This window comes from Bacteroides sp. 11BF, from assembly GCF_019633765.1.
In the GTDB taxonomy this organism is placed as follows: Bacteria; Bacteroidota; Bacteroidia; order Bacteroidales; family Bacteroidaceae; genus Bacteroides; species Bacteroides hominis.
The window spans coordinates 230,686-288,356 of sequence record NZ_JAFKPJ010000003.1 but is presented as its reverse complement, the minus strand read 5'-3'; the positions used below and the strand labels follow the sequence as shown (position 1 = coordinate 288,356).

Annotated in this window: 44 protein-coding genes, 1 tRNA gene and 2 pseudogenes (2 of these 47 only partly in view); 28 read left to right on the top strand and 19 right to left on the bottom strand. The window is 42.4% G+C overall.

Features of this window, described 5'->3' with window-relative positions; translation table 11 throughout:
- On the top strand, positions 1-117 hold the end of the coding sequence (locus JZY04_RS04585) for a flavin reductase family protein (RefSeq protein ID WP_005820162.1). Its footprint begins 444 nt before the window's first position; only the last 117 of its 561 coding nucleotides appear in the window; its start codon lies beyond the left edge, outside the window; it ends in the stop codon at positions 115-117.
- 15 nt (positions 118-132) lie between these two features.
- Complete coding sequence (locus JZY04_RS04580) at positions 133-654, top strand: DapH/DapD/GlmU-related protein (RefSeq protein WP_122143318.1); 522 nt, start codon at positions 133-135, stop codon at positions 652-654.
- A 134-nt stretch (positions 655-788) separates the two neighbouring features.
- Here JZY04_RS04580 and JZY04_RS04575 read toward each other — a convergent pair whose 3' ends face one another.
- A complete protein-coding gene (locus tag JZY04_RS04575) occupies positions 789-1,643 on the bottom strand; it encodes a GyrI-like domain-containing protein (protein WP_250717689.1) in 855 nt (284 codons plus the stop codon).
- Positions 1,644-1,849: 206 nt separating this feature from the next.
- Between JZY04_RS04575 and JZY04_RS04565 the strand changes: the two genes are divergently transcribed.
- The 6 genes from JZY04_RS04565 (at position 1,850) to JZY04_RS04540 (ending at position 9,582) form a co-directional block, all read left to right on the top strand.
- Entirely contained in the window at positions 1,850-2,398 is a 549-nt protein-coding gene (locus tag JZY04_RS04565) for a flavodoxin family protein (RefSeq protein WP_005777589.1), read from the top strand.
- A gap of 49 nt (positions 2,399-2,447) precedes the next feature.
- Positions 2,448-3,524 (top strand): NAD(P)-dependent alcohol dehydrogenase, encoded by a 1,077-nt coding sequence (locus JZY04_RS04560; protein WP_122143316.1) that lies wholly within the window; start codon positions 2,448-2,450, stop codon positions 3,522-3,524.
- 308 nt (positions 3,525-3,832) lie between these two features.
- The gene (locus tag JZY04_RS04555) at positions 3,833-4,861 is read left to right on the top strand and encodes an alpha/beta hydrolase (protein ID WP_005805943.1); all 1,029 of its coding nucleotides are present in this window, start codon (positions 3,833-3,835) and stop codon (positions 4,859-4,861) included.
- Between the two features lie 416 nt (positions 4,862-5,277).
- Complete coding sequence (locus JZY04_RS04550) at positions 5,278-6,144, top strand: DUF3737 family protein (RefSeq protein ID WP_005777594.1); 867 nt, start codon at positions 5,278-5,280, stop codon at positions 6,142-6,144.
- Positions 6,141-7,355, top strand: coding sequence for a MalY/PatB family protein (locus JZY04_RS04545; RefSeq protein WP_122143315.1), 1,215 nt, complete (start codon positions 6,141-6,143; stop codon positions 7,353-7,355). The genes JZY04_RS04550 and JZY04_RS04545 overlap by 4 nt, the downstream gene beginning before the upstream one ends.
- A gap of 115 nt (positions 7,356-7,470) precedes the next feature.
- Positions 7,471-9,582 (top strand): outer membrane beta-barrel family protein, encoded by a 2,112-nt coding sequence (locus JZY04_RS04540; RefSeq protein ID WP_122143314.1) that lies wholly within the window; start codon positions 7,471-7,473, stop codon positions 9,580-9,582.
- Positions 9,583-9,608: 26 nt separating this feature from the next.
- Here JZY04_RS04540 and JZY04_RS04535 read toward each other — a convergent pair whose 3' ends face one another.
- Positions 9,609-11,618: a sensor histidine kinase KdpD gene (locus tag JZY04_RS04535; protein WP_122143313.1), complete on the bottom strand. Its 2,010-nt coding sequence runs from the start codon at positions 11,616-11,618 to the stop codon at positions 9,609-9,611.
- 167 nt (positions 11,619-11,785) lie between these two features.
- Here JZY04_RS04535 and JZY04_RS04530 point away from each other — a divergent pair, with 167 nt between their 5' ends.
- Positions 11,786-13,453: a formate--tetrahydrofolate ligase gene (locus JZY04_RS04530; protein ID WP_032537139.1), complete on the top strand. Its 1,668-nt coding sequence runs from the start codon at positions 11,786-11,788 to the stop codon at positions 13,451-13,453.
- A gap of 87 nt (positions 13,454-13,540) precedes the next feature.
- Here JZY04_RS04530 and JZY04_RS04525 read toward each other — a convergent pair whose 3' ends face one another.
- From JZY04_RS04525 to pyrB, 6 genes are all read right to left on the bottom strand, one after another.
- Positions 13,541-14,251, bottom strand: coding sequence for a hypothetical protein (locus tag JZY04_RS04525; protein WP_005777603.1), 711 nt, complete (start codon positions 14,249-14,251; stop codon positions 13,541-13,543).
- Between the two features lie 183 nt (positions 14,252-14,434).
- On the bottom strand, positions 14,435-15,715 hold the full coding sequence (glyA, locus tag JZY04_RS04520; protein WP_005805953.1) for a serine hydroxymethyltransferase: 1,281 nt from the start codon (positions 15,713-15,715) through the stop codon (positions 14,435-14,437).
- Between the two features lie 107 nt (positions 15,716-15,822).
- On the bottom strand, positions 15,823-16,551 hold the full coding sequence (locus JZY04_RS04515) for a porin family protein (protein WP_005805955.1): 729 nt from the start codon (positions 16,549-16,551) through the stop codon (positions 15,823-15,825).
- A gap of 4 nt (positions 16,552-16,555) precedes the next feature.
- Entirely contained in the window at positions 16,556-17,125 is a 570-nt protein-coding gene (locus JZY04_RS04510; RefSeq protein WP_005805957.1) for a flavin reductase family protein, read from the bottom strand.
- An 88-nt stretch (positions 17,126-17,213) separates the two neighbouring features.
- Positions 17,214-17,675 (bottom strand): aspartate carbamoyltransferase regulatory subunit, encoded by a 462-nt coding sequence (pyrI, locus tag JZY04_RS04505; protein WP_005777611.1) that lies wholly within the window; start codon positions 17,673-17,675, stop codon positions 17,214-17,216.
- A 4-nt stretch (positions 17,676-17,679) separates the two neighbouring features.
- Positions 17,680-18,606, bottom strand: a complete 927-nt coding sequence (gene pyrB / locus JZY04_RS04500; RefSeq protein ID WP_005805962.1) for an aspartate carbamoyltransferase — start codon at positions 18,604-18,606, stop codon at positions 17,680-17,682.
- Between the two features lie 433 nt (positions 18,607-19,039).
- Between pyrB and JZY04_RS04495 the strand changes: the two genes are divergently transcribed.
- Positions 19,040-19,318 carry a LysO family transporter gene (locus JZY04_RS04495; RefSeq protein ID WP_005777620.1) on the top strand — a complete coding sequence of 93 codons (279 nt, stop codon included), beginning with the start codon at positions 19,040-19,042 and terminating at the stop codon, positions 19,316-19,318.
- Positions 19,315-19,935: a lysine exporter LysO family protein gene (locus JZY04_RS04490; RefSeq protein WP_005805967.1), complete on the top strand. Its 621-nt coding sequence runs from the start codon at positions 19,315-19,317 to the stop codon at positions 19,933-19,935. The genes JZY04_RS04495 and JZY04_RS04490 overlap by 4 nt, the downstream gene beginning before the upstream one ends.
- Here the strand turns inward: JZY04_RS04490 and JZY04_RS04485 are convergent, their stop codons facing one another.
- A complete protein-coding gene (locus JZY04_RS04485) occupies positions 19,936-20,853 on the bottom strand; it encodes a FimB/Mfa2 family fimbrial subunit (RefSeq protein ID WP_181996492.1) in 918 nt (305 codons plus the stop codon).
- A 23-nt stretch (positions 20,854-20,876) separates the two neighbouring features.
- The gene (locus JZY04_RS04480) at positions 20,877-22,256 is read right to left on the bottom strand and encodes an Mfa1 family fimbria major subunit (protein WP_122143311.1); all 1,380 of its coding nucleotides are present in this window, start codon (positions 22,254-22,256) and stop codon (positions 20,877-20,879) included.
- 234 nt (positions 22,257-22,490) lie between these two features.
- On the opposite strand from JZY04_RS04480, the gene JZY04_RS04475 reads away from it, so the two are divergent.
- Together JZY04_RS04475 and JZY04_RS04470 are read left to right on the top strand one after the other, a co-directional pair.
- Positions 22,491-23,453: a helix-turn-helix domain-containing protein gene (locus JZY04_RS04475; RefSeq protein ID WP_008660179.1), complete on the top strand. Its 963-nt coding sequence runs from the start codon at positions 22,491-22,493 to the stop codon at positions 23,451-23,453.
- Between the two features lie 179 nt (positions 23,454-23,632).
- The gene (locus tag JZY04_RS04470) at positions 23,633-25,804 is read left to right on the top strand and encodes a fimbrial protein (RefSeq protein WP_122143309.1); all 2,172 of its coding nucleotides are present in this window, start codon (positions 23,633-23,635) and stop codon (positions 25,802-25,804) included.
- Between the two features lie 3 nt (positions 25,805-25,807).
- On the opposite strand, the gene JZY04_RS04465 is transcribed toward JZY04_RS04470, so the two are convergent.
- The 3 genes from JZY04_RS04465 to JZY04_RS04455 all read right to left on the bottom strand — a co-directional run bounded on the left by JZY04_RS04465 (position 25,808) and on the right by JZY04_RS04455 (position 32,343).
- On the bottom strand, positions 25,808-26,758 hold the full coding sequence (locus tag JZY04_RS04465) for a Dyp-type peroxidase (RefSeq protein WP_122143308.1): 951 nt from the start codon (positions 26,756-26,758) through the stop codon (positions 25,808-25,810).
- Positions 26,759-26,972: 214 nt separating this feature from the next.
- Positions 26,973-29,057 (bottom strand): RagB/SusD family nutrient uptake outer membrane protein, encoded by a 2,085-nt coding sequence (locus JZY04_RS04460; RefSeq protein WP_032539381.1) that lies wholly within the window; start codon positions 29,055-29,057, stop codon positions 26,973-26,975.
- 16 nt (positions 29,058-29,073) lie between these two features.
- Complete coding sequence (locus JZY04_RS04455; RefSeq protein ID WP_122143307.1) at positions 29,074-32,343, bottom strand: TonB-dependent receptor; 3,270 nt, start codon at positions 32,341-32,343, stop codon at positions 29,074-29,076.
- A 338-nt stretch (positions 32,344-32,681) separates the two neighbouring features.
- Here JZY04_RS04455 and JZY04_RS04450 point away from each other — a divergent pair, with 338 nt between their 5' ends.
- From JZY04_RS04450 to JZY04_RS04415, 8 genes are all read left to right on the top strand, one after another.
- Positions 32,682-33,173, top strand: a complete 492-nt coding sequence (locus JZY04_RS04450; protein ID WP_032537149.1) for a PepSY-like domain-containing protein — start codon at positions 32,682-32,684, stop codon at positions 33,171-33,173.
- 862 nt (positions 33,174-34,035) lie between these two features.
- Positions 34,036-34,749 carry a hypothetical protein gene (locus JZY04_RS04445; RefSeq protein ID WP_122143306.1) on the top strand — a complete coding sequence of 238 codons (714 nt, stop codon included), beginning with the start codon at positions 34,036-34,038 and terminating at the stop codon, positions 34,747-34,749.
- A gap of 213 nt (positions 34,750-34,962) precedes the next feature.
- Positions 34,963-35,430, top strand: a complete 468-nt coding sequence (locus JZY04_RS04440; protein ID WP_122143305.1) for an HU family DNA-binding protein — start codon at positions 34,963-34,965, stop codon at positions 35,428-35,430.
- A 209-nt stretch (positions 35,431-35,639) separates the two neighbouring features.
- The gene (locus tag JZY04_RS04435; RefSeq protein ID WP_122143304.1) at positions 35,640-37,973 is read left to right on the top strand and encodes a transglycosylase domain-containing protein; all 2,334 of its coding nucleotides are present in this window, start codon (positions 35,640-35,642) and stop codon (positions 37,971-37,973) included.
- Between the two features lie 11 nt (positions 37,974-37,984).
- Positions 37,985-38,353, top strand: coding sequence for a 2-amino-4-hydroxy-6-hydroxymethyldihydropteridine diphosphokinase (locus JZY04_RS04430; protein WP_005805998.1), 369 nt, complete (start codon positions 37,985-37,987; stop codon positions 38,351-38,353).
- A gap of 29 nt (positions 38,354-38,382) precedes the next feature.
- Positions 38,383-39,141: a 3-deoxy-manno-octulosonate cytidylyltransferase gene (gene kdsB, locus JZY04_RS04425; RefSeq protein ID WP_032531484.1), complete on the top strand. Its 759-nt coding sequence runs from the start codon at positions 38,383-38,385 to the stop codon at positions 39,139-39,141.
- On the top strand, positions 39,138-40,424 hold the full coding sequence (locus JZY04_RS04420) for a pitrilysin family protein (protein WP_122143303.1): 1,287 nt from the start codon (positions 39,138-39,140) through the stop codon (positions 40,422-40,424). The genes kdsB and JZY04_RS04420 overlap by 4 nt, the downstream gene beginning before the upstream one ends.
- A gap of 50 nt (positions 40,425-40,474) precedes the next feature.
- Positions 40,475-41,638 (top strand): phosphatidylinositol-4-phosphate 5-kinase, encoded by a 1,164-nt coding sequence (locus tag JZY04_RS04415; protein WP_122143302.1) that lies wholly within the window; start codon positions 40,475-40,477, stop codon positions 41,636-41,638.
- 80 nt (positions 41,639-41,718) lie between these two features.
- On the opposite strand, the gene JZY04_RS04410 is transcribed toward JZY04_RS04415, so the two are convergent.
- The gene (locus JZY04_RS04410) at positions 41,719-42,657 is read right to left on the bottom strand and encodes a ribose-phosphate pyrophosphokinase (RefSeq protein WP_005777652.1); all 939 of its coding nucleotides are present in this window, start codon (positions 42,655-42,657) and stop codon (positions 41,719-41,721) included.
- Between the two features lie 131 nt (positions 42,658-42,788).
- Between JZY04_RS04410 and JZY04_RS04405 the strand changes: the two genes are divergently transcribed.
- The 6 genes and pseudogenes from JZY04_RS04405 (at position 42,789) to JZY04_RS04380 (ending at position 51,501) form a co-directional block, all read left to right on the top strand.
- Entirely contained in the window at positions 42,789-47,264 is a 4,476-nt protein-coding gene (locus JZY04_RS04405) for a DUF5113 domain-containing protein (RefSeq protein WP_122143301.1), read from the top strand.
- A 26-nt stretch (positions 47,265-47,290) separates the two neighbouring features.
- A complete protein-coding gene (locus tag JZY04_RS04400; protein WP_122143300.1) occupies positions 47,291-48,019 on the top strand; it encodes a DUF5932 domain-containing protein in 729 nt (242 codons plus the stop codon).
- Entirely contained in the window at positions 48,009-49,463 is a 1,455-nt protein-coding gene (locus JZY04_RS04395; protein WP_122143299.1) for an AbgT family transporter, read from the top strand. Before JZY04_RS04400 ends, JZY04_RS04395 begins: the two co-directional genes overlap by 11 nt.
- A gap of 90 nt (positions 49,464-49,553) precedes the next feature.
- A tRNA-Arg gene (locus tag JZY04_RS04390) sits at positions 49,554-49,627 on the top strand.
- Positions 49,628-49,889: 262 nt separating this feature from the next.
- A pseudogene (locus JZY04_RS04385) lies at positions 49,890-50,589 on the top strand (SOS response-associated peptidase).
- Positions 50,590-50,763: 174 nt separating this feature from the next.
- Entirely contained in the window at positions 50,764-51,501 is a 738-nt protein-coding gene (locus tag JZY04_RS04380) for a hypothetical protein (RefSeq protein WP_032531477.1), read from the top strand.
- A 339-nt stretch (positions 51,502-51,840) separates the two neighbouring features.
- Here JZY04_RS04380 and JZY04_RS04375 read toward each other — a convergent pair whose 3' ends face one another.
- The 5 genes and pseudogenes from JZY04_RS04375 to JZY04_RS04355 form a co-directional block, all read right to left on the bottom strand.
- Complete coding sequence (locus tag JZY04_RS04375; protein WP_005775887.1) at positions 51,841-53,163, bottom strand: sigma-54 dependent transcriptional regulator; 1,323 nt, start codon at positions 53,161-53,163, stop codon at positions 51,841-51,843.
- A pseudogene (locus tag JZY04_RS04370) lies at positions 53,156-54,517 on the bottom strand (hybrid sensor histidine kinase/response regulator); the annotation flags it as partial. The gene JZY04_RS04375 and the pseudogene JZY04_RS04370, both read right to left, overlap by 8 nt.
- Complete coding sequence (locus JZY04_RS04365) at positions 54,518-55,393, bottom strand: radical SAM mobile pair protein B (RefSeq protein WP_004329298.1); 876 nt, start codon at positions 55,391-55,393, stop codon at positions 54,518-54,520.
- Positions 55,390-56,058, bottom strand: coding sequence for a radical SAM mobile pair protein A (locus tag JZY04_RS04360; RefSeq protein ID WP_004329299.1), 669 nt, complete (start codon positions 56,056-56,058; stop codon positions 55,390-55,392). The genes JZY04_RS04365 and JZY04_RS04360 overlap by 4 nt, the downstream gene beginning before the upstream one ends.
- A complete protein-coding gene (locus JZY04_RS04355; RefSeq protein WP_004329300.1) occupies positions 56,055-56,831 on the bottom strand; it encodes an MBL fold metallo-hydrolase in 777 nt (258 codons plus the stop codon). The genes JZY04_RS04360 and JZY04_RS04355 overlap by 4 nt, the downstream gene beginning before the upstream one ends.
- Before the next feature lie 130 nt (positions 56,832-56,961).
- On the opposite strand from JZY04_RS04355, the gene JZY04_RS04350 reads away from it, so the two are divergent.
- Positions 56,962-57,671, top strand: partial view of an AraC family transcriptional regulator gene (locus JZY04_RS04350; protein WP_004329302.1) — the 5' portion only. The gene runs 190 nt beyond the window's last position; the window shows 710 of its 900 coding nt (coding positions 1-710); the start codon lies at positions 56,962-56,964; its stop codon lies off the right edge, out of view.

The window sequence follows — 57,671 nt, the reverse complement described above, 5'->3', positions numbered from 1 at the left end:
GGTAAGGTGGATGTATCCAAAGTGTCTCCTATTATATTCGATCCGTTCAATAACGATTACCTAGAAGTGGGTAAAAAGGTAGGTAACGCCTTTTCGGATGGAAAGAGATTAAAATAAGGAGTAGCATTATATATGAAAGAAATAAGAATAGACTGTGCACACCAGAGTGAGGCGGAGCTTGCTTTGGCAAAAGAACAGGCACAATTGGTATTCCGCCTGAACCATACTATGCCGATGACGGATGAATATGATGAGCTGCTTCATCGTCTTTTTCCAAATATGGGGGAAGGCAGTCGTGTGAATACCCCGCTTACTGTCGTTCGTCCCCATGAGGTGAAGATTGGCCGTCATGTCGTTATAATGAATGGTTGCCTGATGATGTCTGCCGGTGGTATCACGATTGACGATGATGTTCAGATAGCCGCCAACGTACAACTGATATCAAATAATCATGATCTCGACAATCGCTCGATTATTACTTGTAAGCCAGTGCATATTTGCCGTAGGGCATGGATAGGAGCAGGGGCTACGATCCTTCCGGGAGTTACAATCGGTGAGAATAGTGTTGTAGGAGCGGGTAGTGTTGTGACCAGGGACGTAGAACCGAACACGATTGTGGCAGGTAATCCCGCCAGAGTAATTCGGAAGATTTAGATTTTTCAATTATTGGCTGTGGAATAATAGAATAAAAAAAACGGAAGGGATTGATTTCTCTTCCGTTCTTATTCTTATGAACCCTCGTTTGGGCTTCTTCCATTTGTTATTCTTCGTTTGTTACTTGTGTAGATTCAGACAATATTCCTCTTTATATATGTTTGTGTTCTGAGACAATGCACAAGGCATTTCAAACAGGTACTACATCCATGTATGTTAACGATTTCATCTCTTGAAACAGATCTACTCCAAACTTTACCTTTAAGGACCTTTCTCTCGCAGATATTGACACAAGTAATGCAATTTCCGCATTTTGGAGATAAGGGTTCATGTAATACCGTTTCCAATGGAGCATCAGTTAAAACCGTACCGAGACATTGCGCTGCGCCATATTCAGGGGTAATTAACAGGTTGTTTTTTCCAATCCACCCTAATCCGCCAAGTAGTGCAACGGTTTTATGGGGCAATATTGATTCTTTTGTTTCAAAATTGAATACGCCGTCAGCCACTAATCCTGTATCGGATTGCGATATGGCTTTATAGCCCTTCCCGGTGATGAATTTGGCTAATTCGTCTGCTATTTCTCCCGCCTTATATTCGGTTTGCGAATATTCATCATCGTCGAAATTGTAATTATCCGCTATCCGTGCTTGTACGTAGTCGGGAATATTAAATACCATTTTAGCATATTCTGCGATTAGCGGAAGTGCAAAAACGATGGTGTTCGGGAGTTGTCTGTTTTGCCTTTCGTCCAAATGTGATATGCCGACAAAGCGAACCAGTCCTGCTCCATGATTTTTTAATTCATTTTCTATTTCTTGGTTTAAGTATTTCATGTTTCTTTTTTTGTGATTAGGGATATAAATATCTGTTATAAGCTCCGCAGCCGGAGTTTTTTCGGGAGTGTTGATGTAAGTTTCAAAGGTGAACTGTTCCCGCAGAGTATAATCACTTGTCGGCAACCAGTCGAGGTAATTATAGCCGTACACCTTATTCAGTTCATGATAAAACCACGCCGATACCCAGTATCGCACCTCCTACTGCCAATTGAATCCACCAGGCCGAACAGCAGGTAGACGCCTAATTGCAGAATCTGTAATTCGGGTTATATTCTCCGTGATTTATCTACTAAGTATATTCTCTTAACCACATACCTTTGTAACATGAAAAACAACAATTTAAACAATAGATAATTATGAGCAAGAAAGTATTGATTTTATCATCCAGTCCGCGACGCGGGGGAAATTCTGATACACTTTGTGATGAGTTTATGCGTGGAGCCACAGAGGCAGGGAACGAAGTGAAAAAGGTTTTTCTACGGGACAAGACCATCCACTATTGTACGGGATGCGGCGTATGCAGCCAATATAAGAAGCCGTGCCCTCAGAAAGATGATGCGGCGGAAATTATTGAGAAAATGTTATCGGCCGATGTTATCGTTTTAGCGACACCCGTTTATTTTTATGCAATGAGTGCACAGTTGAAAACGTTACTCGACCGTTGTTGCGGCCCTTATACCGAAATGATTAATAAGGAGTTTTATTTTCTCGCTTCTGCTGCCGAGGGTAAAGAAGGACTTCCTTATTTGGAACATGTATTCGATAACCTCATGGGATTTATCGATTGTCTGGAAAATCCGGTAGTGAAAGGTAAAGTGCTTGCTACCGGTGTTTGGCATGTGGGTGAAATAAAAGGTAATCCGGCATTGGCAGAAGCATATGAAATGGGGAAACAGATTTCATAATATAGATTGGTATAGAATAAATTATTTCAAAATATAATCCTAAAACAGTATGGAAACAAAGACAGTAAAAGCTTACGGAACAGAATCGGCTGAAACACCGCTTCATCGTTTGGATATTCAGCGTCGTTCACTTCTACCGAACGATGTGGAAATTGATATTTTATATTGTGGAATTTGTCACTCAGACCTTCATTCTGTGCATAATGACTGGGGCGGAACTATTTATCCCATAGTTCCCGGACATGAGATTGTAGGACGTGTTACAGGAATTGGTTCGGATGTGACAAAATTTAAGGTTGGTGATTTAGCTGGTATTGGTTGCATTGTCGATAGTTGCGGACATTGCGAACACTGTCACAACGGTGAAGAGCAATATTGTGATGAAGGCTGGACTGTTGTTTTTAATTCGCCCGATAAATATCTTGGCGGACAGACCTATGGCGGTTTTTCGCAAGCTATTGTGGCCGATGCCAATTATGTACTGAAACTTCCTGAGACGATTGATCTTGCAGCATCAGCTCCCATTTTGTGTGCAGGAATTACCGTTTATTCGCCATTGAAGCATTGGGGGGCAGGTCCCGGAAAGAAAGTAGGTATTGTCGGTATCGGTGGGTTAGGCCACATGGCAATAAAGATTGCCAAGGCGATGGGAGCCCATGTTACTGTGTTTACAACATCTCCTTCAAAAATGAATACAGCCAGAGAATTGGGTGCAGACGAAGCTGTTCTGTCCACCGACCCCAGACAGATGGAATATCAGACTCGTTTTGATATGATCCTGGATACGGTTTCCGCACGGCATGACGTAAATATGTATCTGAATGCCTTGAAAGTGGACGGTAGTCTCGTTTTAGTTGGTCTTCCTAACCAACCGCTTGAAGTCGGTGCATTCAATATTGTAAATGGCCGCAAAAGTTTCTCCGGTTCCAATATTGGCGGTATTGCCGAAACACAAGAGGTGATTGATTTCTGTGCGGAACATCATATTACGGCTCAGATAGAGTTGATTGGTGTTGATCAGATAAACGAAGCCTTCCGACGTTTGGAGAAGAATGATGTCAAGTACCGTTTTGTGATTGACATGAAAGCGAAAAAAGTTTCTCCGAATACCGATAATGTGATGTAAGGTCCCATAGACTGATAACACGGACATGGTCCGTGTGTTTCATTTCCAACATATTGGTAGATATCAAAAAAAGCATTCTGTCCTTGTAAGGTATGGAATGCTTTTTTGCGTAATGCCGTTAGTTAGCTGTCTGTATCGCAGTGGCACTTTATGCCAAACTTAAAATTGGTGTAGGCATAAAGAAGCATAATCTGTAATTCGGGTTATGATGTCTGTAATATGTCTACAAGGAGTCTCTTTTCTTCCTTGTATATTTGCAATGTAGAAAGAAGATAATCAATTATTTAATTACTAAAATCAAGGAAGATATGAAACGAAATTTATTATTGGCAGCAACATCGTTTACGATGCTCAGTGCAAATCCTTCTTTTGCTCAAACCGATGCAGATAATTTCTATAGAAGCAATGTGGTAAATATGGAGAAGGTATCCTTTCCCAATCAGTACAAAATGAAAGTGGCAGGTAATCTCTTTTTGCCTAAAGAGATGAAAGCAGACGAGAAACGTCCGGCAATTATTGTAGGACATCCTATGGGAGCCGTCAAAGAGCAGAGTGCTAATCTCTATGCTACGAAAATGGCCGAACGCGGTTTTGTAACTTTATCCATCGACTTATCTTTCTGGGGAAGCAGCGAAGGAGAGCCTCGCAATGCAGTCCTTCCGGAGCTTTATGCGGAAGCCTTCAGTGCTGCAGTCGATTATCTGGGAACACGTTCATTTGTCGAACGTGAGCATATCGGTGTGATTGGGATTTGTGGTAGTGGAAGTTTTGCCATCAGTGCGGCAAAAATAGATCCTCGTCTGAAGGCCATTGCAACCATAAGTATGTACAACATGGGGACAGCCAGTCGTAATGGGCTGAAGCATGCCTTGACTTTGGAGCAACGGAAGCAAATCATGGTCGAAGCCGCCGAACAACGCTATGTAGAGTTCTTGGGTGGAGAAACCCGATATACTGGTGGAACTCCTCATGAAATAACAGAAAACTCCGATCCGATAGCACGTGAGTTCTATGAGTTCTACCGTACTTCACGGGGAGAATATACTCCTGAAGGAGCAACCCCATTGACCACTACACATCCCACGCTCAGCAGCAATGTCAAGTTTATGAATTTTTATCCGTTTGCTGATATTGAAACCATTTCACCACGTCCGATGCTTTTTGTTACCGGAGAGAATGCACATTCGCGTGAATTCAGTGAAGATGCCTACCGGCTTGCCGCCGAACCAAAAGAACTCTATATTGTGCCTGGTGCGGGTCATGTGGATCTTTACGACCGCGTGAATTTTATTCCATTCGACAAATTGGAGGATTTCTTTAAGACATATTTGAAATAATAAAAGTTCATCCGACAAATGCGTAGTTTTTTCTCATGCATTGCTGGAATCTGGTTTATCCGAAGAATGCGTTGTCTTGACGTTAACTCCAGGTGCGGACATCCGTAACCTTGAATGCCGGTTCCGTTTACCGGCCGGGGTAAATGCTTTTACATACCGAGGTAAATGGGTTTACATGCCCAGGTAAAAGCTTTTACATGCCAGGGTAAATGGATTTACATCGATAGTAAAATTCAGGTAAATATAATCTTTTGATTATCAATTCCATTTAAACGCTGATTCAACTGTGCATGTATCGGGTGAATCATAAAAAAGAAGGATATGGGAATGAAATATGATATAATCATTCTTTTGAGTTACTTTGATGGAGAGTATACCAGGGGAAGAAATAAAATCGATAACTAAACAATCAAATCATGGAAATAATTAAGAATAAGGACTATGAAGGCGAACGTCCTTTGTTTGCCACACACGACTTGCAATTGGAAAACGTAACGATTCATGCCGGTGAATCCGCATTAAAAGAGTGCAGTAATATCATAGCAGTGAACTGCCGTTTTGAAGGTAAATATCCTTTCTGGCACACGAATGGTTTCATTGTGAGAAGCAGCTTTTTTACGGAAGGAGCACGTGCCGCACTTTGGTATTCACAAAATCTCCAGATGATGGATACCGTGGTAGAAGCTCCGAAAATGTTTCGTGAAATGGATGGTATCAAATTGGAAAACGTACAACTTCCCAATGCGTTGGAAACGTTCTGGCATTGTCGTAATGTAGAATTAAAAAAGGTACAGATAGATAAGGCCGATTACCTGTTCATGCATAGTGAAAATATCCGTATTGATAATTATAGCCAGAACGGGAATTATTCTTTTCAGTATTGCAAGAACGTAGAAATTCATAATGCTGTCATTAATTCGAAAGATGCCTTTTGGAATACGGAGAATGTAACCGTGTATGACTCTGAATTGAACGGAGAGTATTTGGGGTGGCACTCTCACAATCTACGTCTGGTAAATTGCAGAATCTCGGGAACGCAGCCGCTTTGTTATGCTCACGACCTTGTTATGGAGAACTGTATGATGGCTGATGATGCTGACCTTTGTTTTGAATACAGCAGTTTGCAGGCAACTATTAACACTCCGGTACATAGTGTGAAGAATCCGCGTACCGGCAGTATAACGGCAGAAAGCTACGGGGAAATCATCATGGATGGAAGTATTAAAGCTCCGGCTGACTGCGCACTGCAACTATGGGACAACTTAACTTGCTTTAGCGCATGAAGTACGATTTTGATGAAATAATTTCCCGTCGTAATAGCAATTCCTATAAATGGGATGCGGTGATGGAAGAGGGTGTTCTGCCTATGTGGGTAGCCGATATGGATTTCCGTACGGCTCCTGCTGTGGTTGAAGTGTTACGTAAGCGGATGGATCATGGCATTTTTGGCTATACCAAAGTCCCTCCGATTTATTATGATGCCATTATAAACTGGTTCACACGCCGGCATGGTTGGCAGATAGATAGAGATTGGATTATATACACTTCGGGAGTCGTTCCGGCTTTATCTGCCATAATCAAAGCCCTGACAGTTCCGGGTGACCGTGTGCTGGTACAAACCCCGGTTTACAATTGTTTCTTTTCTTCTATTCGTAATAATGGTTGCGAAATAGTAGCTAATCCCCTTGTATACACGAATGGAACATACCGGATTGATTTTGACGATTTGGCAAGGAAGGCTACCGATCCGAAAGTAAAACTATTGTTACTTTGCAATCCACACAATCCTGTAGGAAGGGTTTGGACCCGGGCAGAACTGATGTGTATCGGTGAAATTTGCCTTCGTAATGATGTACTGGTTGTAGCGGACGAGATACATTGTGAGTTGGTTTACTCGGGGCATACTTATATACCTTTTGCGTCTATTTCGGATGATTTCCGAAATCGTTCGGTTACTTGTACTTCGCCAAGCAAAGCATTCAACCTTGCCGGATTGCAGATTGCCAATATCTTTGCGGCTGATGAATCTGTACGTGTGAAAATAGATAAAGCAATCAATTTGAATGAAGTTTGTGACGTGAATCCGTTTGGTGTGGAAGCCTTAGTGGCCGCCTACAATGACGGGGAAGAGTGGCTGGAGGAACTGAAATGTTATCTGTCGGATAATTACCTGTACATGAGGACTTTTTTCAATAAGTATCTTCCACAATTTCCTGTTGTGAAATTGGAAGGTACATATCTGGTATGGGTAGATTGTTCGGTGCTGAATCGTAGTTCAAAGGAAATTGCAGAGATATTATTGAAGGCAGAAAAGCTTTGGATAAACGAAGGAAGTATGTATGGAGAAGCCGGTGAGGGCTTTATCCGTATCAATATAGCCTGTCCCCGACAGATATTGATTGACGGCCTAAATCGATTGAAGAGAGGTCTTAAAGAAATAAGTCTTTGCTATTGTCGGGATAGGCAGATACTGCTCCATGATACAATTGAGTAAATATAAGAATAGTATTCCCGATAACAGTAGATAACTCTAAATAAGCCAGTGATAACTCATTGTTTTGTCTTTTCTTCGGTACTTTGCAGCTGTAACCCAAACAAAAAACGAAAAGATGAAACGGATTTACGTAACTTTAGTGTTTGTTGCTGCTGTCTGTTGGCAGGTGGCAGCGCAAAATGAAGACTGGATACTTTCTGCAGATAGCCTGATTACGGTGGATGGACGTTTAGACAGTTTATACAGATCCTTGCCGGAAGTGATGGTGGTAGGTGAACGTCCGATAGTGAAAGCTATGCAAGGCAAACTTATATATGACCTGCCACGGCTCCTCCGGAATTTAGCGGTAGATAATGCTTATGATGCAGTGAAGGAGCTTCCCGGTGTCACGGAAATGAACGATAACCTTACTTTAGGTGGAAAGAGCGTTACTGTTGTATTGGATGGCAAAGTGACTACAATGACTCCCGAACAACTGAACACTCTATTAAAAAGTATTCCTGCCAGTCGTATAGAGAAAGCAGAAGTGATGTATTCGGCTCCAGCGCGTTATCAGGTGCGTGGAGCCATGATAAACATTTGTCTGAAGCAAGGTGATTCCGGAGCAGCCTCCCTGCAAGGAGAAATTTTCAGTGACTACCGGCAAAAGCATTATGAAAACCTGACTGAGCGTGCGAGCCTTCTATATTCCGGACATAAATTTTCTGTAGACTTTCTTTACTCTTACAGTCATGGACGGAACTATTTCTTGACGGATAAGAAGGCTTTGCACACCTTGTCGGATGGTACGATACATCCCATGAACACCAACGAATCTCAAAAAAGTCGTTTTAACAGACACAATTTACGCTTGGGAGGTGATTATCTTTTTGCCGACGATCATCAGCTCAGTTTGACATACAATGCCCAGTTTATGAATGGCTTTAATTTAAGTACAGTGAATGGTACACAAACCTCAAATGCCCGTACCCGGATGGTCGATCAACTACATAACGGGCGGATCGATTATCACACCCCATTCGGAATGAAAGCAGGAGTGGAATATACTTATTATCATTCGCCTTCTTCACAATTGCTACATAGCCGGTTAGAAGGCGATGAATTGAATTTTCGTAGTAGCGATTCTCAGCGTATCAATCGTTGGAAGCTTTTCCTTTCTCAAGAACATGAACTGCCTAATGGATGGGGAGTAAACTATGGAGCTGTCTATACTACAAGTTTAGACAACAGCTATCAATATTATTATAATTCTGAGAATGACAACATGATGTTGGAAAGCAACAACATGAAATCTCGTCGGCGGGAACAAACACTGAATTTCTATGCCGGATTTAACAAGAGTTTTGGCGATAACTTGTCTTTGGATGCCTCGTTGGCTGCCGAACAATTCCATACGACTGTATGGAATGAATGGAATCTATATCCGGCTTTTAATCTCAATTACACTCCGGCACCGGGAAACGTATGGCAATTGTCACTCAGCAGCGATAAAAGTTATCCCGACTATTGGGCAACTCAAAATGCCGTGTCCTATATGGGCGGAGAATATTCGGAAATTCATGGAAATCCTTATCTGAAACCGGAAATTAATTATCAGCTACAATTGACTTATATTCTGAAGAGTAAATATATATTCAATGTCTGGTATAGCCATACTAAAGATAATGCAACACAAACTCTTTATCAGTCCCCCGACCGATTGGTCGAGATCTATAAATACTTCAATTTTGATTTTGAGCAACAAGCAGGTATACAAGCTGTTGTTCCATTTACGATAGGTCGCTGGCTAAGTTCACGTTTTACGTTGACCGGCGTTTACGATCGCCAGAAAGACAGTGACTTCTGGAATATTCCTTTTGACAGGAAAGTATATTATGCCATGTTGAATATGAATCATACCCTGACCCTTTCTTCCCGTCCGGATCTCAGGTTGATTGTGAATGGGATGATGCGCAGTAAGGCAATACAGGGCATTTATGATTTACCGGTATCCGGCAATGTAGATGTGGCACTCAGATATACCTTTGCTGGTGGGAAAGCGTTGTTAACCTTTCGGTGCAATGACTTGTTTGAAACGGCTCAAATCTCTCCGCGTATTCGTTATGCCACGCAGAACGTAACAAACCATTATTCCGCTTTTCGTGAATTGGGTATCTCGTTTACCTATAAATTCGGAGGATATAAAGAGAAAAAACGTGAAGGTGTGGATACTTCACGTTTCAAGTAGATTTACTCTTAAAAATTAAGGAGGGGCTATTGGACAGGTATGGTTACTGTTATTTTAGTACCTTCCTTGTATGTCGGATCGATATTTATCTCTCCGGATAACCTGCGGATAATTAGTTGACACAGATATAGTCCTAATCCATTTCCCGGAGTAAACGTGTTGAGTTTCGAGAAACGTTCGAATACCTCTTTGTGCTTGTCAACCGGAATACCGCATCCGGTATCTGTCACACTGATATGAATCCGTTGGTGTGCTTCATCCATGCGGTAACGGAGGGTGATATTTCCTTTTTCGGTAAATTTATTAGCATTATTCAACAAGTGTTCTATGACCAATGATAAATATTTCTCATGGGTAGACAAAATGACAGGATATTCCGGTAAGTCCATATGATATTCTATATCAGGCTTATGATACTGGCTTAGTTGCTTCATTTCTTGTATGCAGATATGATGTAAATCGACTTGTTTACAAGGCAGTTTTTCCTGTGATACATCCAGACTGGATACCTCGAGCATATTATTGATCAGTGAAGTCAGTAAGACCGTGTTCTTCTGCACCTCGTGTGAGAAGCTTTCGCGGTTTTCTTTATCTACTTCATCATTGAATATCAAATCAGAGAAACCGACAATGGCGTTAAGTGGTGTTCGTATCTCGTGACAAACAGAATTAATGAAAGCTGTTTTCATCTTTTCACTTTCTTCGGCCTTTTGCTTGAGATTCCGGAGGTGAATCTTCATCTTTTTTTCTTTTTTCAGATTGTGATATAAATAAAGACAGATAACGATTACAATGGTCAGGATGATGAACAGGCATATCACTAAAATGCGTTTATTTTTGATTTCAAGCTGTGACTTTTCATTATTCAATTTGTTCACCTCATATTTTATTTGGAGTTCACTAAGTTGCTTTTGCATATTTTCAGTGTTTAGCGAATCTTTATACTGAGCAGATATTCTAAGATATGCCAGCGCCTCCTTAAAATTGCCCATGGCCTCATATGTTTGTGATTGAATGTCGTAGAGTCCTGGCAGATTATTTGGAATTATCGTTTGAGCTATTTGAATCAGACTGTCGTTGGCAATTAATGCTTTCTCGTAATTGGGGTGAGGCTTTAAGTTCAAGTAATAGTTGTCCATTGATAGGAAATAATTGTACCGGTCGTACGGATTTGTCAGCTCCTTGTTCAGTTTTACTATTTGCTGCCAGTAATAATCCATCTTTTCGGGAGCTACCATGATAGCATTTGTCAACAGTGACGCATAGATTTGTAACTCACGTGCAGCCAGATTGTAAAAGGGGCGTTTTGCTTTGTAATGATCTTTATAATACAGTTGCTGATTTTCCAAATCTTCTTCCAAAAGACGGATCGCTGAGTCACATTCGTTCAAAAAACTATAGATATTGGATAATTTCCAAACAATCATTGATACAAATTTAATGCGTTTCTCAGGAGGTAATTGCTTGGATAAGTTCATTGCTGTTTCCAAATAGGGGAGTGCTTCTTTCATCATTTCATTGGAATGAAGGCTACTTCCGGTGATATAAGCTTGTACGATTTTGCTGTATAGAGATGGTGCGTCCGATTTCTTTTCTTCCGTAAACTGCAATTCCTTCGCAATGGCCTCTTCTGTCTCGTTATGGCTGCATAGCACATCGAAAAAACGCATGTGAAGATAAGCTGATAAAGGAATTATTTCTTTGACATTATGAGTTGCTTTTATCAGATTCATATAATGATACGCTGAATCCATGCGGTATTCTTTAGCCTCTCCGCATGCAAGATCATTCAATGCATCAAGCATCATGGGTGTGTCACCCGCCTTTTTAGCTTCTCTATACATGCCAAGCAAATATGTTTTTTCGTCCGGTGTTTCAAAACAGATATCTGCCAGGTTTCTGTAGATACTGATTCGTTGAGCGGATACTGTCGTATGTTTTAGTTGTAGTAAGAGGCTGTCTTTTGCATGGTGATCTATAGCTGATACTATTCCGGTACAGATACATAGAGCCACAAAGATTATATGTCGTATCATATTGCTTGTTTGTTTGTAAGTAGCAAATATACGTCTTTTTTCCCTGAAAAATCCAGCAATGATGTGGCATCTTTTTATCTCCACTAAAAAAAGGTAATAAAGACAACTTTGATATGGAGTTAATTGTTAATTTTGCGACTTCATTTACTAACTTAATAACTCCCAATATGAAATCAGACATAGAAATAGCACGTAGTGTTGAATTGAAGAAAATAAAACAAGTGGCTGAAAGCATCGGCATACCTCGCGATGAAGTAGAAAATTATGGCCGGTATATCGCAAAAATCCCTGAATATCTGATTGATGAAGAAAAGGTGAAACAGAGCAATCTGATTTTGGTCACTGCCATTACCGCAACGAAAGCAGGGATTGGTAAAACGACTGTATCCATAGGTCTTGCATTAGGATTAAACAAGATAGGTAAAAAGGCAATTGTTGCTTTGCGTGAACCTTCCCTGGGACCGTGTTTCGGTATGAAAGGAGGGGCAGCAGGAGGAGGTTATGCCCAGGTACTTCCGATGGAAAAGATTAATTTGCATTTTACCGGTGATTTTCATGCCATCACTTCGGCTCACAATATGATCTCTGCATTACTGGACAATTATTTATACCAGAATCAATCTAAAGGTTTTGGTCTGAAAGAGATTCTCTGGCGTCGCGTACTCGATGTCAACGATCGTTCATTGCGCAATATCGTAGTTGGTCTTGGTCCGAAAACAAATGGTATTACACAAGAATCCGGATTTGACATTACACCGGCTTCGGAAATTATGGCTATTCTTTGTCTTTCAAAGGATGTAGATGATCTCCGCCGTCGTATCGAAAATATTCTTTTAGGCTACACCTATGATAACAAACCGTTTACTGTAAAAGATCTGGGCGTGGCAGGGGCTATTACTGTCTTGCTGAAAGATGCTATACATCCGAATCTGGTACAGACTACCGAAGGCACCGCTGCATTTGTACATGGTGGCCCATTTGCTAATATTGCCCATGGCTGTAACTCTATTTTGGCAACAAAAATGGCGATGACTTTTGGAGATTATGTTATCACAGAAGCCGGCTTCGGTGCCGATCTGGGAGCAGAGAAATTTTATAATATTAAATGTCGTAAGAGCGGGCTTCAACCACGTCTGACAGTGATTGTTGCCACAGCACAAGGGCTCAAAATGCACGGAGGAGTAAGCCTGGACCGAATTAAAGAACCGAATCTTGAAGGATTGAGAGAAGGTTTGCGCAATTTGGACAAGCATGTTCGTAATCTTCATTCGTTCGGTCAAACGGTTATCGTTGCTTTCAATAAATTTGCGAGTGATACGGATGAAGAAATGGAGTTGCTTCGTGAGCACTGTGAGCAGTTAGGAGTAGGCTATGCTATCAATAATGCCTTTACGGAAGGAGGTGAGGGTGCTGTCGAACTGGCGAATCTTGTGGTTGAAACAATTGAGAATAAACCGTCTGAACCGTTACAGTTTACATATAATGATGGAGACAGCGTACAGCAGAAAATCGAGAAAATCGCAATCAATCTATATGGTGCAAGTGTCGTGACTTATAGTACACTGACCCGTAACAAGATTAAATTGATTGAAGAAATGGGTATTGGTCATTATCCTGTATGTATTGCTAAAACCCAATATTCTTTCTCTGCGGATCCGAAAGTATATGGTGCGGTAGATAATTTCGAACTTCATATTAAAGATATCGTTATAAATAACGGTGCCGAGATGATCGTAGCGATTGCGGGCGAAATAATGCGTATGCCGGGTTTACCTAAAGAACCACAAGCTCTGCATATTGACATCGTGGATGGTAATATTGAAGGATTGAGTTAGAGATAGTCCGATATAAAGCAATAAATAAATCCCCGCTATTCTTTTTGAAAGAATGGCGGGGATGACGGATATATAGAGTCCAGTGTGCTACTTCTTGATTCTTTCTAACACACTGTACGATTGTAGCTCCTTCTTATTATTGTATTGTTCAGAGCGGACAATTCCAATATTGGGTGCATACCATTCATATCCATAACCTTTTATTGTTTCCTGAGGAGTCCAGATATTCATTTCGTACTTTACTTTGGTACAATAGAATGCTCCTGCTGGAGTGTTTACCGTTTCGGTAGCAACAAATTCCCGGTCGAAGATAGAAATTTCGGCGCGGTTATTTTTATTGCCTTTTTGATAAAGACGCAGAGTGCCGTCATCAAACTCGTCATCGTCTCCCGGATTCATTGGATCGGAAAATGCATTCGGGTAATTCATTAAATCTCCCATCATATATACATCGGCATTCATCATATTAAGTGCAGTGGGGAATGTGGCCACATCTCCCATACTCATAGAGAAGTTACCGTCATTGCAGCGAGCTACCATTTGCCCGGAATTGAGTGTTTTTCCGGAAGCATCAGTAAATGTATAGTTGGCTACTACTTCCATTCCTGAAGGGTAATCGTAGGCTTGGTCTACTCTGTAGACAAGGATGTTGGTGAGTTTACCATCAGCGGTGTAACAATTACGAGTGATTTGCTCACCTTCTTGATTAGGAAAGAAGAAGGCGCAATCCTGATTTTGAGCCATAGCTCCTGCAGCAACAAATAATGTAGTTGCAACCATTAAATTTCTTATTTTCATATCAGTTTAGGTATTAAGTGAATATCTTCTTTTTTTAACTACTTAACAACGGTTCTTGGGAAGGAAAGGTTTTAGGGTGGGGTGTTAATGCCATGTTAAAAGAGCGAAAAAAAATGCCCGCAACTTTCTTCACAGAGAATTGCGAGCCCACGTATGTTATTGTTTAATACTAAAATGTGCTATTTAATAAGCGAAGATCGGATATTTTTCCATTGTCTTATTGACACGTGCACGTACTTGTGCTATCACTTCTTCGTTCTCTACGTTCGATAGAACGGTTTCGATCATTTCTGCAATCTCCAGCATCAGATCTTCTTTTGCACCACGAGTCGTGATAGCGGGAGTACCCAAACGGATACCTGAAGTCTGGAACGCAGAACGACTATCGAACGGAACCATGTTTTTATTGACTGTTATATCAGCAGATACAAGTGCTTTTTCGGCAACTTTACCTGTCAAGTCAGGATATTTACTGCGTAGATCCACCAGCATCGAATGATTATCCGTACCGCCGGAAACGATGGTAAAGCCACGGTCAATTAAGGCTTGTGCCAATACGGCAGCATTCTTTTGTACTTGCTTCTGATATTCCTTATATTCCGGTTGCAAGCACTCACCGAAAGCTACGGCTTTAGCTGCAATTACATGTTCCAGCGGACCACCCTGTATTCCGGGGAATACAGCTGAGTCGAGCAACTGAGACATCATTTTAATTTCTCCTTTTGGAGTTTTCTTTCCCCATGGATTGGGGAAATCTTTACCCATCATGATTACACCGCCACGAGGTCCCCGCAAAGTCTTGTGGGTAGTTGAAGTTACGATATGAGCATATTTCACCGGGTTGTCCAACAGTCCTGCTGCAATTAATCCGGCAGGATGTGCCATATCAATCATAAGGATCGCACCCACCTTATCGGCAATTTCGCGCATACGTTTGTAATCCCATTCACGAGAGTAGGCTGAACCTCCTCCAATTATCATTTTGGGTTTCTCACGTAATGCCACTTCTTCCATCTGGTCGTAATCCACGCGACCGGTTTCCTGTTTTAAATTATATTCGCAGGGAGTGTAAATGATTCCCGAAGTATTTACTAATGAACCATGTGAAAGGTGACCTCCGTGTGCCAGATTCAGTCCCATGAACTTGTCGCCCGGGTTCAACACAGCAAGAAATACAGCAGCATTAGCCTGTGCTCCTGAGTGAGGTTGTACATTGGCCCATTCTGCACCGAAAATCTCTTTCAAGCGGTCGATGGCAATTTGTTCACTCTGGTCTACCACCTCACAGCCGCCATAATAGCGTTTACCCGGATATCCTTCCGCATATTTGTTGGTAAGACAAGATCCCATTGCCTCCATCACCTGATCACTCACGAAATTCTCTGATGCGATCAGCTCAATGCCTTTCAACTGACGTTGATGTTCTTTTTCGATAATCTCGAAAATTAAATCGTCTCTTTTCATTATTTGTTATAATAAGATTAAAGTATATCTTGAAACCTTTATTATTATAATCGCACAAATTTAGGTAATATTTAAAGAGTGTGCAACCTTTTAGCTAAAAAAGTTATTTAAAATATAACTCCGAGTGAAAAACTAAGTACATTATCACGGCGTCGAAAAGTGATATTACTTACTTCGGGCTTACCTTCGACGTCTATATTATCGTAAGTAACAGACTTCGACAAGTTGCGAAGTCCTTGTTCATAACGAAAATCGAAAAAGATACGTGAAATGCTGACGCTTACTCCGATCACTGCGCTGGCATTGAAGGGATGTAACCTCTCATGGATACCTTGCTGGTCGAAGTTCTCAAAGGTGATTTTATTTTTTTGATTCCACAGATATCTTAGTTTCGGTCCGGCAAAAAGAGACATGCTGTAAGGGCCTTGTCTTACTACGTGATAGCCGTAAAGCAACGGAAAATCAATACTGTGAATAGTTGAATTAACCGATGCATAGTCAGGTTCGATATCGGGATGTTGTGAACCCAGTTTGTCGAAAGTGATTTCGCATCTGCTGATGTTATACGATATCTCGGGCTGTATAAAATGTCTCTTCATGTTGAAACGCATGAAGAGAGCACCGAAATAACCTATTTTATAATTATTCTGAATCTCGTCAATGGTTACATCCTTGATTTTCAGATTGGAAACCAAAAACATGGAAGAGTTAAAACCACCCCTGATTCCTACATTTATTTTGCGGTCATCCGGGCGTTTTTCCTTTTTATGATCACCTTCACCATAAGCGGCAAAAGTAATCCACATATATATAAAAAGGAGAATCACTCGTTTCATAGCTTCACTTTGTTTTCTTTTCTACTGACCAACCGAATTTACCGATCTTTTCTCCCAGATTATAATATCCCCCATGTACATATACAAGCGGATTAGCTTCTGCCAGTTCCAGTTTTCCGGTTTCCCGGTTTAAGTGACGGTCATCCGCCCGAATGTTTACCACATCGGCAATAAACATATCATGTGATCCTAAAGATACAATTTCTTTTACCCGGCATTCGATACAAAGGGGAGATTCCTCAATGAGAGGCGCACTCACCACCGTGCATTTACCCGGTGTCAGTTTCATTTCTTCAAATTTGTGATAATCCTTACCCGACCGTACCCCACACCAATCTGTTGCAAAAGCCATATCCCGGGTTGTCAGGTTGATCACAAACTCCATATTCTTTTTTATAATAGGATAGGAGTAGCGTTCGGGACGGACAGAAATATAACACATCGGTGGATTGGTACAAATGGTTCCGGTCCAAGCTACCGTAAGTATATTGTATTCACTTTCATTGTTTCCGCAACTCACCAGTACGGCAGGCAACGGATAAATCAGGGTTCCGGGTTTCCAGTCTTGCTTCATCTTTTTTATTAATAGCGTGCTATATGCGCTACAAGTGCTATTACGTCATAGCACAGTATTTTAAAACTCGTAGCGCTGTGACACGTAACTAAATGATTGTGATATCTTCTCTTTTCTGTTCTTTTTCGCAATAATGGCATTTTATAACGCAACTATCCTTGTCAATCACATGGAATAACGTGGCCATCGGTTCATTGTTCGTAATACATTTCGGGTTGGCACATTTCACTATACCTTTTAACTCGTCCGGCATACGTACCTCTTTCTTTTCTACCACTTCGTAGTCACGGATAATGTTTAGTTTTACATGAGGTGCTACTACGGAAATACGGTTGATTTCTTCGTCACAGAAGAACTTGTCAGCAATCTTGATGATCCCTTTCTTACCCAGTTTCTTGCTGTCCAGATTGAATCCGATAGTAATATTGGTCGTCATGTGTTCCAACCCAAGCAGTGAAACTACAGTAAAGAGTTTCTCCGAAGGGATATGGTCAATAACAGTGCCGTTTTTCAGTGCGGCCACCTGTAGTTCTTGTTTATTCTCGCTCATGATTTTATAAAATATCTTGTAAAGTGATTCCTAATACATCGCAAAGTATAGCTTGACGGGCATAGAGACCGTTCTGTGCCTGCTGAAAGTAGTATGCTTTCGGACTATCGTCTACGTCATAAGCTATTTCGTTAACACGTGGCAATGGATGCAGGATACGGAGGTTAGAACGAGTGTTTTCGAGCATTTTCGCTTTCAGGATATATACATTCTTCACCCGTTCATATTCCATTAGGTCAGTGAAACGCTCACGTTGTACACGGGTCATGTAAAGAATATCCGCATCCTTAATTACCTCTTCGTTGAAGTCTGTGTGCTCCACATATTTTATGTTATGTTCTTTGCAATAAATCTTATATTCTTCCGGCATCTTCAGCTCTTCGGGAGCAATGAAGTGGAAAGTCGGATTAAAATGCCGCATTGCCATCAGTAAAGAGTGTACTGTACGTCCGTATTTCAGGTCACCTACCAGATAGATGTTCAGATTCTCCAGTGTACCTTGTGTTTTATAAATGGAGTAGAGATCGAGCATTGTTTGTGAAGGGTGCTGATTGGCTCCGTCTCCGGCGTTTACGATAGGCACTGGGGCCACTTCACTGGCATAGCGTGCTGCTCCTTCCAGAAAATGCCGCATTACAATCACGTCAGCGTAGTTACTAACCATCATAATTGTATCTTTCAGAGTTTCCCCTTTGGATGAGCTGGTGGCTTTAGGATCCGAGAATCCGATAACCCGTGCGCCCAGGCGATTGGCAGCAGTTTCGAAACTTAGCCGGGTGCGGGTAGAAGGTTCAAAAAATAGGGTAGCCACTACTTTACCTTCCAATAACCGGCGGTTGGGATTCTTCTCAAATTGTTTCGCCATTTCGAGCATATAGAGGATTTTTTCTTTCGAATGCTCCGCTATGGTTACTAAACTTCTGTTTTCCATATCGTTATATGTTTATTGATATATCCTTTATTTCGGTTTGTAAAGATACGAAGAAAAATGCAGGTTCTGCAAGATTTTCATCGTCTTTTTATGAGTAATTCTACTACTATGACTATTTATATTTTGCATAATTATTTGGAAAATATGCGCAATAGTATTACCTTTGCACTGTAATTAATGAATGATATGAACCGATTATTTACTACATATAGCATACACAATGCCGTGCGAGAAAATAAGATTCTGTACGGACACTGCATTGTGCATGTACATTGGTTTAGCGGATTTATCTGAATTACTCCCTGTTTTGTAGTTTGATTTATATCTTTTCGTTCCCCTTATTAAATATAAGGTGAAAGGGAGAATCTGTCCGGCAGCTCATACATAAAAGTTGCCAGGGATTGCATTGTGTAACTTTTTAAAATATACGAGTATGTTTTCCATTATATCTATCATGTTTTTAGGTATTGGCATTGGTTATTTGCTGCGTAACCTGAAATTTCTGGAGAAAGTAGAAAAGAGTACTTCGCTTACGATATTCCTGCTACTTTTCGTGCTGGGCCTTTCGATAGGCTCCAATAGTTTAATCGTAAATAATCTGGGTAAATTCGGATGGCAAGCCATTGTGTTGGCCACTTCAAGTATCTTGGGCAGCATGTTGGCTTCTTTTCTCGTATTACGCCTGTTTTTCAAGAAAGGAGGAAAATCATGAAAGGCAGTCTGATTGTTGTCGCATTTTTCTGTATAGGCTGTCTGGTCGGAATCTTCAATGATTTCCAGTTTGACATGCACAATCTTTCTATGTATATACTTTATGCGTTGATGTTGCAGGTTGGCATCAGTATCGGAAGCAATAAGAATCTGAAATTTCTGATCAAAAGTCTACGCCCCAATATGCTTTTAGTGCCGATAGCTACCATTGTCGGAACCCTTCTTTTTTCAGCTTTTGCCAGTTTATTGTTGAGTCAGTGGAGTGTATTCGATTGTATGGCAGTGGGAAGTGGATTTGCATATTATTCCCTTTCATCCATCTTGATTACTCAGTTTAAGGAAGCTTCTGTAGGATTACAGTTGGCAACGGAACTTGGTACAATTGCTTTGCTGGCCAATATTTTCCGCGAAATGATGGCATTGCTGGGCGCACCACTGATCAGGAAATATTTTGGGAAACTGGCCCCTATTTCTGCTGCCGGTGTAAATTCAATGGATGTATTGTTGCCGTCCATTACTCACTATTCGGGGAAGGATATGATACCTGTTGCCATCTTTCACGGAATCCTCATTGATATGAGTGTACCTTTCTTTGTTTCATTCTTCTGCAGTTTATAGTTATATTTCTTCATTAACTATCTCCCAGCCATTAATCTTGATAATGACCGGGATGTAGTTATCGAAGGATATTTCAATGGTGAAATCATGGTTATGCTCAAAATCAATATTGGGATTTCCGCCTATAAGTTTACCAATAAGATTCTCATCATAGCGGATTGTACCTGTTTTGTCGGCAATTCGCAGCCGGGGTTCTCTATCTTTTTCTAGTCTCATTACATTGAAGTCGGCAATCAACGGATCTGATTGTCCCGATGATGTTTCATAAATGGGAATATAGCTTATCTGGTCATCATCGGAGAATTGTGAATCATATCCATACTTACCGTTATTATCCTCTATATAAATGTTATCACTTCTGTCTTGATTCAAATTATGAGCAATGACCCGGATATGATTCGTCATTTGTTTCAAGTTTATCAATACAATTGTTTTTTCTTTACTGTTAAGCCCGACTATATCGTGCATACCGTGATAGAGCAGTTTGGGCTGATTGATTACCCGGTTGTCCTCCTGACGTTTTACAGATAGAAAGAAATCATCGATATAAGTTTTCCCCGGCACACATTCAGAAGTCTGATAAGTACTTTTATCATAGCCACCCCATGCTACAAATTGGTAACTGCCCTGTTTGTAAGGCAGCTCCATGACATAATCGTCATTGATTGAGGTCATAGAATCGTTTACCTGAGAGATAAAAACTCCTTTTTCATCGAATATGAAAACAGCCAACCGATCGATACCTTGCGCAGTGCTCTGCCTTGAGTCTGCATTTGTATCATAGCTGAATTTGAGAGCCAGCCCTCCATCATCCCGGGGACATCCGGACATATCTTCCCGGATGCAATTCGTGAGTACGAAAGGCAATATAATGAATATGAATACTCTGAATCCGGCTTCTATCTTGCAGGTAAACATTCTGTGGAGCATTAATTAGCTGGTTATAAATCGTGATCTTCTTCAATCACCTCCCAAGGGATAATCTGGATGTCGACCCCAATCCATGAATTAGGCTTGATTGGTTTTCCGCTGTCAAAGTTATCCGAAGGATTTCCCGGTGCTTGTATAGAATTGATGTTGATCTTGAAATATTGGTTTCTGTAGATATTATAAGGAGCCTGTGGTGTGACTGCATCACCGTTAACAAAAATATGATAGTAACACAATCCGTTGCTATACGTATTCTCCGATAATAGGTAGATCCCATTGATAGATGGCATTCCCGGAGTATTTGCGGCACATAGCTCCGCAAACTTTTCTGCCGTAGGTCCATCTATAAAGTAATTGGCAACACCATCGGCAGTCCGCACGACAAAGAATGTTTTATCCGCCGGTTTCGGATTGACGATGATTTCAAAATCAGCCGCAACTGTAGGGGGATTTATTTTGGTAGATATGATGTTAGTGGGTGTAAATACCCCGCTGACACTGATAAAAGTTGCTGCATCCACATTGGATGTACCCGAAATATACTGGAATGCATTTTCCGTAGCATAAGAAAAAGAGGTAGGCACATCAGCCGAAGCATAAACGTTGATGGCATCTGTTCCCCTCGTAAAATCTGCTGCGGTATAATTAGCCCAGTTATAGTCTTTGATGAGAGCGTCCCTGTTATCCTGAATAAAGTAGAATTTTTTATTCAGGTTTCTCCAGCCGAACTTCAGATCTGTCATCGTTCCGCCTCCATTCACTACAAAGCTCTGTGATTGGAACACCGCCGCCTTTGCAGTGACGCGATTTACAGAAATGGTTATGTGATTGTTTTCGGCTTCACTTTTCTTCTCATATAAATCAGTAGCGGGCGTAAGGGTCGGATAAGCACTATTGAACATGACAAATCCATTTGTTTGATCGGCCAATTTTGTTATTTCTTGTGTGAAATCTTTATAGCTGAATGCACCCAATCCGTTAGAAGTAATATAGTTCACTATTTCTGCATTAAGGTTTACTCCCGCAAAAATATATTTATCCGTCTTTTTGGTACTGACCGGCTGGCTGGTCACCCAGGTAGAACTCCTGGCTGGTTTCTGTGTGAGCGTACCTCCTGCGACCGTAAATTCAGCTACAGTAGGTGTATTGGGAGATTCTGCGTCATAAATAAACACATGTAGGGATTTCACTGTATTTTCCGCTGCAATTCCCGGATCTGTAGATACTGCACGTGTCTTCGATGCGTGGGGAATGCTGATGGAAAAAGAGGCATATGCATCCGAGGCAATTACGTCCGGATTGCTGGGCTGGTCAACCCAATCATTGTCATTGCTGCATGCAGCCATAGTCAATGCAACCAGTGTAGTCATAAAGATTTTACTTGTTTTCATTATCTTTTTATTTAGGTGGATATACTACGTTTTTTTCAGATAACAAATATACCTTCCAGGCAGCAACGATTTGTGACTTTAAAAATGTATTTATAAACAAAAAGTGTCTATTGAAGCAATCCCTGAAAAAGAAAGCTCTGATAATGCAACGCACCGTCATCAAAGGGATTGTTCGTTTCGATAGGCGCAACAAAAGTTACAGATTACTTGTTTACAGATAAAAATATAAAAACAATGATTATGCGTAATATAAATACAGATTTAATAGATGCAATGAAAATATACTTACCCAAGGGGAACAATCTTGCAAATACGCTGATGGACATTCTTTATCTTGGCAAAGAAGCTACTTACAGGCGGTTGCGGGGTGAAGTACCGTTCACTTTTGCCGAAGTTGCCACCATATCTCAACACATGGGCATTTCTCTTGATAAAATAGTAGGGGCCGATTTGAATGACAACGCTATCGTTAATCTGAATATGTTGCAATGTCAACGCCCTGCGGAGACCTATTATTCTATTATCGATTCGTATATAAAGTTGTTCGGTCAATTGATTGAGCGGGAAAGTTCGGAAAGAAGTACCTCCTCAAATACCGTTCCGCAAACCCTGTATTTAAAGTATGAAGCCTTATCCAAATTCCAGCTTTTCAAATGGATTTACCAGCATGAAAGTACGTATGCAGGCAGACATTATGAAGATTTGGAGATTCCGGAAAAGTTGATTGACAAGCAAAAAGAATTTGTAAATTTGTCCCAGCTATTCCAGACAACCAATTATATATGGGATAAAGAGATATTTATCAGATTGGTCAATGAGATCAAGTTTTTCTTAAATATCAATCTGATATCAGAAGACAGTGTAAAAAGAATAAAGAAGGAATTATTGATATTACTGAATGAATTGGAGAAGATCTCAGCTCAGGGAAAATATTCATCCGGAAAAGATGTGAAAATATATATATCCGATATCAATTTTGAGTCTACATATAGTTATGTAGAAACAGATATCTACCATCAATGCCTGATAGGGGTCTTTTCTATTAATTCCATAACTTCGAAAGATGATTTGCTATTTCAGCATTTGAAGGTATGGATACAGTCATTAAAGAAGTATTCAACTTTGATTTCGCAGAGTGGTGAGGTTCAGCGAATCCATTTTTTTAACCGGCAACAAGAACTGGTGAAAAGTTTATAATGAAGTTTCGAAAATGGATACACGTCTTTATACACATTTCCGATTGTTGCATAATTGGACAATAAATTCATGTGAGATGTGATAATAGAAAAATCTTTGTTTACACCATTCATTAAACGCCACGGATTCCTTCCTGAAAAAGTCCATCTTTGTATCTGAGAAAATAAACCTAAACCCTAATGAAAAAATTAATGGTTATTCTGATAACCGGCCTTTTATATATGTCATGTACCGACAGTATGGAAGTGCCCGGAGATGCAGATAGAAATAATACAGAGGATGTATCGGTAAGGTTAGTGATAACCATACCGGCCTCCACTACATATGCCCGGACGCGAGGAACATTTGCGACGACCGATCATGAGTCTAAAATCAGTGAGATTCAAGTGTTAGTGTTTGAAGAAGGTAAATATAAGTACCGTGTACCCGGCATATCCATCAACAACACTTCATCTGCTGCTTCTTTTAAAGCTTTATTAAAATCAAGCAGTTCGCCTTTAAAATTACTCATATTAGCCAATGCTACCGATGCGGTAATAGCCAATGAGCCTTCGGTGGATGATAGCGAAGATTTGGTGAAAAAGAACATCAATCTCCGGTTCAACAATATCACTTCCGATTTTCCAATGTATGGGGAGTATGAATTGCCCGGCGGATTAGAAGCAACGGTTATAAATAATATTACCGGAATAAAGATGTTACGTTCCATTGCCCGGGTAGACGTGAAAGCTACGGAAGTGGCAAACTTTAAGTTGTCAGGGGTAAAAGCATATCGTGCCAATGACCACTTGCAGATAATACCCGATGAAACCGGAGTCGTCAGGGTTACGCTTCCGAGCGTACCTGCCGGAAGTACCGGAAATGTAAACAGTGTCCTGTATCCTGTATCTGTTGAGAACCTGAATGAATTTTCAGCCCAACTCTACTTGCCTGAGGCCGATTCACCAGCCCCGGACAATCGGGTTAGTCAGGCAACCTGTATTGTTGTGGAGGGTTATTATGAAGGAAGTGATCAACCGGGTTACTACCGTATGGATTTTGATCCCGATAATGTTGAAAATGCTTTCGGGCAAGTACTTCGTAATCATAAGTATATTTTCAATATAAAGAAGGTCTCAGGTCCGGGGTGGGGTAGTCCGGACGAAGCGGCGAATAATCGTTCCGCCCATATCGTAGCCGAAGTACAGGCATGGGATGATTATACCATTGACATGAGTTTCGATGGAGAACATCATTTTGGGGTGTCTTCGCGAGAGATCATCCTCAAGAACAAAGCCGGTTCGGCAGGAATCATCAGTGTGAATACCGATCTTCCGGATTATACTTTACAATGGGCCGATGCGGCAGGAACTCCCCAAGGAACCGCCGACCAGTCATTAGCAAATGAATTCTTTAAAGTAGAAAAAACACAGAATGGGAGTCAACTGGTGATTACAGCTCTGCAGAACAATTCGGCAAGCAATATCCGCCGTACTCAAAACTTTATGATTACAGCCCATCGATGGCGTATTTTAGTGAATATACAGCAGAGATATGATGTCGCTGCCTACAAAACAATTGATCTTTTAACATTCAATGCCGGTTTGGGATATTTAGGAACGAATATAATTGGCTCTGGCAATGCAGAGGCGCGCGCAACTGGTCTTCGCGGAATACTCAATAATCAAAATAATTTCGGTCCGGCCGGAACAGTTGAATGCGGAGGATATAATCTGATTGGCGTGAGTGCGAGCAATAATAATCTGACAGATGCTCTTTTCGCGGCTTTTGATGTCGTTTATGTCCATTATATGAGCAATTCTTTATTCGGGATCTCGGATGCCCAGAAAGCGCACAATTGGGTGAAGGCTAAAAAGAACCGTGTATTGATTGTTTCTTATGATGCCAGTGATGTCAGCCAGAATTTATTAAAAGAGATATTGGGTGGAAATAGTGGCATTTCTTTTATCAGAAGTAATACCGGAGCATTTCCTTTGGCAAACCCGGTAGACAGTAATCGTTATTTTACTAGCACAGGTCCTTTTACCAGTGGTTCATATACTCCTGTCAGCACTGGCTTTTCCTTACGCAATTACGATTCTTTTCATGGTGAGATATTGCTTAATACCGATGCTTCTAAAGGCATCACTCCTATATTGATGGGATCTTCAGGAGGAATTGTTTTAGGCATAGACTACTCAAGAAGAATAGTCTATTGGGGCGATACGGATATAGGCAACTCGGGAACAGGTACAGGAGGGACCACTAATAATCGTATAAATAATGATGATGGGACCATTAATAATGATGCCTCCAAACTGATAGCCAATGTTTTTGCCTGGATAGCGGAGACTGTACTGTATGGAGAGTGATTACTATTCTCCGAGTGTAGCAAGCAAATCGTACGAAGGTACAAAAAACAATGTGCCTGTTACCGGAGTACTGAAGTCCAACAAACGATCGGTGTTCCCCACAGGGTCACCAATAAACATGTTCTCCAACATTTTGCGGGTAGTACTGAAGGTGCTGGCATAGCCGATAAAGTATGTTCCATATTCTCCTTTAGAAGTGTTGGCAAACGGCATATTGGCACGTACGATTTTCAAATCGTCACCGATATTGGTTACGGCATTGTGGGCATTTTGCGGTTTCTCTTCGTCCGACAATTCCACATCATTATATTTGCGGCGGCCAATCACCTTTTCTTGTGCTTCGACCGGAAGCGAGTTCCATGCTACCATGTCATGGATATATTTCTGCACAAAAACGTAACTGCCTCCTGCGAATTGCGGGTCTTCGTCACCGACAACCGCAAAATGATAAGGGTTTTCATCTACGGCCGGATTCTCCGTACCGTCTACAAAACCGATGATCGCTTTTCCGTCCATATATCTGAACCCGTGTGTTTCATCGATGGATTCTGCCACACCTTTGAGTTTTTCGTCAATTATAGAGGCAAATTCAAAACAGAGACCCATCTGTTTAGCCCGGATGTGCAGTAACAGGTCACCCGGGGTAGATACAGCTATATATTTATCTCCTTTTATCTCTTCAAAGGTACTTAACTCTTTAGGTTTGTCCAACTCCGGAAAAAGTCTGCTCCAGGCATCGGCACCAAACCCCATCGTGCAGCTAAATTGCATATCAGGAAAACGGTTACGCATACTGCGTATCAGGGCGGAGAAATTAGCACATACATCTTTTACTTGCTTGATTGCATCGTCCGATTGCTTCAGTCCATAAACAATAAAAATAGCGTTTTCGCCTTGTTTCTCAGTTACATCTTGTGGTATATTTCCACCGAATAATTCTTCATGCGCATTCATACTTTCCTATATTTTAAAGTTGTTGTTTATTGTAGTCGGTCTGATCTGATCAAATCAGATTTTATTCTTTTCTATATATCATATAACTTAAAAGACGTGGCTTAGGTTCATTCGGAGGTTTGATTTTGTTCACCACAGGATACATCGGCAAACATACCTTGTATAAACTCTGTGGTGAACTTTGTTATATTACGGTTTTACGTATTCGGCGACATTACTCAAGCGCTTTTCCTGTACCGACAGGCCAATATGGATTCTGATACATCATGGATGTATTGATGTCTTCCGGATTAGTGGCCGACAATTGCAAATCCTGTAGTCCGAGTGGCTCCAGATAATAAGCTTTTTTCCAGGTATATCCGTCATAAAGTTGATTATTCGTTTGTGTCCTTCGCAGTGGTCGTACGTATTTCCCGTCCGATTTCGGCGACATGTTGGCAGATGTGCTGCCATCGGCTACTACAGCAGACTTTTCATTACCGTCTTTATCCGTGGTTGTGTAGAGTTTATAGGCTTCATCCCAGAAGTTGATGCCTTCTACAATGTATGGTTGTGTAAATAACCGGTCCCAAGAGCGCCATCTTTTCAGGTCGTCCCAGCGCATGCCCTCGGCGATAAATTCGCAGCGGCGCTCACGGCGAATGTTGTAAAGCGTCGCATCTACCATTCGGTCTCCCGAGTAAACTCCGAGGTCGTCTTCGCGGCTCAGATCCGTACTATTGATCGTCTTCTGATAGTCTTCATCGACACCGGCACGTCTGCGAATGGCTTTCCAGTAGTCCTGTGCCTTACTGTCTAACGAACCATTCTTCTCATAACAAGCCTCGATGTAGTTAAGATATGCTTCGGAAGCACGAAAAATAGGACAGGCATTGGTCCCCAGCAATTCGTCCGATCTGCTTTGTTCGTCATCATACGGATAGAACTTACGGGAACGATAACCGGTGATATCACGTGTCTGTTCCTGATCACTGATTACTGTAGATTTTACCCAAGGTACAGGTATCGGATTCGTCACCATGTTTCCCGCCTGGTCCTTATTGTAATTCTTCACTGTATCTGCTCTTTCATCTGTCATCCACGCATCTTTTTCTCCCCACACAAACAGTTGCAAGCGCTCGTCACGGTCTTTCTTTTCATCAGAAACCGTTCTGTCATCAATAGCATTGTTGCTTGCATAGATAGGCATACCGTCTTTCATCAGAAATGTTTTGATCAGTGAACGTGTCAGTCCGGTACGGTCTCCGTTTTTAAGGCGTGCACCTACACAATGTGATACGGTAAGTGACAGGTTATATTGTTTCCACAGCAGTACTTCTTCCACATTCGAAAGATCTGGCTGGCTGAACATTTCGAAATAAGGATTCCACCCATAAAGTGTATTGTATGGAGGATTCATTACATGCGAGTTTTCTGCCAGTTGAACATGATCGGCAACAGCTGCCGCTGCTTGCATTGCTTCCGTCAGGAAGAAGTTTATTTCTCCTGCTATATCGAATGTTTTTCCACTGTTATAGCTCATTACGGCTCCGGGCCATGTTGGATCACCCGGTACGCGCCCCGTTCCCTGATGATATTTCTCGAAGGTTGCTTCGAACAGTGCAACTCTTGATTTCAGCACCAATGCAGCCTGTTTGTTAATACGCTGGTTATTCTGGAAACCACGTTCTTTCAGGCGACTGATAGCTTCGTCAAGATCTTTTAGAATGAAGCGTGCCACTTCATTGCGTGGTGCGCGCTGACTTTTCTTGATCAGTGTTTCGGAGTCGTCCGGCAATACTTCGGTAATGATGGGATAATCGCCAAAACGTACCAATGCGTTATAATACGCCAGGGCACGGAAGAAATAAGCCTCTCCGATATACTGCTTCAACAATTCTGCATCTCCGGGAATCGTACCCTCTTTCTCTTTCGGCAGTACTTGTTCAAAGAGATAATTCCACACACGAATACGGTTCAGAGGTTCTTGAATGTTTTTCCCTTCGGGCACCTGTTTGTTTCCCGCAAAATAATCAAGGTTTCCATCATCACTCAATAAATTGTCGGTGTTAGCATCATTTCTTACCACTCCGGAGTTCCATGCCCTTTGGTGATACATCTTGGTTGTATTTGAATTTTCAAGGTAGTCGTCATAGTAATTGATAACATAGCTTCCCACTTGATCTACTGTGTTGAAGTAATCTTCCGGAGTGATATCACTGATTGGCGAACGGTCCAGGAAGTCGTTGCATGAAGTCAGTGCCAGTCCGCCCATTCCGATTAACGAGCAGAAACAGATATGTTTCAGTTTTAGTTTCATCATTTGTCTGGTAAAATTAGAAGTTAACATTTAAGCCGATAGAAATCGTTCTCTGCAAAGGATAGAGCTTACCGTCTCCCCAGTCGCTACCCAATAATTCCGGATCAAATACTCCGCTGATTCCCGAGAAGGTCAGCAGATTGTCTCCGGACACATAAACACGTACCGATTCCATTGCTGCTTTCCGGGTCCATGTTTTGGGCAGAGTGTAGCCAATCTGGGCATTCTTCAGACGGCAATATGCGGCATTCTGTAGATATCCGCTTTGTACTTTCTGGTTTTTATCCGTATTAAAATAGGGTTTTGGGTAGTAAGCATTAGTGTTTGCACCGAGAGGATCACCTTCCGGACGCCAATAGTCCATGTGCTCTTTGAATGCAGTTGATTGCCATAATCCGCCATTTGCTCCCCAGAAGTACGGACCGTCCAACCAGTAATCTCTTTTCATCACTCCCTGTAGGAATACTGAGAAATCGAATCCTTTCCATGCTCCGGTCAGTGTCAGACCGAAATTATACCTGGGTGTGCTGTTACCGATAATTGTTAAGTCACCATGATCTTCCAGAGTGTTCGATCCGTTGTTAACCCCTTCTTTTCCATCCAGGTTTGCATACATAATGTCACCGGCTCCCCAGTTTGTTCCCCAGTTGGGTGTGCCTCCGTTGGCCAAGTGCGCATTCATTTCCTCTTGGGTTTGTGCGATACCAACAGTTTTGTATCCCCAGATGTCACCCAATATCTGTCCATTATAGTATACGTCCGAAGAGAGTGAATTCGTCGGGTTTGGATATTTCAGTATCTTACGTTTTCCATCAGATAAAACGAATCGCGCACTATAATCAAACTCGCTGATGCGGTCTCTCCATGAGAGCTCCAGCTCCCAACCGTATGACTTCATGTCGCAGTTGTTCACTTGAGGGGCTAGAGCTCCCAGTACGGGGGGTAATATAGGAGCAGGACCTATCATATCGTATGTGTAACGGTTATAATAACCGACCGATCCTGTCAGGCGATTATTGAGCAAACCAAAATCCAGACCGAGATCCCATGATTCAATGGTTTCCCATGTCATCAGTGAATTAACGATGCCCGGCAGTTGAGCTGTATTTTGTTTCTTGCCGTCGATCAGCCATCCGGAATTGGCAGATCCCGTAATCATATTTTGATAAAAGGGATACCAGGCATTGGCCTTATCCGTGTTGTTGTTGCCAAGCTGCCCCCAAGAGCCCCTCAGCTTTAAGGTGCCGATAATACCGGCCAAAGGACGGAAGAAATCTTCACGTGCGATATTCCATCCGGCTGAAAAAGAAGGGAACAATCCCCAACGTTTATCGCCTACAAACCGTGAAGAACCGTCATAACGCAGATTGGCTTCTATCATATACCGCTCTTTGTAGTTATAGTTCACACGTCCGAAGAAACCGGCAATTGCTCTTTCGCGTGCCCATGCATTTGCCTTCTGATTGTCCTGAGTCAATCCTAAAGAAGGAACATTCGAACTGATCAGGTCAGTTCCGAATCCGGTCATTCCGCTTGGCCGGAAAAGTTCGGCGTTGAAACCACCCATCACTTTAAAATAATGATCACCGATTGTTTTTGCATAGTCGCTGTAAATGTTGCCGGAGAAGTAATCTTCATCTTCACGTTCGTCCTGAACCTCTGAATATCCGGCCGCTCCACCGTTCCACGACAATAAGTAAGGTTTGTTGTTCACGTCATATCCATAGATCGGTAATACTGCCCAATGTTGCTTTCGTGTATAGGTACGCATACTTCCCTCTACTACAATTCGCCAGTCTTTGACGGGCTCGAAGATAGCTTGTAGCTGATTGGTATACCAGTTTTTCTGGCTCGTTTGCACACCTCCCTCTTCCAACTGAATGATTTCCATATTGGGCATGTAATGACCGTTCGGATCCATGGGAGCACAGGTCGGCCAGCGGCGGGCAATGTTATGAAAGAATGCACCTGTCATGTAAGTTGGGCGGTCATAGTCTTCACGGGTCCATTTGCTCGTGTAGTTTAACGTGATCCACTCCGCAGGTTTTGCCGAGATTTTAGCATTCATCGTATAACGGTTGAAGTTATCTTCGCCGTGCTTGATAAGGCCATTCTGATTCAGGAAACTGCCGCTGATCATATAAGTCAGCTTCTCTGTTCCTCCACTGATACTGAGGTTGTGTTCCGTAGAGGGTGTCCAGCTTTTATAAAACTCTTTGAACCAGTCTGTATTGGCAAAAGATCCTGCATAGCTTTTCCATTTGCCGTCCGGTCCAGCTTCCAGCCCGTAATACTCGGGAGTGGAAGGATCGGTAAACTTTCCGTTTTGGAAGTCCAGAATATTTTGCAATGCTTTTTCGTCAAAGGTAGGAGATTCCCCACCATTGGTCGAAGCCCGGTTAAAATACTGCGCAAAGGTGTAAGAATCCACCATGTCAGGCAACTGAATGGCATCCGAGAAACGTACATTACCCGAATAGTTTACACGTGTTTTGCCACTTTTACCACTCTTCGTAGTGATCAGGATGACCCCGAATGCCGCACGCGCACCATAGATCGATGAAGAAGCTGCATCCTTCAGTACAGATACCGATTCAATATCATTCGGGTTGACTGTATTCATGTCTCCTTCGATTCCATCGATCAGTACCAACGGACTACTGCTCGAACCATCGCTTATCGTACCTGCTCCTCGGATGTTTACGTTTAGTTCGCCATCCAGTGTACCACCGCTACTGCCCACGGACATATTCAGTCCCGGAATAACTCCTTGCAGTGCCTGTGACACATTCTGTACGGGGCGCGACTCCAGGACGTCCGCATTGACCATACTTACAGATCCGGTAACGTTTACTTTCTTTTGTGAACCATAGCCCACAACTACTACTTCATCCAGTTGCTTTGAATCTTCCTGCATGGTGATATGGAGTTCCTTTCCGGTCACTCCCGTTGTGACAGTTTTGTAACCGATAAATGAAAACTCGAGGATAGCTCCTTTGGGAGTGTCAATAGAGAACTTTCCGTCCAAGTCGGTGATGGTTCCCGTATTGGTGCCCTGCACTTTTACGGAAACTCCGATAAGTGGTTCACCCGTGTTGTCGATGATTACACCGGTGGCTTTCACGGTTTGTTGTTGTATACTGGCAGTCGCTTGTGTTTTGTAAGTATCGGTCGTCGCTTGTGCCGACTGTGCGCACCACAGCAACAAAGTAGCAACTACTGTTTTCAGGCAGTGTTTTTCCCATACTCTTGTAAACCTTAAGGATAGGTTACTTTTTTTCGTCATAAATTAATAGGTTTGAGTTAAACATGTTTTTCAGTTTTTTACTTCTTTTGCAACTCCGTCCTCATTTCGGAATCGAAGTCTTGTTAGTTTTTGTTTTCTTCTACTTTTTCATAATTTTTCTTTTAAGTGATACAATTATTCCGGTTTCTCTGAAAAGAAACTAATTGATGAAGTAGACAAAGATTATGCCAGATGTAAAAAGATGGTATAAGGCACTAATGAAGTATAATACGGGGATGTAAATGTGGAATTCACCACAATTTTGTGGAATAAATCCACAAACAAAATCCGCTTGACGTTGTTGTTGTATCAAACTTAAATTGATAGAAACCCAAATGATAAAGAAGCTTAACCCCCTTTTGTTGATGGCAATGTTGTTATTCATTTCCACCACTGTTTTTTCAGCCGGTTTTCCTCCTCCCGATAAAGTGCAGGAAGCCTTTCAGAAAATGTATCCTAAAGTGACCACGGTCGATTGGGAGCGAAAAGGAGATTATCACATTGCCGATATCAGGGTGAAAGGACGGGAGCTAAACGTCTGGTTCAGTGATAAAGGTAAATGGTTGATGACAGAGACCGATGTCGAATCTCTGGAGGCTGTTCCTCCTGTTGTGGCAAAGGCCTTTATGCAAAGTACGATGGCGTCCATGCAATTGGAAGATGTAAGAATCATCACTTTTCCCAAGCAGCCGGCGGTCATCATAATCGAAGTGGAGGAATATGACACTGATTCGGAATTTCAGTTGTTTTATTCTCCGGACGGTAAACTCTTACAGACTCTTAATGTAAGCGAAACAGGAGGGGAGATTTATCCCGGACTGTTTAAATAGAGTTTGCTACATAATACCAGCTACTCTTTTCACCACAGCTAAACAAATTACGCAGATATTCAAATCACATCTATTGATTTCTTTTTTCTCTGTGTAATTTGTGAATCTGTGGTGACTAATCTATGAAGATCATTCCTTTTCTCCATGCGATTGTTCATTGAGATTTCTTTTTTATTGTGCCATGGTTTCAGAATCATCCTCAGATTTTGTATCGTTATCTTCTTATGCTCGTACAATTCATTCCCGGACGCAATTATTCTTTAGCTTTTCTCTAAAATTGCATTTAAGAAAGGTGTAGCCCAACTGTTGTTTGGGTGTAGCCATCCGATCGTTATGGCTACACCTTTCACCTTGGATGGCTACACCCTTTTCAGGTAATCAGTCTTACCTCCTTCCGATAATTCTCTTTGTAGGAACTATATCTTTTTGATTTTTAGAATATTATTTTGTTGTCTAACTTACATTTTACAAAATTGTCTGCATCTATGAAAGGGTATCTTGGTAAGATGATTACTATTACGAATCATAATAATATGACGATTGGAGTAACAACTGTCATGAAATACTATTTTATAGGATAGAGGAAAAAAATAACAGATTCCTTTGTGAGTAATTAGACAAAACCGTATTTTTAGAGGATGATTATGTACGGTTGGATAATATGTATATAAATTTCTGATAATTAATTTATTAGATATTAGAATTATGATGAAGTCCATAAGCTGATGTTGTAAATCTCGGAAGGAATGACTCTATGTGTGAAAATATCATTTGTTCCACATGTGATAGTATGCCAAAAGAGTCGTATCGAACAAATTGCGTAGTTAGATAGCCAGTGGACATTATCAACTTAAAGAATAAAATGAAAGATATTATTGATCTATTACAAAAGAAACGAATAAAAACTGTTGATGCCTTAAAGCAAGGCGAACAACATCAGCTCTCTTGCCTTCAACAAATAGTAAATAACATATCAGGTTTCAATTCCCAATTTTGGAGAATTGGAGACCTAGGATTATATGAAACCAAACATCCAATCAACATAGATTCTTTGAATGGAGATTTTGTTGCGTGGTTTGATGTCGGGAATGAAAATTTTCCCACTGAAAAACAACTAGCCACATGGGAAGACTTTTGTAAAATCAGCCCAACGAACATGAAAGAAATGATTATCGAGGGACTTACGAAGTTATCAAGGCAAATGGATTTATTACTTGCTGATATCAAGCCTCAATATGGCCCAGTTTACAATCCAAAGGCGGTATCAAGAAACGCAAAGAAAGCCATTGAAGTGATGAACAAAAACAACAGGTCTATCGGTCGGCAAGCTAAATCGATTTTCCAATGCACTTCTGTTGTGATTCCAAAGCAAGACAAGTCCCCAGTTCGGTTTATAATTCTAAACTTTCAGATCGGGCGGCATCCATATGAATTTGAAGCTGTCCTTTGTGATAGTGTAGTATTTATCATTGGAGAAAACTCAGGTTTATGGACTCGACTTGATTGGGATTATGAATTTAATGTATCAGATTTTAATATTGCAACAGCTTTGCATCCATATTGGCGACAGAAATAATATGAGATTAAAGGCAGAGTAAAGAAATAAAGCTATTCTGTAATGTAGTCGTGAGATCATTTGATAATAAGCGAGTTATATCATAATCCTGAAAAACACTCCGTGAGGGGCTGTTTTGTTTGGAACTTTTTAGAGAAAACCGGATATTTGCACTGTTGATCAACGAAACGAGACTATAAAAATGAAATTTAAATCTTTAAAAAGAAACGTAGTATGAGTGTAATTTTTAAAACAGTGCAACGCCCGTCAGATCCGCGCGTTGAGAATTCTCCGAAGAAGTATTATCCGCAACTCATTACATTGGGTCGGTCGGTAAACCTGAAGTTTATAGCACAGAAAATCCAGGACCGTTCATCACTTTCGGTAGGTGACATTAAGAGTACGATTCAGAATTTTGTAGAAAAGCTGAAAGAGCAGCTGCTGGAAGGAAAAGCGGTAAACATTGAAGGATTGGGGGTGTTTATGCTCGCAGCCAAGTCGAAAGGTGCCGAAAAGAAAGAAGACATCACGGCCAAAAGTGTAGAGGCTGTACGTATCTATTTTCAGGCTAACAAAGAGTTGAAAATTACCAAAACGGCTACCCGTGCGGGTGAAAAACTGGACCTGATCAGTCTGGACGATTACCTGAAAGGGACAACTGATGGAGGAGACGGAGGTATCGTAGATGATCCGACGGCATAAAACGGCTGGCGGAGAGGTAATGATCCTGTAACAGACGAATAGAAAACAGGATGTGTGTATGGCTTCCGGCCGGTTTCCGAAAAAACGGGACGGCCGGGAGCCTTTTTTTACTTCGCTTAGGCTTTTTTGTGTGCAAACATGGAAGGGAACGCTTGTCAGATGGAAGGGAATGATTATCTTTGCAACTTCGAATAAAACTACGGAATAAAATGGTTAAGAAGATAGTAAAAGGCCTTTGGATTTTCTTTGCACTGATGGTGCTGGCAGGAATTGCAGTATTTGCTTCTATCGCCTATGGATGGATTGGATATATGCCTCCTGTGGAAGAATTGGAAAATCCAAATTACAAGTTTGCCACCGAAATTCTTTCGGAGGACGGTAAGGTTTTAGGAACATGGTCGCTTAGTAAGGAGAATCGTGTATATACCTCATATAATGAACTTTCACCTAACATCATCAATGCACTGATAGCAACGGAAGATGTACGCTTTGCCGAACATTCGGGTATTGATGCCAAGGCACTGATACGCGCTGTAGTGAAACGTGGATTATTGATGCAGAAAAACGCAGGTGGAGGTAGTACGCTCTCGCAGCAACTTGCCAAGCAGCTGTTCACAGATGAAGTTGCCAAAAACACTCTGCAACGTCTGTTTCAGAAACCGATAGAGTGGGTGATTGCCGTGAAATTGGAGCGATATTACACCAAAGAGGAAATTCTGAGTATGTATCTCAATAAGTTCGACTTTCTGAACAATGCAGTAGGAATCAAAACGGCTTCCTATACCTATTTCGGATGTGAACCGAAGGACTTGAAAGTTGAACAGGCAGCCACGCTGATCGGTATGTGTAAGAATCCTTCACTCTACAATCCGGTACGCTTTAATGAGCGTTCGCGCGGACGGCGGAATACAGTACTTGAGCAGATGAGAAAAGCCGGATATATCACGGAGGAGGAGTGTGACTCGTTGCAGAACCTACCGCTGGAGCTGGTGTACCACCGGGTGGACCATAAAGAAGGATTGGCTACTTATTTTCGCGAATATCTGCGTGGTGTGATGACTGCTTCTAAACCCGTTCGCAGTAACTATCGTGGCTGGCAGATGCAAAAGTTCTATGAAGACTCGATCGACTGGGAAATGAATCCGTTGTATGGCTGGTGTGAGAAAAATAAGAAAAAGGACGGTTCGAACTATAACATCTATACGGATGGGCTGAAAATTTATACAACCATCAATTCGCACATGCAACGTTATGCCGAAGAGGCAGTGGAAGAGCATATCGGAGACTATCTGCAACCTCTGTTCTTCAAAGAGAAGAAAGGACGCAAAAAAGCTCCGTACAGCAATCAATTGACTCAAGAAGAGATTGACCGCATTCTGGACAGGGCAGTGAAGCAGACCAGCCGTTATCAGAGCATGAAAGCAGCCGGGGCCTCGGAAACAGAGATCAAGAAGGCATTCGACAAGCCGGAGCCGATGTCAGTCTTCACATGGCACGGTGAAAAAGATACCATTATGACTCCAATAGATTCCATCCGTTATTATAAACACTTCCTGCGTGCCGGATTTATGTCGATGGATCCGATAAACGGACAGGTAAAGGCATATGTGGGTGGACCGAACTATACTTATTTCCAATATGACATGGCGATGGTGGGGCGCCGACAGGTGGGATCTACTATTAAACCCTATCTATATGCGTTGGCAATGGAAAACGGATTCTCTCCCTGCGATGAAACACGCAACGTGGAAATTACCCTTATTGATGAAAATGGAAAGCCCTGGTCACCGAAGAATACTTCGAAAGGACATTATGGTGAAATGGTAACTTTAAAATGGGGACTTGCCAACTCAAACAACTGGATATCGGCTTATTTGATGAGTAAACTGAACCCGTATGCGTTGGCACGTCTGATCCACACTTTCGGGGTACGCAATAAAGAAATTCAACCTACAGTATCTCTCTGTCTTGGTCCGTGCGAAATTTCGGTAGGAGAGATGGTCAGTGCTTATACAGCCTTTGCGAATAAGGGAATTCGGGTAGCACCTTTGTTTGTGACCAAAATAGAAGACAGTGAAGGCAATGTGTTGTCCACCTTCTCGCCACAGATGGAAGAGGTGATCAGTGCATCGAGTGCCTATAAGATGCTGGTAATGCTGCGTGCCGTAATCAATGAAGGTACAGGAGGACGTGTCCGCAGGTACGGAATAACAGCCGATATGGGTGGTAAGACCGGAACGACTCAGCGCAACTCGGACGGATGGTTTATGGGATTCACTCCTTCACTGGTATCCGGTTGCTGGGTAGGCGGTGAAGAACGGGATATCCATTTTGACTCGATGAGAGATGGACAGGGTGCTGCGCTGGCATTGCCCATCTGGACAAAATACATGCATAAGGTATATGCAGACCAGACATTGGGATATGATCCGAAAGAGACTTTTAAACTCCCTGACGGATTTGACCCATGCAAAGACTTCAGTATTTCGGGGGACAGCATCATAGATGAACCGGCATCGGGACTGGACGATTTATTCAATTAATGTAGTCAGTGATGCACTCCTGTCTGATTTGTATCGGAAGTAATTATAACCGGAAGGAGAATCTCCTTCTTGCCCGCAGGAGGCTGACGGCTCTGTTTCCCTCCATCCGCTTTACGGGTGAGCAGGAAACAAGGCCGTTATTCTTTCGTAATCCGGCGTTGTTCTCTAACCAAGTGGCTCGCTTCTATACTGATGCGGACGCCGAACGGGTGGTGAAAGAGTTGAAAACAATCGAAAAGGAGGCTGGAAGAGAGAAGGAAGACAAAAAGAGGGAAAAGGTTTGTCTGGATATCGACTTACTCGTTTTTGATAACCGGGTATTGAAACCGGAAGACTTGAAAAGAGACTATATTCTCAAAGGACTTGAAGAACTGAAGTAGCCTATGGCTCGCAACTAAATATAAGAAATATGAAATTTTTAGGAATAATTCCCGCACGTTATGCTTCTACCCGCTTCCCGGCAAAACCATTGGCTATGCTGGGAGGAAAAACGGTGATACAACGTGTATATGAACAAGTGGCCGGTGTACTTGATGATGCCTATGTAGCCACGGATGACGAACGGATCGAAGCTGCTGTAAAAGCATTTGGCGGCAAGGTAATAATGACTTCTGTTAACCATAAAAGTGGAACAGACCGCTGTTATGAAGCTTGTACAAAGATAGGTGGGGACTTTGATGTAGTGGTTAACATACAGGGAGATGAACCTTTTATTCAGCCCTCGCAGCTGAAAGCTGTAAAAGCTTGTTTTGAAGATGTGTCTACACAGATTGCTACTTTAGTAAAACCCTTTCCGGCAGATGACGAGTTTGCCGTGCTGGAAAATGTGAATTCTCCGAAGGTAGTACTGAATAAGAACATGAATGCATTGTATTTCAGCCGATCTGTGATCCCGTACCAACGTAACGCGGATAAAAAAGATTGGTTGAAAAATCACACTTATTATAAACATATCGGACTATATGCATACAGAACAGAAGTACTGAAAGAGATAACTTCGCTCCCACAATCTTCGTTGGAGCTGGCTGAATCATTGGAACAACTTCGCTGGCTGGAAAACGGGTATACCATTAAAGTTGGAATCAGTGAAGTAGAGACAATCGGGATCGATACACCTCAGGATCTGGAAGAGGCAGAGAAGTTTTTACAGAAAAATAATTTATTATGAACCGGACACTTCAACCCGAAATTCAGGAATTAGTTCAGTTCAACATCCTTCCTCCGGAACGTACGGTAATGCCGAACGGAGTACCGTTGACGGTTATCAATGCCGGCGAACAGGATGTGGTACGCGTTGACATTTTGTTTGGTGGCGGACGTTGGCAACAGTCGAAAAAACTACAGGCATTGTTTGCGAACCGTATGTTGCGTGAAGGATCCCGGAAATATACGGCAGCAGAGATTGCTGAAAGGCTGGATTATTACGGGGCATGGCTCGAACTATCCAGTTCGGCGGAATATGCATATGTCACACTGTACTCACTGAATAAGTATTTTGCCGAAACGCTCGATGTGCTTGAATCGATTATCAAAGAGCCGCTTTTTCCGGAAAAAGAGCTGAATACGGTAATAGATGCCAATATTCAGCAGTATTTGGTTAATACGTCAAAAGTGGATTTTCTGGCACACAGGAGTCTACTGAGGGCACTTTATGGTGAAGAACATCCATGCGGACGCTATGTGGAGGAGACAGACTATCATAACATAACTCCGGACTTATTGCGTGAGTTTTATAATACGTATTATCATTCGGGAAATTGCTATATTTACCTTTCCGGTAAAGTAACGGACGAAATTACCCGCCGTATAGAAGCTGCATTCGGTACGGTTCCGTTTGGCAATCATCAGCAAAGGCTGGTTAAGAAAGAATATCCGTTTGTTGCGGTCCCGGAGAAGCGTATTTTCACGGAAAGAGAAGATGCAATGCAGAGTGCGGTGAAATTGGGAACTACAACTATCTTGCGAACACATCCCGATTATCTGAAACTACGGGTGTTGATCACTCTGTTCGGGGGGTATTTCGGCAGTAGATTGATGTCGAATATTCGTGAAGATAAAGGATATACCTATGGAATTTCTGCCGGGATCATATTCTATCCGGGTAGTGGCCTGCTTGGCATCAGCACGGAGACAGCGAATGAATACGTAGAACCGTTGATACAGGAAGTTTACAAAGAGATCGATAAACTGCAGAATGACCGGGTGGCACCGGAGGAGCTGGCCATGGTACGTAACTATATGCTTGGAGAGATGTGCCGGAATTATGAATCACCTTTCTCACTGGCTGACGCCTGGATGTTTATCCTTACTTCCGGTTTGGATGATGCTTATTTTGCCCGCTCGCTACAAGCTGTGAAGGAGGTTACGCCGGAAGAAATACGGGAGTTGGCAGGTCGTTATTTGTGCAAAGAGAATTTAAAAGAGGTCATTGCAGGTAAAAAGTTAGCATAAAAAAGCGTCAAAAGAAAGCAGCTTTAGTGTATAAATTGTATATTTGCCAAATGAAAACAACAAGATACATCTATACAGCACTCATTTTAGTGGCTCTTTCGCAAGGGAGTGCTGTCGCACAAAATAAAGGTGGATTCTTCAGCAAAGTGCGGGACACCTTCTCTACTGAAATTAAAATAGGAAACTACACGTTTAAGGATGGCTCCGTATATACCGGAGAAATGAAGGGACGTAAGCCAAACGGTAAAGGTAAGACTGTTTTTAAGAATGGCGACGTTTACGAAGGGGAGTACGTAAAAGGTAAGCGTGAGGGATTCGGAGTTTATACTTTCCCAGACGGTGAACGGTATGAAGGACAGTGGTACCAGGACCAGCAACATGGCAACGGGATCTACTATTTTATGAACAATAACCGTTATGACGGTATGTGGTTTCAGGATTATCAGCACGGGCCGGGAACGATGTATTACCATAATGGAGACGTATATGTGGGTGACTGGGTGAACGACAAACGTGAAGGTAAAGGAACGTACACTTGGAGAGACGGTTCCAAATACGTGGGCGACTGGAAAAATGATAAAAAAGACGGTAAAGGCGTATTGGAATGGAATGACGGTTGTAGATATGACGGTGACTGGAAAAATGATGTCCGTGAAGGTAAAGGAACCTTTGAATATACAAACGGTGAAAAATATGTGGGTGACTGGAAGGACGACTTGCAACATGGAAAAGGTATCTTCTTTCTGGGAGGCGACCGCTATGAAGGTTCATATTTGCAGGGCGAACGTACCGGTTCCGGTATATATTATCATGCTAATGGTGACAAATATGTAGGTAACTTCAAAGATGGCATGCAGGATGGTGAAGGTACGTTTACCTGGGCTAACGGTGCCGTATATGAAGGTGAATGGAAAGATAACAAGCGTAACGGACATGGAACCTATAAATGGAGCAACGGGGATGTGTACGAGGGAGAATGGAAGAATAACCAGCCTAATGGTAAAGGTACTCTTACTTTGACAAACGGTACCAAATATAAAGGTGGGTTTGTGAACGGATTGCAGGAAGGCAATGGAGTGGAAGAAGATAAAAACGGGAATCGTTATGAAGGCTTCTTCAAGCAAGGTAAGAAAAATGGACCGTTTGTAGAAACAGATAGTACCGGAAAAGTAATCCGTAAAGGAACTTACAAATTCGGACGACTGGAACAATAGACAGAGCAGAGATAAGCATAAATAAAAAAACGTAGAACTGAAAGTTCTACGTTTTTTTATTGTCCTTTATCCTATCTTTCTTAGATAATGTATTGTGAACTGATGGATTCGTTGTTCATTACACGTTTAATTGTTTCGGCAAACATATCGGCAATGCTCAGCTGTTTTACTTTGACACATTTTTTAGAATAAGGAATGCTGTCGGTGAAGACCATTTCAGTCAGTCCTGACTCCTGAACACGGAATGATGCGGGATCGGACATTACACAGTGACTGGCAATGGCACGTACTGAGTTGGCTCCGGCTTCAAGCATGATGTTGGCGGCTTTTGTAATAGTACCGGCTGTATCAACAATATCGTCAATCAATACTACGTTTTTACCTTTTACATCGCCGATGATCTGCATAGAGGCTACTTCATTTGCTTTCTCACGTGACTTATTGCAGAGAACCAGGGGTACACCCAAATACTTGGAGAATGTACTTGCTCTTTTTGAACCACCGACGTCGGGAGTTGCAATTACGAGTTCTTCCAGCTTCAATGACTGAATATAGGGGAGGAACACGGCCGAAGCATACAAGTGATCCACCGGAATATTGAAGAAGCCCTGAATCTGGTCTGCGTGCAAATCCATTGTGATCAGACGATCGATGCCTGCAACTGAAAGCAGGTCTGCTACCAGCTTTGCGCCGATAGAAACACGTGGTTTATCTTTTCTGTCCTGACGTGCCCATCCGAAATAGGGGACAACTGCAACGACGCTCTTTGCAGACGCTCTCTTGGCTGCATCGATCATCAGAAGAAGTTCCATCAAATTGTCGGAATTAGGGAAAGTGGACTGAACCAGGAATACGTGTGCGCCACGAATTGACTCTTCATAAGAAACTGCAAATTCACCATCAGCAAAGTGGGTGATATTCATGTTTCCCAAAGGACAATTGAGGCTTGCGCAGATTTTTTCTGCCAGGTATCTCGAATTAGTTCCCGAGAATACCATAAAGGGTGCTTTTTCGCTCATTGTGTGTAATAGTTGTTACCTATTGGTTATAATTTGCGCGCAAAGGTATGAATTATCTGGGCATTTTAAAAGACTTATTGTAGAAAAAATTGTAGTTTTGCTACCTGAACACTAATTGTATCCGAAAAGAAATGAATCCGCGTTTGCCTATAGTGCTTTTCTGTGTGTTGTTGCTGACGACATTCTTCTCTTGTGTCGATACAGCTCCAACCAAGGAGGTACAGCATATCGATTCGCTAAACCAACTGGCATATACTTATCGATATAGAAATCTGGATTCTTCTTGCCGGGCTGCGTCGCAGGCCTATAAAGAGGTTAGCATGTACCAGCAGGGAAAAGCGGAAGCTTCTAATAATCTTGCTTTCTGCGCTTTCATGCGGATGGATTTTGATAATGCGGAACGTTTGTATAAAGAGGTCTACAATCTGACGAAAAATGAACTGGAGCTTTTGATTGCTGATATCGGACTGATGAAAATTTATCAGCGGACAGCTATGAATAAAGAGTTCTATGATTACAGGAATAGTGCAATCCGGAGAATGAAGCGGATTGACGAAGAAAGTAACCTGTTTATAGATCGTCACGAAAGTGCCCGGTTGAATTATGCTTTTACAGAGTTTTTTATCGTTTCAGCGGTTTATTACTACTATCTGCAACAACGTGCCGAGGCGATGGCTTCGCTGAACGAAATACGGCAAAACGAGGAGTTGGCAGCCGATACAAACCAAATTCTCTATTTTCATTATATCAAAGGTTCAGCCGGTTTATGTGAGGGGAAAACACCGGAAGACCGGAAGCTTGAAGAGTTTGATGAACTGTATACCACTTGGAAAATGGCATCGGAGCAAGGATATTTATACTTCGAAGGAAATGGCTTGCAGGGGCTTGCCAATCTGATGGCATCTTCGGGTAGTTATGAATTATTCCTGAACAGACGTTCGCATGCTCTGACAAGGTTTGGTATGCCTGTAGATTCATTGTTGCCGTTGAGATTAGGACAAATGGCACTGGAACGTTTTCGTAAATATAACGACCTTTATCAAATAGCGGGTGCCTATGTATCAATCGGCAAATACCTGAATGCTCATGGGCGCTATGCAGAAGCGCTGGACACGTTGGCAAAAGCGTTGGATTGCGTGAACCAGCACCATATAACATATTACCATTCTGTAGCAGATACACTTGATAAACTGGAGGTGTTTGTCCCAAACAAAGATGTGGCGTATACTGAAGTAACCTGGCTTGGGAAAGAAAAGGTGAAAACTGTGCCGGAATGGATCTCCAGAATACGTGAACAGTTGAGTGTGTCATTTGCGTGTCTGGGTATGAAACCGGCTTCGGATTATAATAGAAATGTCTATCTGGATATCTTGCGATATACCCGTCAAGACAAGGAACTGGAGAGTCGTTACCTGTCTCTGGAACAAGAATCCAGACAGTTGAATGTGGTATTATTTTTCGTAGTTATAGGGCTCGTACTGGTTGCTGTCATGTTTTGGCTGTTCAACAAAAGATCGAAAGTACGAAACCGCATCCATATTGCCCGTTTGAAACAAACATTGGATGTCTGTCAGAAAATCACCGCTTCTATCCCGGCTGATGTGGCGGATGAAAGTGAGATTGTACGTGCCATCGCCGGATCGATATTGCCGGATATGGAACAATTGTTTAGTGCGACAGGAATCAGAATCGGGGTGAGGGATGAAGAAGCTGGAGAAATTAAGTTTGACGAAGAATGTGAAAGTGAACAGGAAACTGAAGTAAAGCCGGGTAGCGAGATTGGTATAAGAGCCGACTTTAATTTATATGTACCCGATAAAACAGATCCTATCGGTATTTTGATTCTCTTTACCCGCCATCGGCTGAATAAAGACGAACAGGCGTTGGTGAAAGTAATAACTCCTTATATTGCTTGGGCATTAGACAATGGAATGACATTTATTTCATTGGGTGATGAACGAAATAAGCTGGAAAAACAAAGGTATGTTTATGAACAGCACATCGCCGGAAACAAACGTCAGAACCTGATAAAAAAATCCTGCCTGGCTATCGTAGACGGAATCAATCCGTATATAGATCGGATTATTAACGAAGTCCACAAGCTGACGGAAAAAGGCTTTATTAATGACGACCGGATAAAAAAAGAGAAGTACCAGTACATTGACGAACTGGTCACTACTATCAATGAATACAATGATATATTGGCGTTGTGGATTAAAATGAGACAAGGTTCACTTAGCCTGAATATTGAAAATTTTGAGCTGAACGAACTGTTTGAGTTAATAGGCAAAGGGCGTAAAGCTTTTGAAATGAAGAAGCAGAGGCTTGAAATAGAACCGACAGGGGCATTGGTAAAGGCGGATAAAGCTCTGACCTTGTTTATGATTAACACACTGGCCGAGAATGCCCGCAAATATACCCCGGAGGGAGGTACCGTAAAGATATATGCTGGGACGACCGATGAATATGTGGAGATTTCTGTGGAGGATAACGGACGGGGACTTTCGTCTGAAGATATAACGAAAATTATCGGTGAGAAAGTCTATGATTCTCAATCGATAGGGATGAAAGAAAGTACGGATCAAGAAGAACTGAAACGCAGTAAAGGCAGTGGGTTCGGACTGATGAACTGTAAGGGAATTATTGAGAAATACAAAAAGACCAACGACTTGTTCAGGGTGTGTACATTTAACGTAGAGAGCACACCGGGTAAAGGAAGTCGCTTCTATTTCCGGTTGCCTCCCGGGATACGTAAGATCTTCGGGATCTGGCTATACCTGATCATATCTTGCAGTTTCTTCTCTTGTCAGGATGAACCGATGCCGGAGAAACTGAAAGATGTCCCTGTCGACTCCGTAACCTTGGTAGCTGAAGAGGAATACGAACGTTTATTAGACGAAGCTTCCCGCTTTGCTGATACAGTGTACTATTGTAATGTGATAGAAAATTTTGAACTCGCTTTGCAGTATGCCGATTCGGCACTAAACCGACTGAATGCACATTATAAAAAGTATGCTCGCCATCCTCAACGATATATGAAACTGGTGGGGAGTGGAGTACCGGCCGAACTGGAATGGTGGGTGGAACCGTTCAATACCGATTTCCATGTGATATTGGATGTGCGAAACGAAGCGTCAGTCGCTTTCTTAGGTCTCAAAAAACTGGATGCATATAATTACAATAATGTCGCTTATACGGCATTATATAAACTGACTGGAGAAGATCAGTCTCTGGAAGGTTATTGCCGTCAACTGGAACGGTCGACTACTAATAAGACAGTAGGGATTATTTTGTGTATTCTTTTGTTAGTGGCTTCTCTTTGCGGCTATTATCTTTTGTACATGCGCAAACGGCTCCTGAACCGCCTGAATCTGGAGCAAGTCCTGGAGATTAACAAAAAAGTATTTGCCTCTTCACTGACACGTACGCAAGAATCGGCAGAAGCTTTGCAACGCGAAGAAGATACGCTGAAAGAGATACCACAGAGAATTGTAAATGAAGCTTTTGACTCGGTAAACGAACTTTTGACCATAGAGAGGTTAGGCATTGCTGTATATAACGAAATGGGACATCGGCTTGAGTTTGCTTCCAGTCCTCGCATGAATGTGACTCCGGAAATTGTACAACAATGTTTTGACTGTCAGTCTTATCTTTCGGACAAAGACATGCAAGCATTACCTTTGCTGGTCGATGCGGGAGGTGAACATCAGTGTGTGGGTGTATTATATTTGGAAAGGCAGGAAGAAAGCATGCAAGAGGCAGACCGCCTGCTGTTTCAATTGATCTCCAGATATGTAGGCATTGTGGTCTTTAATGCAGTTGTCAGGCTTGCTACGAAATACCGCGATATTGAAGCAGCACATGAAGAAACAAGAAGAGCTTCATGGGAAGACAGTATGCTGCATGTACAGAACATGGTACTGGATAATTGCCTTTCGACCATTAAACATGAAACGATTTATTATCCGAATAAAATCAAACAGATCATCGGCAGGTTGAATGTGCAGTCCCTCTCAGAAGAGGAAGAGAAGGAGAGTGTAGAGACCATTAGTGAGCTGATAGAATATTATAAAGGTATTTTTACGATATTGAGTTCGTGCGCTTCACGTCAGTTGGAAGAGGTTACATTTCGGAGAACAACAATTCCGGTTGCCGATATAATGGCATATGCCGGTAAGTATTTCAAGAAAGCTGGTAAAGGGGGTGCTAATAAGATAACGATGGCTATAGAGCCTCTTGAAGCTAAAGTAATAGGAGATATCAATCAATTGCGTTTTCTTATGGAAAACCTGATTGATGAAGCCCTCTCTTTCCATCAGGATGGAGAGTTGATATTAAAAGCTGTCGCAGACGGAGAATACATTCGTTTCCTGTTTACAGACAGAAGACGTGAAAAACACGTAGAAGAACTGAACCTGTTGTTTTATCCGAATCTGGCACGTATGACTTCGGGGGAAAAAGGTGAGTTGCGGGGAACTGAATACTTGATATGCAAACAAATTATCCGTGATCATGATGAATTTGCCGGAAGACGCGGTTGTCGCATCAATGCCGAACCAGCACAGGGGGGAGGATTTACAGTCTATTTTACTGTACCTAAAAGATAAGAAAACTAATATACATAGATAATAGTATGGAAGATAAGAAATTTAAAGTAATTATTGTAGAAGACGTCAAACTGGAACTGAAAGGAACCGAAGAAATATTCCGTCATGAAATACCGAATGCCCAGGTAATTGGTACGGCAATGACGGAAAATGAATTCTGGTCTTTGATGGAGACTCAGTTACCCGATATGGTATTGCTGGATTTAGGGTTGGGAGGTTCTACGACGATCGGTGTCGATATTTGCCGGAACATATTTAAACGCTATCCAGGGGTGCGGGTGCTGATATTCACAGGAGAAATTCTAAATGAAAAGTTATGGGTAGACGTATTGAACGCCGGAGCAGATGGAATTATATTGAAAACAGGTGAATTACTGACCAAAACAGATGTGCAGGCCGTGATGGATGGCAAAAAACTGGTATTTAATTATCCTATTCTGGAGAAGATTGTCGAGCGGTTTAAAAAATCCGTTGCCAATGACGCTAAACGTCAGGAAGCTGTCATAAGCTATGATATCGATGAATATGACGAACGGTTTCTCCGTCACTTGGCCTTAGGGTATACCAAAGAGATGATAGCTAACCTGAAGGGTATGCCTTTCGGAGTGAAATCACTGGAAAAACGGCAAAACGATTTGATTGGGAGGTTGTTTCCGCAAGGTGAACGGGTGGGAGTAAACGCAACCCGGCTGGTGGTTCGTGCATTAGAACTTCGCATTATCGATCTGGACAATCTGGAAGCCGATGAAGAGTAAATGGCGCATTCCGCATCCGGCAACGATGTTCTTCCTGTTTACGCTGGCAGTCATCTTTTTATCCTGGATATTCGATATCTATGGACTAAGGGTACAGCTTCCGCAAACAGGAGCGGAAATTCGTGTGCAGAGTCTGCTGAGTCCGGAGGGGATTCGCTGGATGTTGCGGAATGCGATCACTAACTTTACTGGGTTCGCACCACTGGGCATGGTACTGACAGCAATGTTTGGCATCGGAGTAGCCCAACATTCCGGATTTATCGATGCTTGTATCCGACAGGGAGTGAAGAACCGGAGAAACACTAAAAAAATAATTCTTTGGGTGATTATCCTGGGATTGTTATCGAATATAGTGGGGGATGCAGGTTATATCATACTACTGCCGATAGCAGCTACTCTATTCTATTCGGTTGGATTGAATCCGGTAGCAGGAATCATCACTGCATACGTATCGGTATCTTGTGGCTACAGTGCCAATGTGATGTTGAGTACAATGGATCCGTTGATAGCCCGTACCACACAAGAGGCGGCCATCGACTCCGGAGTATATCAGGGAAACACAGGACCTTTATGCAATTATTATTTCATGTCTGTTTCTACATTTATTATTGGAGCTATTATTTATAGAATAACCTGTAAACAACTGATTCCTTCTTTGGGAGAATATGAAGGAATGCAAATATCTGAGGTCTATAAACAACTCTCACGGAAAGAACGTCGGGCTATGACTATGGCAATCGTAGTAGGGATGATCTACGCCTCAATCATACTATGGGCTACTTTTTCATCTTGGGGTATTTTGCGGGGAGTAAATGGAGGACTGATACGTTCACCTTTCATTATGGGCATTTTATTCTTACTATCGTTGGGAGCTGCAATCATGGGAATGGTCTACGGATTTAGTTCCGGACGTTATCGTACGGACGGAGATGTAATAGAGGGACTGGCAAAACCGATGAAGTTATTGAGTGGCTATCTTGTCATTGCTTTTTTTGCTGCTCAGATGTTTGCTTGCCTTGAATATTCACATCTTGATAAATGTGTGGCTATCATAGGGGCCAATTTGCTTTCTTCGGTGCAAGCAGGTCCATTATGGACTCTCATCCTGTTTATATTGTTCACTGCTACAATCAATCTGATTATGGTTTCTGCGACTGCCAAGTGGGCCTTTATGGCTTTTATCTTCGTACCTGTATTTGCACGGATGGGGATTGAACCGGATATGACGCAATGCGCTTTTCGGATAGGTGACAGTGCGACGAATGCCATTACCCCATTTATGTTTTATATGCCTTTAGTATTAACCTATATGCAACAATACGATAAACAGGCCACTTATGGTTCGCTTTTAAAATATACCTGGCGATATTCTGTATATATATTGATAGGCTGGACTATGTTACTTTTTATTTGGTATTTAACTGGCTTACCTTTAGGATTATAGAATAGTGTGATGAAAATGTAAGCAAAAAAAGTCATAGATTCTTTTGGAGATTTCAGAAAAAGCACTACCTTTGCACTCGCAATCAAGGATGGTTCCGTAGCTCAGCTGGATAGAGCAACGCCCTTCTAAGGCGTGGGTCAAGCGTTCGAATCGCTTCGGAATCACAACGTAAAGGCAAGTAGTCTGTAAAAAGACTGCTTGCCTTTCGTCATTTTACTGGTTATCAAACACTTAGTACTATATCGTTTCAGATCAAAATCGTGCGAATTTCTTCAAAAAGGTAGAAAACAAATAGAAAACATGCCCAAATAGGGGCATGGTAGAAAGAATTTAGAAAACAACTAAAGTAGTGGATGGAAACAAGTAAAGCCATCTGGATGTTATATAACCAATATTAATGAAATACTAACTATTAACTACTAAACCATGTGTTTTCATAATTCAATGTCTGCCAAAGCTATAAAACTGGCTGCACGTTACGGACGAAAATCTGATATCATTGAGATATATCGGGATGTTCTTAACGAACAATATCACATTAACGCCTTTAACTTTCCCAAATATCCGATTATCACTGCATCTGATGAGATACAGGTATTCAATTGGGGACTTATTCCCTTTTGGGGTAAAGACAGAAGAGGATGCTGAAGAGATGCGTAAAATGACCTTAAACGCAAGGGCAGAAACAATATTTGAAAAGCCGTCGTTTCGTGAATCTATAATGAGGAAAAGATGTATCGTTCCCTCTACTGGATATTTTGAGTGGAGACATGAAGAGAGTAAGAAGACTCCTTATTATATTTATGTTAAAAATGAATCCATCTTTTCAATGGCAGGCATTTATGACATCTGGACAGATAAGGAATCGGGTAGGCAGCATGCTACTTTCTCCATCATAACGACTGCTACAAATTCGTTGACGGATTACATACATAACACTAAACACCGAATGCCGGCTATTTTGTCACCGGAAGATGAAGAACAGTGGCTGAATCCTGAATTATCCCGCGAGAATATTGAATATTTCTTTAAACCATATTCTTCAGATGAGATGGGGGCATACCCGATAGGTAATGATTTTATAAAGAAAATGCCAACGGACAAAAGTATTTTGCAGCGGGCATAAAGTTGGTGTACGGTTTCCGGAATGTTATCGGATTGGTATTTTATTACCTTTTTTAACATAAAAATAACTATCGTTACTGACTTTTCAAAAAAGTCAAAAGATAAAAAAATATATTGTGTTTACATAAGATTCGTGTTACATTTGAACGATAAACAATTAAAAAACACAATAACCATGAAAAAAATTATTTTATTACTTGCTTTATGTTTTACCGCAAATAATTTCTTTGCGCAGACTACTGATCCGAATCAACTGAAGAATGAAGGTAATGACGCTTTGAATGCAAAAAATTATGCTGTTGCTTATGAAAAATATAGCGAATACCTGAAATTAACTAATAATCAGGACTCTGTTACTGCATACAACTGTGGCGTATGTGCGGATAACATAAAGAAATATAATGAAGCTGCCAACTATTTTGATATTGCAATTAAAAAAGGGTACAACTTAGCAAATGCATATATCGGTAAATCGGCTGCCTATCGTGATATGAAGAATAATAAGGAGTATATTGCTACATTGGCAGAAGGTATCAAAGCTGTTCCAGGCAATGCAACGCTTGAAAAGCTATATGCAATATACTATTTAAAAGAGGGGCAGAAATTTCAGCAGGCAGGCAATATTGAAAAAGCAGAAGAGAATTATAAACATGCAACTGACGTGAGCAGTAAAAAGTGGAAGACTGATGCTTTATATAGCCTGGGAGTTTTGTTCTATAACAATGGAGCAAGTGTTCTGCAGAAAGCAACTCCTTTAGCAAATTCGAACAAAGAAAAATATGCTTCCGAGAAAGCCAAAGCAGATGCAGATTTCAAAAAAGCCGTAGACTACCTGGGAGAGGCAATTACCTTGTCACCCAATAGAACTGAAATCAAACAGATGCAAGATCAAGCAAAAGGAATGATAAAATAAAAAGATTATCCTAAAGATAGAAGAGAATGGGGTTGCTAAAATCAGCAACCCTATTTTTTTGTATGCATCTGTTTTTTATTGTAATTCTGGAAGATTTTTATAACCACTTTATTAGCAAGCAGTTCTGAGGATAAGGTAAAAATGAGGTAATGATTTGGCAACCCTGTCTATTTCTACGTTCTGCTGTGAGTTGCTGTCAATGTCTCTCGTCTTGGTACAAAAGTAGCAATAAAAATCGGATACACATCAAAATGTCCCATGATTTTTATCACAGGACGTTTTTTATCCTCGCTGAATAATCCGGTTTAACCGTTACTTCTATTTTCGGCAAGTTGCGGGCTATGATTGCTGAAATTTATACTTTAATCCATACTCTTCCAACTTGCTATACAGCGTTGTACGTCCGATTCCGAGCAATTCGGCGGCAACCTTGCGGTTTCCGTTTGCCTGCTTCAACGCGCGTAAGATGCGTTCCTTGTCCTCCGCATCGTTTCGCAAGGCGAAGCTGACAGGTGAGGTCGGTTTCGTTACGGCAAGTTCCAGATGCTCTTTCATGACAACTCCCGTCTGTGCCTGCAACACCGCGCCCATTATCTTCTGCCGAAGCTCACGGACATTACCCGGCCACGGATGGGTCAGCAATGTCTTACGGGCTTCCGCATCGAACCCAGTCACGCTACATTCCAATTCATTGTTGGCAATCTCACGGAAGAACTCCGCCAACGGCATGATGTCCTCCTGACAGTCACGCAAGGGCGGAACAGTTATCTCGAAGTCGTGCAAACGGTACAGCAAATCCTGTCGGAAACGTTTTTCAATGACCGCTTTCTCCAGATCCTCGTTGGTGGCGGCGATGATGCGGACATTGAAGCTCTTGTCCGTCTTGTCACCTATAGGGCGGTATCTCCGTTCCTGTATGGCACGGAGTAACATCTGCTGGGTTTCCAATGCGAGATTGCCTACCTCATCCAAGAACAATGTGCCACCCTCTGCCTCATTGAAGTATCCTTTCTTTGTGCTGTCCGCACCCGTAAACGCGCCTTTGACATGTCCGAAGAATGCCGAGGGCGCAAGGTCTTTGGAGAGTGAACCGCAGTCCACAGGCACAAACGGTTTCCCTGCCCTTTTGCTCTTATCATGCAGATGGTGGGCGATATGCTCCTTGCCCGTGCCGTTCTCTCCGAATATCAGCACGCTCATATCAGTAGGGGCAACTAATCTTATCTGTTGCATGATTTTCTGAAAGGCGGAACTGTCACGGGCAAAAACGGGCATACGATTTCGTCCGATACTCCGTTCTTTCAGGATGGTATGAAGCAGAGGCATAAGTTTATCCTCCACAAGCTGCTTGGGGATATAGTCCAGCGAGCCGAGTTTCATACTTTCGACTGCCGTATGCACTTCGGCATAGTTGGTCATGATGATTAACGGTTGTGTCATGCCTTCCTTGCGCATCCATCGTAATAGGTCGATGCCGTCACCGTCGGGTAGTCGTAGGTCAGAAACCACGATGTCCCCGTCTGAGGCTTGTTGCAGAAGTTTCTTCGCGGTCGAGAGGTGGTAAGCCTGCACGGTACGGAATCCTTCCCGTGCCAGCAGGTTGCAGACAAACTCGCAATACACGATATTGTCCTCCACCACGATGATTCTTGTTTTATCCATTTTCGTATTTTTCCTTTCTTCTTTTGCCTGCCGGATAATTTCAGCACCTTTATCCAGCACAGCCGGTCACCGCTTTGCATATCGCTTCGTCATCTGGAGTGGCACTTCCATGAAGTTGGGCGTAAAGTTCCCTCAATGGCTGGTCGGCACGGAGAATCTGCCATGAACTTCGCAGATGGTGTGTAAGTGTGTCCAGTTCTTGGAGGTCTTTACGCTGTTCTGCATCCTTGACCGCCTGCATTTCCTTTTCGGTTTCCGCTATCAGTTTGTCCAGCATGACGGATTCATTGCCATAAGATAGCAGAGTGGAAAAATCCGGCTTTTCATCCAATATGCTGCTTAATGCGCATTTATCCGTAATCTCCATCAGTTCGGATATGGAGAACGGCTTGAACAGGCATCCGGCAAATCCACGCCCTATAAGTTCCTCCTTGCTGCAACTGCCCGAAGCGGTTGTCACGACTATGGGAATACTCTTCGAGTTGCCTACATTGGATGAGCGCAACAGTTCCAGCAGTTCAAAACCGCTTATCTCAGGCATATTCAGATCCGTCAGAAGCAGGCTGTATTCCTTTTTTCGTATCAGCTCCATCAGTACCGAAACATTGGTACAGGTATCGCAGTGCATCCCTTCATGGGCATACATTTCTTTCAACATAAGGAGAAGTACCTCGTCATTGTCGATGGCAATCACATCATGGCAGATATGATTATGGCGCATTTGCGCTTGAATTGTCTGTTCCGGCAGTTCCTCGGCTGTCTGCATGGGAATTTCCACCGTGAAGCGGCTCCCTTTGCCTTTCTCGCTTTCCAAGCGTATAGTTCCACCGAGCATCGCCACAATACGCTGCACGATGGACAATCCTAATCCGAAGCCGTCTTTTGCGGCGGCATTTGAAAGACGTTCAAATGCACCGAATACTCGTTGTTGCTCATCTTCGGTCATGCCCGTACCGGTATCTTCAACGATAAGTTTCAGCAAACCGTTATCATAATCCGCTGCCAATGATACACTACCGTTATCCGTGAACTTGATGGCGTTTGACAACAAGTTGTTGCCGATTTGCAGGATACGTTCCTTGTCGGTCAAAACCACCGCATCGGTGTGGCTCTCCACTATCAAAGTCAGCCCCTTGTTCATGGCAATGGGCATGAACTCCGTTTCAAGAATATGCGTGATTGCGGAAATCCTGCAAGGGGAAAGGTTGGGTTGCTCCTTGCCGTTGTCCAGACGGAAGAAATCCAGCAGCGTGTTGAGCATCTCCCGCATACGCTCGGAAGATTGCCGGATATTATCCACATACATGGTGCTTTTATCCGCGCTACAACTTTTCTGCATCAGTCCGGCATAGCCTCATTTTGTCAATCGTATTTTTTCGTGGTAGAAGTAGTTTACGATGACAGGTTTGCCTTTTTCCGAGCGTCCGTATGGCAGATCGTTTATACGATACGGGAAGCCCTGCTCCTTGGCGTAATTTGAAATGTCCTGCTCCAATGCCTGCCAGTATTCAAGCCTTTTTTTATTGTAAATTTCCTCGTAAAGCGGTATGAGGTCAGGATACTTCTCACGGATATACGTCATTATCCCGCCTTTGAACTGCCCGCGTAAATTCAGGTTTTCAAGCCAGATTAAATCAGCATAATCTTTTACCTCCTCTATTATTGCCTTTACGTCTGTTATTCTGGGGAATATGGGCGAGACGAAGCATACGGTGCGGATACCTGCCTCGTATGTCTGACGCATCGCTTTCAGACGGCGTTCAATGCTTACGGCGTTGTCCATATCTGCGCAGAACTGCTCGTCGAGCGTATTGACAGACCATGACACAGTCACTTTGGGAAAACTCTTCAACAGGTCGAGATCGCGAAGGACAAGATCGGACTTTGTGCATATCATAATCTCGGCATCGCTTCCTCGCAGCTCTTCGAGCAGCCTTCGGGTACGGTGGAATTCTTCTTCATACGGATTGTAACCGTCCGTCACAGACCCTATTACAACACGTTCACCGTCGTATTTATGAGGATTCGTTATCGGCTTCCAGTTTTTTACATCTAAAAACGTACCCCACGGCTCGGTGTGCCCGGTGAACCGTTTCATGAACGATGCGTAGCAATACCTGCAGGCGTGGGGACACCCTACATAAGGGTTGACCGAATATCCTCCCACCGGCAGAGAGGATTTGGTCATTACACTCTTTACATCTATTTCCTTTATTGTATCCATATTCATTGTATTCGTCTGGTAAATTGTTCCGGCAATTCCTGAATCATTCTTTCGTCGCCCATAATCGGCAGCAAATCCTCTTTCATGAACACCGGTATGCCATGAGCCTTTGCCTGTTCTGCAATGCTAAGCACCCATTCGGGGCGCGAATATGACTTTCCTTTTCGGTTTCCGGTCTCTGTGCCTATGACAATCCAGTCAATTCCCTCGAAATCAATCTCGCCGATATCATCGAAGAGAGGTTCAAACGTGACATGGTAGTGTCGTGCTTTGATATTCTTTTTCAAATCATCAATCCTCCTTTTTTCGGAACTGCGCGTAACGGTCACGCCCATCCATACGTTCTCGTCGTCAGAGGAGAAACTGATTTTGTCAGGGCGCTTCGTCAGAAAGATATAGGCGTGCTGGGGATTGCTGCTGATCCGCTCGAAAATTTCTGCGTTCCATTCAGGCTTCCAATCGGAGAAATCGCTCATTCCTGTCATGAGCCACACATGAGGACGGGACGTATCGATGATGCGCAGTTTTCGTTCCATGTATTCAGGCACGGAAAAGTCGTCGGTAATGTGGAAACGGCGGCAGTTGTTACGGGCATAGCAGTAAGGGCATCCTATAGTGCACCCTACCACTATGTTCATGTTTTTTATCAGGGATTTAATGCAGACACTCATAACACAACTGTTTCTCCGTCCTCCGGGATAATCAGCCGGCTCATGTCGGCTTCGTGATGCGTTGCCTCATTGCGCAGAATTGCACGGGTGGTCTGGCAATGGTCGATGGCATCCATGTGTACGGCTATCAGCTTGATATGCGAAGGCAATTCGTCAAGTATCTGCATCACTTCGTTCTCGTCGGGGATGATAGGACCGTCCGTTTTGGAAAATTCGGGAAAGATTGCACCTCCGGAGTTTACCACGATATAGTCAGGATTGAACCGTTCCACGGTGTCTCGGATACATGCTTCCCATCGGCAGTCACCCATTATATAAACGGTCGGGAAGCCCTCGGCTTTTAGCACATAACCTGATACAGGTCCCATCATCTGCCCGATCTGCCCGAAACCATGATGTCCGGTCGTGCGGTAAATGGATATGCCGTCTATTGTTTTTATTTCTTCGATGGGTATCACATTTGTAAATCCGTCGTTTCTGATGGCGTCCGCGTCCTGGGGCTGAACGTAGAAAGGAATTTCTTTGGGCAAATGTGTGGGGACACTCGGCTCGTAATGGTCGATGTGATTGTGGGTCAGGAGCACCATGTCCACGCCTCCGATAATATCCTGAATAGGAATGGTGAGGTGTACCCTCGGTGTTTTATTCACACCGAGGGCCGATATCAAAGTGCCTTTGTCGGCTAAAACGGGGTCAATTAGCATGGTGTGTCCCGCATACCTGATTTTCAAGGTGGCATTGCGCACCAATTGTACTGTAGATGTCTTTTTCATGACTATATGTCTTGTTATTGATTACGGGTGCAAAGTTCGGAAGAATCCGGCGAAACATCTATGCCTGAAAAAACGGTAATTATGCCATTTTGATAAATGAAATTATTATCTTTGCAAAAACGACAAGGATATGGACGAGATAATCAACCCTGATCGACTGGTCAGCGTACCGTTCAACAAGACACGCTGCGGCGTGGATTTTTACATCAATACTGCCATAAACAAGGACATCGGACTTGTGCTGACAGAAAACAAGCGGTTTAAGACAGACTTCTTCAGCTTCTACTTTTTCCGTAAGGCAAACGGATATTTGCTACTGAACTTCCGCAAGATTGAACTGCGCGACGGCATGGTTCTCCTGCTTTCACCCCATCAGCAACAAGAGTGGCATGTAGATGAGACGGCGTTGGATTACACGTTCCTTATATTCCGCGAAGATTTCATGCGTACTTTTATCGCCGACAAGTTCTTCGTTTTTCGCCTTTTGTATTGTTACCAGACAGATACGCCGCCTTACATCAATGCCACACATGACGAAATGAAGGAATATATGCGGCTGCTCGGAAAGATTAAGTATGAGCTGATGAATCCAGTGTCCGATACGTACAATATCATTGTTTCCTTACTATATTATCTTTTGCTGATTATCAATCGTACATACGCTGCCGCCTATTGCTTGCCCGCTGAAATTGCTAAAAACAATTTCGCTTTTCGGTTCAAGGACTTGTTGGAACAGAATATCCGCACCCACCAGCGGGTGCAGGAATATGCAGACATGCTTCATGTCAGTCGCATCACACTCAATAACTCAGTAAAAGCCCAATTCGGAGTATCAGCTAC

Bases quoted from the DNA above. Each gene is read 5' to 3' on its own strand.
- JZY04_RS04580 (WP_122143318.1), top strand. From the start codon at position 133: ATGAAAGAAATAAGAATAGACTGTGCACACCAGAGTGAGGCGGAGCTT.
- JZY04_RS04565 (WP_005777589.1), top strand. From the start codon at position 1,850: ATGAGCAAGAAAGTATTGATTTTATCATCCAGTCCGCGACGCGGGGGA.
- JZY04_RS04560 (WP_122143316.1), top strand. From the start codon at position 2,448: ATGGAAACAAAGACAGTAAAAGCTTACGGAACAGAATCGGCTGAAACA.
- JZY04_RS04555 (WP_005805943.1), top strand. From the start codon at position 3,833: ATGAAACGAAATTTATTATTGGCAGCAACATCGTTTACGATGCTCAGT.
- JZY04_RS04550 (WP_005777594.1), top strand. From the start codon at position 5,278: ATGGAAATAATTAAGAATAAGGACTATGAAGGCGAACGTCCTTTGTTT.
- JZY04_RS04545 (WP_122143315.1), top strand. From the start codon at position 6,141: ATGAAGTACGATTTTGATGAAATAATTTCCCGTCGTAATAGCAATTCC.
- JZY04_RS04540 (WP_122143314.1), top strand. From the start codon at position 7,471: ATGAAACGGATTTACGTAACTTTAGTGTTTGTTGCTGCTGTCTGTTGG.
- JZY04_RS04535 (WP_122143313.1), bottom strand. From the start codon at position 11,618: ATGATACGACATATAATCTTTGTGGCTCTATGTATCTGTACCGGAATA.
- JZY04_RS04530 (WP_032537139.1), top strand. From the start codon at position 11,786: ATGAAATCAGACATAGAAATAGCACGTAGTGTTGAATTGAAGAAAATA.
- JZY04_RS04525 (WP_005777603.1), bottom strand. From the start codon at position 14,251: ATGAAAATAAGAAATTTAATGGTTGCAACTACATTATTTGTTGCTGCA.
- glyA (WP_005805953.1), bottom strand. From the start codon at position 15,715: ATGAAAAGAGACGATTTAATTTTCGAGATTATCGAAAAAGAACATCAA.
- JZY04_RS04515 (WP_005805955.1), bottom strand. From the start codon at position 16,551: ATGAAACGAGTGATTCTCCTTTTTATATATATGTGGATTACTTTTGCC.
- JZY04_RS04510 (WP_005805957.1), bottom strand. From the start codon at position 17,125: ATGAAGCAAGACTGGAAACCCGGAACCCTGATTTATCCGTTGCCTGCC.
- pyrI (WP_005777611.1), bottom strand. From the start codon at position 17,675: ATGAGCGAGAATAAACAAGAACTACAGGTGGCCGCACTGAAAAACGGC.
- pyrB (WP_005805962.1), bottom strand. From the start codon at position 18,606: ATGGAAAACAGAAGTTTAGTAACCATAGCGGAGCATTCGAAAGAAAAA.
- JZY04_RS04495 (WP_005777620.1), top strand. From the start codon at position 19,040: ATGTTTTCCATTATATCTATCATGTTTTTAGGTATTGGCATTGGTTAT.
- JZY04_RS04490 (WP_005805967.1), top strand. From the start codon at position 19,315: ATGAAAGGCAGTCTGATTGTTGTCGCATTTTTCTGTATAGGCTGTCTG.
- JZY04_RS04485 (WP_181996492.1), bottom strand. From the start codon at position 20,853: ATGTTTACCTGCAAGATAGAAGCCGGATTCAGAGTATTCATATTCATT.
- JZY04_RS04480 (WP_122143311.1), bottom strand. From the start codon at position 22,256: ATGAAAACAAGTAAAATCTTTATGACTACACTGGTTGCATTGACTATG.
- JZY04_RS04475 (WP_008660179.1), top strand. From the start codon at position 22,491: ATGATTATGCGTAATATAAATACAGATTTAATAGATGCAATGAAAATA.
- JZY04_RS04470 (WP_122143309.1), top strand. From the start codon at position 23,633: ATGAAAAAATTAATGGTTATTCTGATAACCGGCCTTTTATATATGTCA.
- JZY04_RS04465 (WP_122143308.1), bottom strand. From the start codon at position 26,758: ATGAATGCGCATGAAGAATTATTCGGTGGAAATATACCACAAGATGTA.
- JZY04_RS04460 (WP_032539381.1), bottom strand. From the start codon at position 29,057: ATGAAACTAAAACTGAAACATATCTGTTTCTGCTCGTTAATCGGAATG.
- JZY04_RS04455 (WP_122143307.1), bottom strand. From the start codon at position 32,343: ATGACGAAAAAAAGTAACCTATCCTTAAGGTTTACAAGAGTATGGGAA.
- JZY04_RS04445 (WP_122143306.1), top strand. From the start codon at position 34,036: ATGAAAGATATTATTGATCTATTACAAAAGAAACGAATAAAAACTGTT.
- JZY04_RS04440 (WP_122143305.1), top strand. From the start codon at position 34,963: ATGAGTGTAATTTTTAAAACAGTGCAACGCCCGTCAGATCCGCGCGTT.
- JZY04_RS04435 (WP_122143304.1), top strand. From the start codon at position 35,640: ATGGTTAAGAAGATAGTAAAAGGCCTTTGGATTTTCTTTGCACTGATG.
- JZY04_RS04430 (WP_005805998.1), top strand. From the start codon at position 37,985: ATGCACTCCTGTCTGATTTGTATCGGAAGTAATTATAACCGGAAGGAG.
- kdsB (WP_032531484.1), top strand. From the start codon at position 38,383: ATGAAATTTTTAGGAATAATTCCCGCACGTTATGCTTCTACCCGCTTC.
- JZY04_RS04420 (WP_122143303.1), top strand. From the start codon at position 39,138: ATGAACCGGACACTTCAACCCGAAATTCAGGAATTAGTTCAGTTCAAC.
- JZY04_RS04415 (WP_122143302.1), top strand. From the start codon at position 40,475: ATGAAAACAACAAGATACATCTATACAGCACTCATTTTAGTGGCTCTT.
- JZY04_RS04410 (WP_005777652.1), bottom strand. From the start codon at position 42,657: ATGAGCGAAAAAGCACCCTTTATGGTATTCTCGGGAACTAATTCGAGA.
- JZY04_RS04405 (WP_122143301.1), top strand. From the start codon at position 42,789: ATGAATCCGCGTTTGCCTATAGTGCTTTTCTGTGTGTTGTTGCTGACG.
- JZY04_RS04400 (WP_122143300.1), top strand. From the start codon at position 47,291: ATGGAAGATAAGAAATTTAAAGTAATTATTGTAGAAGACGTCAAACTG.
- JZY04_RS04395 (WP_122143299.1), top strand. From the start codon at position 48,009: ATGAAGAGTAAATGGCGCATTCCGCATCCGGCAACGATGTTCTTCCTG.
- JZY04_RS04380 (WP_032531477.1), top strand. From the start codon at position 50,764: ATGAAAAAAATTATTTTATTACTTGCTTTATGTTTTACCGCAAATAAT.
- JZY04_RS04375 (WP_005775887.1), bottom strand. From the start codon at position 53,163: ATGGATAAAACAAGAATCATCGTGGTGGAGGACAATATCGTGTATTGC.
- JZY04_RS04365 (WP_004329298.1), bottom strand. From the start codon at position 55,393: ATGAATATGGATACAATAAAGGAAATAGATGTAAAGAGTGTAATGACC.
- JZY04_RS04360 (WP_004329299.1), bottom strand. From the start codon at position 56,058: ATGAGTGTCTGCATTAAATCCCTGATAAAAAACATGAACATAGTGGTA.
- JZY04_RS04355 (WP_004329300.1), bottom strand. From the start codon at position 56,831: ATGAAAAAGACATCTACAGTACAATTGGTGCGCAATGCCACCTTGAAA.